The 55,937-nt window shown below is 61.8% G+C and carries 55 protein-coding genes and 1 pseudogene (2 of these 56 running past the window's edge); 28 read left to right on the top strand and 28 right to left on the bottom strand.

All coding sequences use genetic code 11. The annotated features are described in order from the left end of the window. A protein-coding gene (locus tag ACIQWP_RS09050) for a PLP-dependent aminotransferase family protein (protein ID WP_402785159.1) crosses the window boundary here: on the bottom strand, window positions 1–118 show its start. 1,376 nt of this gene lie to the left of the window's left edge; 118 of the gene's 1,494 nt are visible here — the first part of the coding sequence; the start codon lies at window positions 116–118; the stop codon falls past the left edge of the window. Between the two features lie 104 nt (window positions 119–222). On the opposite strand from ACIQWP_RS09050, the gene ACIQWP_RS09045 reads away from it, so the two are divergent. Both ACIQWP_RS09045 and ACIQWP_RS09040 read left to right on the top strand, forming a co-directional pair. Beyond that, window positions 223–1,440, top strand: coding sequence for an MFS transporter (locus ACIQWP_RS09045; RefSeq protein ID WP_402785155.1), 1,218 nt, complete (start codon window positions 223–225; stop codon window positions 1,438–1,440). Next, a complete protein-coding gene (locus tag ACIQWP_RS09040; protein WP_402785152.1) occupies window positions 1,437–1,595 on the top strand; it encodes a hypothetical protein in 159 nt (52 codons plus the stop codon). Before ACIQWP_RS09045 ends, ACIQWP_RS09040 begins: the two co-directional genes overlap by 4 nt. Window positions 1,596–1,736: 141 nt before the next feature. Here the strand turns inward: ACIQWP_RS09040 and ACIQWP_RS09035 are convergent, their stop codons facing one another. Continuing rightward, entirely contained in the window at window positions 1,737–2,177 is a 441-nt protein-coding gene (locus ACIQWP_RS09035; RefSeq protein WP_402785149.1) for a hypothetical protein, read from the bottom strand. A 322-nt stretch (window positions 2,178–2,499) separates the two neighbouring features. On the opposite strand from ACIQWP_RS09035, the gene ACIQWP_RS09030 reads away from it, so the two are divergent. After that, window positions 2,500–4,479, top strand: coding sequence for an oleate hydratase (locus ACIQWP_RS09030; RefSeq protein WP_402785146.1), 1,980 nt, complete (start codon window positions 2,500–2,502; stop codon window positions 4,477–4,479). A 6-nt stretch (window positions 4,480–4,485) separates the two neighbouring features. Next, window positions 4,486–5,064, top strand: coding sequence for a G/U mismatch-specific DNA glycosylase (gene mug / locus ACIQWP_RS09025; protein WP_402785143.1), 579 nt, complete (start codon window positions 4,486–4,488; stop codon window positions 5,062–5,064). 69 nt (window positions 5,065–5,133) lie between these two features. Here the strand turns inward: mug and ACIQWP_RS09020 are convergent, their stop codons facing one another. Next, window positions 5,134–6,114 (bottom strand): zinc-binding dehydrogenase, encoded by a 981-nt coding sequence (locus ACIQWP_RS09020; protein ID WP_402785140.1) that lies wholly within the window; start codon window positions 6,112–6,114, stop codon window positions 5,134–5,136. Window positions 6,115–6,207: 93 nt separating this feature from the next. Here ACIQWP_RS09020 and ACIQWP_RS09015 point away from each other — a divergent pair, with 93 nt between their 5' ends. Continuing rightward, entirely contained in the window at window positions 6,208–7,116 is a 909-nt protein-coding gene (locus ACIQWP_RS09015; protein ID WP_402785137.1) for a LysR family transcriptional regulator, read from the top strand. Between the two features lie 87 nt (window positions 7,117–7,203). Here ACIQWP_RS09015 and ACIQWP_RS09010 read toward each other — a convergent pair whose 3' ends face one another. Further along, complete coding sequence (locus ACIQWP_RS09010) at window positions 7,204–8,040, bottom strand: alpha/beta hydrolase (protein WP_402785134.1); 837 nt, start codon at window positions 8,038–8,040, stop codon at window positions 7,204–7,206. A gap of 272 nt (window positions 8,041–8,312) precedes the next feature. Then, entirely contained in the window at window positions 8,313–8,861 is a 549-nt protein-coding gene (locus ACIQWP_RS09005) for an NADPH-dependent FMN reductase (protein WP_402785131.1), read from the bottom strand. A gap of 41 nt (window positions 8,862–8,902) precedes the next feature. Here ACIQWP_RS09005 and ACIQWP_RS09000 point away from each other — a divergent pair. After that, a pseudogene (locus tag ACIQWP_RS09000) lies at window positions 8,903–9,143 on the top strand (MarR family transcriptional regulator); the annotation flags it as partial. A gap of 5 nt (window positions 9,144–9,148) precedes the next feature. On the opposite strand, the gene ACIQWP_RS08995 reads toward ACIQWP_RS09000, so the two are convergent. Further along, the gene (locus tag ACIQWP_RS08995; RefSeq protein WP_402786089.1) at window positions 9,149–9,712 is read right to left on the bottom strand and encodes a methylated-DNA--[protein]-cysteine S-methyltransferase; all 564 of its coding nucleotides are present in this window, start codon (window positions 9,710–9,712) and stop codon (window positions 9,149–9,151) included. A gap of 161 nt (window positions 9,713–9,873) precedes the next feature. Beyond that, a complete protein-coding gene (locus ACIQWP_RS08990) occupies window positions 9,874–10,011 on the bottom strand; it encodes a hypothetical protein (RefSeq protein ID WP_155292424.1) in 138 nt (45 codons plus the stop codon). A gap of 241 nt (window positions 10,012–10,252) precedes the next feature. Between ACIQWP_RS08990 and ACIQWP_RS08985 the strand changes: the two genes are divergently transcribed. Beyond that, on the top strand, window positions 10,253–10,870 hold the full coding sequence (locus ACIQWP_RS08985) for a 2'-5' RNA ligase family protein (RefSeq protein ID WP_402785126.1): 618 nt from the start codon (window positions 10,253–10,255) through the stop codon (window positions 10,868–10,870). Window positions 10,871–10,879: 9 nt separating this feature from the next. Here ACIQWP_RS08985 and ACIQWP_RS08980 read toward each other — a convergent pair whose 3' ends face one another. Further along, complete coding sequence (locus tag ACIQWP_RS08980) at window positions 10,880–12,520, bottom strand: SulP family inorganic anion transporter (protein WP_402785123.1); 1,641 nt, start codon at window positions 12,518–12,520, stop codon at window positions 10,880–10,882. Window positions 12,521–12,609: 89 nt separating this feature from the next. Next, window positions 12,610–13,524: a LysR family transcriptional regulator gene (locus tag ACIQWP_RS08975; protein ID WP_402785120.1), complete on the bottom strand. Its 915-nt coding sequence runs from the start codon at window positions 13,522–13,524 to the stop codon at window positions 12,610–12,612. Between the two features lie 58 nt (window positions 13,525–13,582). Here ACIQWP_RS08975 and ACIQWP_RS08970 point away from each other — a divergent pair, with 58 nt between their 5' ends. From ACIQWP_RS08970 to ACIQWP_RS08960, 3 genes are all read left to right on the top strand, one after another. Continuing rightward, on the top strand, window positions 13,583–14,557 hold the full coding sequence (locus tag ACIQWP_RS08970; protein WP_402785117.1) for a quinone oxidoreductase family protein: 975 nt from the start codon (window positions 13,583–13,585) through the stop codon (window positions 14,555–14,557). A 260-nt stretch (window positions 14,558–14,817) separates the two neighbouring features. Further along, window positions 14,818–15,999: an MFS transporter gene (locus tag ACIQWP_RS08965; RefSeq protein WP_402785114.1), complete on the top strand. Its 1,182-nt coding sequence runs from the start codon at window positions 14,818–14,820 to the stop codon at window positions 15,997–15,999. Between the two features lie 116 nt (window positions 16,000–16,115). Next, entirely contained in the window at window positions 16,116–17,177 is a 1,062-nt protein-coding gene (locus tag ACIQWP_RS08960) for a succinylglutamate desuccinylase/aspartoacylase family protein (RefSeq protein WP_402785111.1), read from the top strand. Between the two features lie 7 nt (window positions 17,178–17,184). Here ACIQWP_RS08960 and ACIQWP_RS08955 read toward each other — a convergent pair whose 3' ends face one another. Next, the gene (locus ACIQWP_RS08955; protein ID WP_402785108.1) at window positions 17,185–17,337 is read right to left on the bottom strand and encodes a hypothetical protein; all 153 of its coding nucleotides are present in this window, start codon (window positions 17,335–17,337) and stop codon (window positions 17,185–17,187) included. Between the two features lie 130 nt (window positions 17,338–17,467). Further along, entirely contained in the window at window positions 17,468–17,989 is a 522-nt protein-coding gene (locus ACIQWP_RS08950) for a MarR family winged helix-turn-helix transcriptional regulator (RefSeq protein ID WP_402785105.1), read from the bottom strand. Between the two features lie 152 nt (window positions 17,990–18,141). On the opposite strand from ACIQWP_RS08950, the gene ACIQWP_RS08945 reads away from it, so the two are divergent. The 3 genes from ACIQWP_RS08945 to ACIQWP_RS08935 all read left to right on the top strand — a co-directional run bounded on the left by ACIQWP_RS08945 (window position 18,142) and on the right by ACIQWP_RS08935 (window position 20,329). Continuing rightward, window positions 18,142–18,498 (top strand): ArsC family reductase, encoded by a 357-nt coding sequence (locus ACIQWP_RS08945; RefSeq protein ID WP_402785102.1) that lies wholly within the window; start codon window positions 18,142–18,144, stop codon window positions 18,496–18,498. A gap of 10 nt (window positions 18,499–18,508) precedes the next feature. Then, window positions 18,509–18,982: a Cys-tRNA(Pro) deacylase gene (gene ybaK, locus ACIQWP_RS08940; protein WP_402785099.1), complete on the top strand. Its 474-nt coding sequence runs from the start codon at window positions 18,509–18,511 to the stop codon at window positions 18,980–18,982. 93 nt (window positions 18,983–19,075) lie between these two features. After that, the gene (locus ACIQWP_RS08935; protein ID WP_402785096.1) at window positions 19,076–20,329 is read left to right on the top strand and encodes an aminopeptidase; all 1,254 of its coding nucleotides are present in this window, start codon (window positions 19,076–19,078) and stop codon (window positions 20,327–20,329) included. 76 nt (window positions 20,330–20,405) lie between these two features. Here the strand turns inward: ACIQWP_RS08935 and ACIQWP_RS08930 are convergent, their stop codons facing one another. Together ACIQWP_RS08930 and xseA are read right to left on the bottom strand one after the other, a co-directional pair. Next, window positions 20,406–20,996, bottom strand: coding sequence for an NAD(P)H-dependent oxidoreductase (locus ACIQWP_RS08930; RefSeq protein ID WP_402785092.1), 591 nt, complete (start codon window positions 20,994–20,996; stop codon window positions 20,406–20,408). Continuing rightward, window positions 20,996–22,600: an exodeoxyribonuclease VII large subunit gene (gene xseA / locus ACIQWP_RS08925; RefSeq protein ID WP_402785089.1), complete on the bottom strand. Its 1,605-nt coding sequence runs from the start codon at window positions 22,598–22,600 to the stop codon at window positions 20,996–20,998. The genes ACIQWP_RS08930 and xseA overlap by 1 nt, the downstream gene beginning before the upstream one ends. Window positions 22,601–22,838: 238 nt before the next feature. Here xseA and ACIQWP_RS08920 point away from each other — a divergent pair, with 238 nt between their 5' ends. Then, the gene (locus ACIQWP_RS08920; protein WP_402785086.1) at window positions 22,839–23,066 is read left to right on the top strand and encodes a homogentisate export protein; all 228 of its coding nucleotides are present in this window, start codon (window positions 22,839–22,841) and stop codon (window positions 23,064–23,066) included. 1 nt (window position 23,067) lies between these two features. On the opposite strand, the gene ACIQWP_RS08915 is transcribed toward ACIQWP_RS08920, so the two are convergent. Further along, a complete protein-coding gene (locus ACIQWP_RS08915) occupies window positions 23,068–24,906 on the bottom strand; it encodes a hypothetical protein (protein ID WP_402785083.1) in 1,839 nt (612 codons plus the stop codon). Window positions 24,907–25,145: 239 nt separating this feature from the next. Here ACIQWP_RS08915 and ACIQWP_RS08910 point away from each other — a divergent pair, with 239 nt between their 5' ends. Beyond that, window positions 25,146–26,159 (top strand): glycosyltransferase, encoded by a 1,014-nt coding sequence (locus tag ACIQWP_RS08910; protein ID WP_402785080.1) that lies wholly within the window; start codon window positions 25,146–25,148, stop codon window positions 26,157–26,159. After that, a complete protein-coding gene (locus ACIQWP_RS08905) occupies window positions 26,156–26,542 on the top strand; it encodes a GtrA family protein (protein WP_402785077.1) in 387 nt (128 codons plus the stop codon). The genes ACIQWP_RS08910 and ACIQWP_RS08905 overlap by 4 nt, the downstream gene beginning before the upstream one ends. Before the next feature lie 66 nt (window positions 26,543–26,608). Here the strand turns inward: ACIQWP_RS08905 and ACIQWP_RS08900 are convergent, their stop codons facing one another. After that, window positions 26,609–27,595 carry a Gfo/Idh/MocA family protein gene (locus ACIQWP_RS08900; protein WP_402785074.1) on the bottom strand — a complete coding sequence of 329 codons (987 nt, stop codon included), beginning with the start codon at window positions 27,593–27,595 and terminating at the stop codon, window positions 26,609–26,611. A gap of 273 nt (window positions 27,596–27,868) precedes the next feature. Between ACIQWP_RS08900 and ACIQWP_RS08895 the strand changes: the two genes are divergently transcribed. Then, window positions 27,869–28,819, top strand: a complete 951-nt coding sequence (locus tag ACIQWP_RS08895) for an aldo/keto reductase (protein WP_402785072.1) — start codon at window positions 27,869–27,871, stop codon at window positions 28,817–28,819. Window positions 28,820–28,848: 29 nt separating this feature from the next. Further along, complete coding sequence (locus ACIQWP_RS08890) at window positions 28,849–29,292, top strand: GNAT family N-acetyltransferase (RefSeq protein WP_402785069.1); 444 nt, start codon at window positions 28,849–28,851, stop codon at window positions 29,290–29,292. Here the strand turns inward: ACIQWP_RS08890 and ACIQWP_RS08885 are convergent. Both ACIQWP_RS08885 and ACIQWP_RS08880 read right to left on the bottom strand, forming a co-directional pair. After that, complete coding sequence (locus tag ACIQWP_RS08885; RefSeq protein WP_402785066.1) at window positions 29,282–29,899, bottom strand: hypothetical protein; 618 nt, start codon at window positions 29,897–29,899, stop codon at window positions 29,282–29,284. The two genes, ACIQWP_RS08890 and ACIQWP_RS08885, sit on opposite strands and share 11 nt — an antisense overlap. Window positions 29,900–30,012: 113 nt before the next feature. Next, window positions 30,013–30,906 (bottom strand): LysR family transcriptional regulator, encoded by an 894-nt coding sequence (locus ACIQWP_RS08880; RefSeq protein WP_402785063.1) that lies wholly within the window; start codon window positions 30,904–30,906, stop codon window positions 30,013–30,015. 130 nt (window positions 30,907–31,036) lie between these two features. Here ACIQWP_RS08880 and ACIQWP_RS08875 point away from each other — a divergent pair, with 130 nt between their 5' ends. The 4 genes from ACIQWP_RS08875 (at window position 31,037) to ACIQWP_RS08860 (ending at window position 40,350) form a co-directional block, all read left to right on the top strand. Then, window positions 31,037–32,032, top strand: coding sequence for an aldo/keto reductase (locus ACIQWP_RS08875; RefSeq protein WP_402785060.1), 996 nt, complete (start codon window positions 31,037–31,039; stop codon window positions 32,030–32,032). A 254-nt stretch (window positions 32,033–32,286) separates the two neighbouring features. Next, a complete protein-coding gene (locus ACIQWP_RS08870) occupies window positions 32,287–37,800 on the top strand; it encodes an MG2 domain-containing protein (RefSeq protein WP_402785057.1) in 5,514 nt (1,837 codons plus the stop codon). 9 nt (window positions 37,801–37,809) lie between these two features. Next, window positions 37,810–39,897, top strand: coding sequence for a penicillin-binding protein 1C (gene pbpC, locus ACIQWP_RS08865; RefSeq protein WP_402785054.1), 2,088 nt, complete (start codon window positions 37,810–37,812; stop codon window positions 39,895–39,897). A gap of 93 nt (window positions 39,898–39,990) precedes the next feature. Then, window positions 39,991–40,350 carry a nuclear transport factor 2 family protein gene (locus ACIQWP_RS08860; RefSeq protein ID WP_402785052.1) on the top strand — a complete coding sequence of 120 codons (360 nt, stop codon included), beginning with the start codon at window positions 39,991–39,993 and terminating at the stop codon, window positions 40,348–40,350. A 261-nt stretch (window positions 40,351–40,611) separates the two neighbouring features. Here ACIQWP_RS08860 and pheT read toward each other — a convergent pair whose 3' ends face one another. The 5 genes from pheT to infC all read right to left on the bottom strand — a co-directional run bounded on the left by pheT (window position 40,612) and on the right by infC (window position 45,972). After that, window positions 40,612–43,035, bottom strand: a complete 2,424-nt coding sequence (gene pheT / locus ACIQWP_RS08855) for a phenylalanine--tRNA ligase subunit beta (RefSeq protein ID WP_402785049.1) — start codon at window positions 43,033–43,035, stop codon at window positions 40,612–40,614. 15 nt (window positions 43,036–43,050) lie between these two features. Further along, window positions 43,051–44,133 (bottom strand): phenylalanine--tRNA ligase subunit alpha, encoded by a 1,083-nt coding sequence (gene pheS / locus ACIQWP_RS08850; RefSeq protein ID WP_402785046.1) that lies wholly within the window; start codon window positions 44,131–44,133, stop codon window positions 43,051–43,053. A gap of 327 nt (window positions 44,134–44,460) precedes the next feature. Then, window positions 44,461–44,865 (bottom strand): 50S ribosomal protein L20, encoded by a 405-nt coding sequence (gene rplT, locus ACIQWP_RS08845; protein ID WP_402785043.1) that lies wholly within the window; start codon window positions 44,863–44,865, stop codon window positions 44,461–44,463. Window positions 44,866–44,902: 37 nt separating this feature from the next. After that, window positions 44,903–45,106 (bottom strand): 50S ribosomal protein L35, encoded by a 204-nt coding sequence (gene rpmI / locus ACIQWP_RS08840; RefSeq protein ID WP_003544621.1) that lies wholly within the window; start codon window positions 45,104–45,106, stop codon window positions 44,903–44,905. Between the two features lie 329 nt (window positions 45,107–45,435). Continuing rightward, the gene (gene infC / locus ACIQWP_RS08835; protein WP_184461881.1) at window positions 45,436–45,972 is read right to left on the bottom strand and encodes a translation initiation factor IF-3; all 537 of its coding nucleotides are present in this window, start codon (window positions 45,970–45,972) and stop codon (window positions 45,436–45,438) included. A gap of 278 nt (window positions 45,973–46,250) precedes the next feature. On the opposite strand from infC, the gene ACIQWP_RS08830 reads away from it, so the two are divergent. Beyond that, window positions 46,251–47,063: an alpha/beta hydrolase gene (locus tag ACIQWP_RS08830; protein ID WP_402784916.1), complete on the top strand. Its 813-nt coding sequence runs from the start codon at window positions 46,251–46,253 to the stop codon at window positions 47,061–47,063. Between the two features lie 234 nt (window positions 47,064–47,297). Next, window positions 47,298–47,897 (top strand): transglutaminase-like cysteine peptidase, encoded by a 600-nt coding sequence (locus ACIQWP_RS08825; protein WP_402784913.1) that lies wholly within the window; start codon window positions 47,298–47,300, stop codon window positions 47,895–47,897. A gap of 77 nt (window positions 47,898–47,974) precedes the next feature. Here ACIQWP_RS08825 and mbfA read toward each other — a convergent pair whose 3' ends face one another. Next, window positions 47,975–48,958: an iron exporter MbfA gene (gene mbfA, locus ACIQWP_RS08820; RefSeq protein ID WP_402784910.1), complete on the bottom strand. Its 984-nt coding sequence runs from the start codon at window positions 48,956–48,958 to the stop codon at window positions 47,975–47,977. A 260-nt stretch (window positions 48,959–49,218) separates the two neighbouring features. Here mbfA and ACIQWP_RS08815 point away from each other — a divergent pair, with 260 nt between their 5' ends. Next, a complete protein-coding gene (locus ACIQWP_RS08815; RefSeq protein WP_402784907.1) occupies window positions 49,219–49,686 on the top strand; it encodes a group III truncated hemoglobin in 468 nt (155 codons plus the stop codon). Here ACIQWP_RS08815 and ACIQWP_RS08810 read toward each other — a convergent pair. Next, entirely contained in the window at window positions 49,683–49,865 is a 183-nt protein-coding gene (locus tag ACIQWP_RS08810; protein ID WP_402784904.1) for a hypothetical protein, read from the bottom strand. The genes ACIQWP_RS08815 and ACIQWP_RS08810 overlap by 4 nt on opposite strands. A gap of 116 nt (window positions 49,866–49,981) precedes the next feature. On the opposite strand from ACIQWP_RS08810, the gene ACIQWP_RS08805 reads away from it, so the two are divergent. Next, the gene (locus tag ACIQWP_RS08805; RefSeq protein ID WP_402784901.1) at window positions 49,982–50,725 is read left to right on the top strand and encodes a CDP-diacylglycerol diphosphatase; all 744 of its coding nucleotides are present in this window, start codon (window positions 49,982–49,984) and stop codon (window positions 50,723–50,725) included. 134 nt (window positions 50,726–50,859) lie between these two features. Here the strand turns inward: ACIQWP_RS08805 and ACIQWP_RS08800 are convergent, their stop codons facing one another. Continuing rightward, window positions 50,860–51,774, bottom strand: a complete 915-nt coding sequence (locus ACIQWP_RS08800) for an EamA family transporter (RefSeq protein ID WP_402784898.1) — start codon at window positions 51,772–51,774, stop codon at window positions 50,860–50,862. A gap of 97 nt (window positions 51,775–51,871) precedes the next feature. Beyond that, entirely contained in the window at window positions 51,872–52,897 is a 1,026-nt protein-coding gene (locus ACIQWP_RS08795) for a histone deacetylase family protein (protein WP_402784895.1), read from the bottom strand. Window positions 52,898–53,033: 136 nt separating this feature from the next. On the opposite strand from ACIQWP_RS08795, the gene ACIQWP_RS08790 reads away from it, so the two are divergent. Next, window positions 53,034–53,639 (top strand): HAD family hydrolase, encoded by a 606-nt coding sequence (locus ACIQWP_RS08790; protein ID WP_402784892.1) that lies wholly within the window; start codon window positions 53,034–53,036, stop codon window positions 53,637–53,639. 10 nt (window positions 53,640–53,649) lie between these two features. On the opposite strand, the gene ACIQWP_RS08785 is transcribed toward ACIQWP_RS08790, so the two are convergent. Both ACIQWP_RS08785 and ACIQWP_RS08780 read right to left on the bottom strand, forming a co-directional pair. Then, window positions 53,650–54,171, bottom strand: a complete 522-nt coding sequence (locus ACIQWP_RS08785) for a GNAT family N-acetyltransferase (RefSeq protein WP_402784889.1) — start codon at window positions 54,169–54,171, stop codon at window positions 53,650–53,652. 18 nt (window positions 54,172–54,189) lie between these two features. After that, window positions 54,190–54,762, bottom strand: a complete 573-nt coding sequence (locus tag ACIQWP_RS08780; RefSeq protein ID WP_402784886.1) for a helix-turn-helix domain-containing protein — start codon at window positions 54,760–54,762, stop codon at window positions 54,190–54,192. Between the two features lie 170 nt (window positions 54,763–54,932). On the opposite strand from ACIQWP_RS08780, the gene lepA reads away from it, so the two are divergent. Next, a protein-coding gene (lepA, locus tag ACIQWP_RS08775; protein WP_402784883.1) for a translation elongation factor 4 crosses the window boundary here: on the top strand, window positions 54,933–55,937 show its 5' portion. The gene runs 828 nt beyond the window's last position; the window shows 1,005 of its 1,833 coding nt (coding positions 1–1,005); it begins with the start codon at window positions 54,933–54,935; its stop codon lies beyond the right edge, outside the window.

Raw genomic sequence — 55,937 nt, 5'->3', positions numbered from 1 at the left:
TCTCCTGGCGCAAAGCAAGATAAAGCTGCCGGACAAGCGGCAGGCCCGATGCCCGATCAACCTCGATATCGACCAGATGCGCGGTGCCTTCGCGCCGGCGAGAATCTTCGGCTGTCACCTCCGCCTCCGCAAGAGTGGCCCCCGGAAGTCAATCCAAGTGGACCTGTCATTTTGACGATTCTGACAGAATACTTGGGCCAATTATAGCTGGAGTCAAACATCATGCGCGCATCACACGCCTATTGCCTGTTCGTCGCGAGCTTTCTGACGGCGGCCGGTTACGGCGCGACCTTCCTTCTGACCGAGCATTTCCGTACCCTCGGCGGCAGCGAGATCGAGACCGGCATCACGCTTGGCGGTGCCATGCTTGGCACGCTGATTGGCGTCCCGCTGGTCGGTTGGTTCGCCGGCCGCTTCGGCGCGGCCCGGATGGCTGCACTCGGGGCGCTATCGGTCTGCGCCGGCTATCTTGCTCTGGCCTCGCTGCACACCCTTTCTCCCATGATTGGCGGGGCCGGCTTCCTCATCGGCCTTGGCTGGGGGGTCTTCTATCTTGCCGCGCCGATGGCCCTGTCGGAGCGCGTCACCGATCGCGAGCGTGGCTTCTGGTTCACGCGCTTCGGCGCCTTCCTGATGGCTGGCATCGGTGCCAGCCCGATCGCGGCGGGGGCGCTCACGGGAAGCCTCGGCCTTTCCACGGCGACAGCCTTCTGCGTCGTCGCCGCGGCCTGCGTTCTCGCGGCACTGCTCTTATGGATGTTCGAAAATCTGGCGCCGAGACCCGCAGCCACGACGTCGCAACAGTCCAGCGACGGCTGGGTGCGTAAGCTGCCGAGCATCGCTCGGACAAAAGCCATTTATCCCATACTGATGGTGGGTCTAGGCGCCTGCGTGTTCAGCGGTCTCCTGACGTTCCAGACGTCGCTGGTGCGCGGTACGGGCCTGCAGGCGAGCACCTTCTTCGCCGCCTATGCCATTACCGTGGTGGCATCGCGTTTCGTACTTGCCCCGCTCGTCAGCCGGGCCAACGGTGACCGCGCCGCCATTGTGCTCCTGTCGGTGATGATTCTTGGCGTGGTGGTTGCCTTCGCTCTTCCCTACGGTGTGCTGATCCAGGTTGCGAGCGCTGTTCTACTCGGCCTCGGCTACGGCCTGGTCTACGCGGTCATCCAGACACAGGCCGTCAACGACGGCCCTCCGGAACAGCGCAACGCGGCACTGACCTGGTTCGCAATCGCCTATTTTCTTGGCGTCTTCGGGTTTCCGATGCTGGGCGGCTGGCTGATCGTCGCTGTCGGCACCGCCGGTTTTCTTGGCGCCGTGCTGGTGTTCGGGATCGCCGAGATGGGCCTGGCATTGCTGCGCCTGCGTGATGTGCCACGGCCGCAGCCGCTGGAAACGTCATTCAACGAACCGCGCCAAACAGGAGGATCACGGTGAGCCATTCGGAGGTGAGCAACCAAGCCGAAGGCCCGCTGGCGATCGATGGCGAAACCGCGCATTTCGCCTTTCAGCGAAAAAATCCAATGATGTCAGAAGGCGCGATTTTTGACGGCGCTTCCGGTGGCATGGAACGAACCGAAAAAATTAGTTAGGAAATTCAACGCGCATGGGAGTTGTAACAATCGGGTGGGAATAAGCAGCACCGGGCGCTCGCCGCGTAGTTTTTCTTGGGAGCCTGATCGCTCATTCAGCAAATCAGGCGCCCAGGGAATTATGAGGGTGGAATCTTACCCTTACTTCACGGTAATGCTCATGCCGCTGATATCGGCATTGACCTGAAGACCGACCTGCCGGCCTGTGAGTTCGAGCTGGGCGCCCTTGTCATTGGTCATGACGATCATCTGGGCGCCTTTGCCGATTGCGCCGCCGCCGCCCGCTGCACCGTAGACGCCGCTTACATCCCGGGCGCGGCGAATGTTGCGCACGCTACCCTGAAAATATGTCTTCGAGGCTCCAAAGGCGAGGCCGCCCGAGATGCCGCCGATCGAGATGGGATATTTGCGGCCATGGAAGGTCAGCGTGCCTTCGCCGCCGGAGCCGCCGACGAAGAAAGCCGCCTTGTAGACGGCAAAGCGGATCGTGCCGCTATCGGCATGCGCGACGCTGGCGAAGCTAACTCCCGCGGCAGCAATGGCCGCAACCGCGACTGAACGAAATCCAGATGAAATCTTCATAATAAGACACTCCTCAAAAGCGCCGCTTACCCAGCCGGCCGGTCGCGACATTAACGTCGCATCAAACTTATACAGGAACGGTTTCGCGCGTCATTGGTTCCAAAGCACGGTAATAACAAAGCGTTAGAGCGCATCGAATCAACTGCGCGGGAATGAGGGGCAACGGCGATAGCAACGTCGTTTCGGCGGGGAATCGCTATGTCCTTATTCCCACCATATGCTAATACTCCCTGCAATATATGGTTGAACGCGTTGCGCTTCCCGCCAAGGAAGCAATGGCGCCTTGATCTATAAAATATTGTCTACAGACGGGAGGTTTTCCATGACAGGCTCGCCAGACTCCAGTCCCGATTCCAGCAAGACATTCACGGTGGAGAACGATGCCACCGCTGGCTACTGGCACCACAGCCCGGAAAATACCCTGCCACCACCCGACATGATGGGCGCCTATATGCGCAACCGCCCCGTGCCGGGGAATGAGGTGAAGGACCGCAAGGCCTGGATCATCGGCAGCGGCATCGCCGGTCTGGCGGCCGCTTTCTACATGATCCGCGACGGCCGCATGGCGGGTGAAGACATCACCATCCTCGATGCGATCGATATCGAGGGCGGCTCACTTGATGGCGCCGGCAATCCCGATGAAGGCTATATCATCCGCGGCGGCCGCGAGATGAACTGGAACTACGACAACCTCTGGGACATGTTCCAGGACGTGCAGGCGCTCGAGCTGCCCGAAGGCCACAGCGTTCTCGACGAATACCGGCTGGTCAACGACAACGACCCCAACTTTTCAAAAGCCCGGCTGATGCACAAGCGCGGCGAGATCCGGGATTTCTCGACGCTCGGCCTCTCGCGCTCGCAGCAATGGGAGCTGATCCGGCTGCTGCTGAAGCGCAAGGAAGACCTGGACGATATCACTATCGAGCAATATTTCAGCGCCGGTTTCCTGGAAACGAACTTCTGGTATCTCTGGCGTTCGATGTTCGCATTCGAGAACTGGCAGAGCCTGCTCGAGATGAAGCTCTACATGCACCGCTTCCTCGATGCGCTCGACGGGCTCAAGGACATGTCGGCGCTGATCTTTCCGAAGTACAATCAGTATGACAGCTTCGTGCGGCCTCTCGTCCGCCATCTTCAGGAACGCGGGGTCAAGGTTCAGTTCGGCACGCGCGCCTATGACCTCGACATGACAGTCGATGGCGACGCACGCACCGTGACGTCGATCCGTGCTGATATCGACGGCAAGGATGATGTCATCGCCGTCGGCCCGAACGACGTGGTGTTCGCGCTGACCGGATCGATGACGGAGGGCACCGCCTATGGCGACATGGAGACGGCGCCCGCGCTCCAGCGCGGACGGCACGAACCCGGCGAGACCAGCGATTGGACACTGTGGAAGAACCTGGCGAAGAAATCGCCGATCTTCGGAAAGCCGGAGAAATTCTACGGCGATACCGAAAAGTCGATGTGGGAGTCGGTCACGCTCACCTGCAAGCCCTCGCCCTTCGTGGAAAAGCTGAAGGAACTCTCGGTCAACGATCCCTATTCGGGAAAATCGGTCACCGGCGGCATTATCACCTTCACCGATTCCAACTGGGTGCTCAGCTTCACCTGCAACCGCCAGCCGCATTTTCCCGACCAACCCGACGACGTGCTCGTCATCTGGGTCTATGCGCTGTTGATGGACAAGGAGGGCAACTACGTCAAGAAACCGATGCCGGCATGCACCGGTCGCGAGATCATCGCCGAACTCTGCTATCATCTGGGCATCGAGGATCAGCTTGATGCGGTCGTCGCCAATACCAAGGCACGCCTTGCGCTGATGCCCTACATCACCGCCATGTTCATGCCGCGCGCGGCAGGCGACAGGCCGCATGTCGTGCCGGCGGGATGCACCAACCTGGCATTGATGGGGCAGTTCGTGGAAACCTCGAACGACATCATCTTCACGATGGACAGCTCGATCCGCACGGCGCGCGTCGGCGTCTACACGCTTTTAGGCCTGCGCAAGCAGGTGCCTGACATCAGCCCCGTCCAGTATGATATCCGCACCCTCCTCAAGGCGGCGCGGGCACTTAATAATGACGAGCCCTTTCCGGGTGAACGGCTGCTTCACCGGCTGCTGGACAAGACCTATTTCGCCCACATTCTGCCGCCGTTGCCGGACCAGGAAACCACGCTGCGCGAAAAGGCCGAAGGCGAGCTTGCCGAACTCTTCGGAGTCGGCGGGCAAGCGGTTAGCCGGGTTATAAACTTGCTGGAGAAGGTCAGGGAAAATCTGATATCGCGCAGCAAGCGCTGATGCACGATGTCAGACAATCCGGTCGAAGAGATGAATGAGCCAATCGAAAGCGCAGCGCCAACGGGCGGGCTGGCGGAGATTCTCGCGCCCCGCCTTTCCGTCATCTTCTGCGGATTGAACCCGGCGCTAACGGCGCATCGGGACGGTCATAATTTCTCCAACCGCAGCAACCGCTTCTGGCGCGTGCTGCATCTTGCCGGCTTCACCCCTCGCCTGCTGCGGGCCGAGGAAGAGCGAGAAATGCTGCACTATGGTCTCGGCCTGACATCCGCAGTCTCCCGTCCGACGAAAAGCGCCAGCGAGTTGCGGAAGAGCGATTATGTCGCCGCCGCTCCCATACTCGAAGAGAAGATCAGAAGGCTTGCTCCCAGCAATCTGGCGTTTCTGGGCAAGGCGGCCTATGCGGCCATCAGCCTTCGTGCGCAGGTCGAATGGGGCAGGCAGCCGGACGAGTTTGCAGGCGCCTCGGTCTGGGTACTGCCCAATCCGAGTGGCCTCAATCGGGCCTTCGATCTCACAAAGCTGACAGAGCATTATCGTGAGGTGAAGTTGGCCATTGAACGCGATGGTAACGGCGTCAAATAGACGAGGATGACAACGTCGGACGCGTGCTGGAGGGCCGCGCAACATGATCGAGCGTTCCGCGGTCAATAACTACCGCAGCCTGACAACCACCTTGCCGGTCGCCTTGCCCGCCTCCATAAATTGGTGCGCCGCACGGATCTCCCCGAAGTCAAATAGATGAGCGGGTTTCGCCTGATACGAGCCTTCCGTGGCGCGATCGACGATGGCCTGGAACGGGATCTCCGATAGGGGAAAGGCCGGCGTACCGGTGACGAGAGCGCTGGCGAAAACGCTGAGGTGTACACCGCTTGGCATCTGAAACACCGGCTCCATTGTCAGCGGACCGCCTCCGCCGAGAAAACCCACTAAGCAGACACGTCCTCCGCGTCTAACCGAGGCCAGCGTATCCAGAACCGTGGTGTTGCCGACGATATCGATGGCGGCATCGATGCCTTGCGGATGCCGCTCCCTTATGACGGCCGAAAGCTGCGGCGACTCAAGCAAGACCTCTTCGGCACCCAGCGTCTTCAGACTGTCGAAGCGGGAGGCATGGCGCGATGTTGCCACCACGTGGGCGCCGGCTTGCCGGGCAATGTTCACGGCCGCCTGGCCGAGAGCCGACGTCGCACCGCGTATGAGAACAATCCGATCCTTGGCCACGTCGAGAATGCCGATGAGGCTCGTCCAAGCCGTGGCATAGGATTCCGGGATGGCGGCCAGTTCCTCCCACGGCAAGTCCGTATCGACTACCACGATATTGCTGGCGGGGGCGCAAACCATCTCGGCATAGCTGCCGTTGATGCCGCGCCCCATTCCGCCGACCAGGGCCATCACTTTCTGACCGGGAACGAACCGGTCATCCGGATCGAACCTGACAGTCCCCACGCATTCAATACCCGAAATCTCGGCAACGTCGCCCCAGGCCCCCTTGCGGAAATAGATCTCGGCATGATTGAGCCCGAACGCTTTTACATCGATCAGGACCTGACCTGGTTGCGGGATAGGGTCCGGACGCTCCTCTATCTGAAGAACCTCGGGACCGCCGTACTGCTTGATGACGATGGCGCGCATGTTTTTGGCTCCTGATGGCGTTGAGCCAGTAGATAAAATCAATCTGTATTGATAAAAAGATTGAAGTTTTGATGATCTCTATAGAGCCGAATTATGGACTTCACGATCCATCAGCTTGTCTGCTTCGATGCCGTCATTCGGGAAGGCAGCTTCCAGGCTGCCGCAGAGAAAATCGGACGGAGCCAGCCGTCCGTCTCCGCAGCCGTGAAAAACCTGGAGGGCCAACTTGGATTAAGCCTGCTTGATCGCAGCGGCTATCGGGTCCTGCTCACCGAGGCGGGCCGATCCTTTCATGATCGCATGCATGTCCTGCTGGGCGAACTTCACGAGCTGAAGACCTATGCGAGCCAACTCGCAATGGGTGATGAATCGGAACTCCAGGTCGTCATCGGCGATCTCTGCCCCCTCCCCGAAACCTTGGGCCTGCTGCGCCGCTTTTTCGACGGATGCCCGGGCACGCGGCTCAACCTGCATTTCGAGGCAATCTCCGGCCCCTGGGAGCGCCTATTCGACGGAGAGGCCGATCTCATTCTCCATCATATCGACAAGGCTGATCCGCGCTTCGAATTTCTCGATCTGTTCACCGTCGAACTCCTGCCTGTGGTGACGCCGGGCTTCCTCCATTTCCCGATCTCCTCATCGATCACGACAGAGCATATGCGGGACTACGTACAATGCGTCATCCGCGACAGCGCGCGGCATTCGCCATCGCGAAACTACTATCTTGTCGAGGGCGCACGCAGCTGGACCGTCAGCGACCAGACCATGAAGCGAGAACTCATCCTGCAGGGCATGGGTTGGGGACACATGCCGCGATACCTGATCGAGCAGGATCTGCGCGATGGGCGGCTGATCAACATCGCCGGCAAGCATCTGCGAGGCGGACAGGTGGAGATCGTCGCGGCCCGCCGTCGCGCCGAGGCGCATGGCCCGGTCGCCAGCCGCCTCTGGACCTATATTGCCGAGCAGGCCGCATCCTTCGCTTCAACCATTCTTTTGTGACCAGGCTTCGATGCAGGCCTTGCGAGCGGGCGACATGGATGGGAAATGACCAACGAATGCCGGCCGCATTTTCCAGGATGGTCCCGATCAATCATTCTTCTGCGGGTCGAGCACGCCGATCGTATGCAGCCACTGCTCCACGAGCGCCGGCCAGTGGCCAATGGGGAGCTTGGTCGAGCGAAGACCGAAGGCGTGGCCGCCCTGCGCATAAAGGTGCATTTCCGTGGGGACGCCGGCCTTCTGCAGCGCGATATAATAGGCGAGCGATTGTTCCACGCCGTCGACATCGTCATTCTCGGCTTGCAGCAGAAAGGTTGGCGGGGTGTCGGCGCTGACGGTGATGTCCGGGCGCAGGCTCATGTCCGCCTCGTCGCGGCTGGCGCGGTCGTCGTCCTCGTGCGCCCATAAATGGCCGGGATAGAGGGCGATCGCGAAATCTGGCCGGCTACTCAGCTTATCGGCGTCATCGACCGGTGCATATGTCCGCTGTGCGAAATGCGTGCTGACGGCGGCGACGAGATGTCCACCGGCGGAAAAGCCCATGACGCCGATCTTGTGGGGGTCGACCTGCCATTGCGCTGCATATTGGCGCACCAGCCCCAGCGTGCGCTCGGCGTCCTGCAGCGCGGTTTGCACCTTCGGATAGCGGCGATGTCCCTTCTCCCATGTCGGACCCGAATTCGGCACTCGATACTTCAGCAGCACGCAGGTGATGCCGCGCGAAGTCAGCCAGTCGCAGATCTCCGTGCCCTCCAAGCCCATGGCCAGGACCTTGTAACCCCCGCCCGGGAAGACGACCACGGCCGCGCCTGTGTTGTGGCCCTCGGGAGCATACATGGTCATCGTCGGTCGGCTGACATCCGCGACCGTCGCCCCGTCGACACCAACAGACTCGGGTTTCGCATCAGGGATGGCGTCCGGCACCGTCCCAGGCCAAATCGGCACCTCGATGTGGCCGGATGAAGGTTGCCAAACTGCGGAGTGTGCTTGCGAACATGCGCAAATGACCACAAGGAGAGACATTGCAAAGATCGATTTCTGCATGGCGCGATGGATGTCCCGCTGCGAGCGTCAATTTATATCGATGAACGAAATCAACCCACCTTCGATGATGATCGATTGCAGCTTTATCATGGCTCCGACCGGCCGGCTGCAACGATCAATTGGCGAAATTGATGCGGCAGAACCATGCGTGCTCAACTGCGACCCAACTCGCCAAAAGCCCGTTCGAGCGTCGATCGCCCTTCGGCGAATTCCGTCACCGGATCGACTTTGCCGGCATTCGCCTCGATACGGGCACGCGACAGGGTGAAGCCCGGCATGGTTTCGACCGGCTTCATCTTCAATCCGCTCAGCACCTGATGCAGCTGGGCGGCGCATTTGCCGCCGCCATGGCCGCCATAGGTGACGATCATAGCCGGCTTGCCTGCCCATTCGCGATAGAGATGATCGAGCGCATTCTTCAGCGCGGCCGGGTAGCCCCAATTATATTGCGGGCTGACGAAGACAACGGCATCGCCGCCGGCGATCTTCTCGCTCCAGGCCTTAGTGAGATCGGTGCGATAATCGCCCGTGGCCGGGATGCTCGGCTCGACATCCATCGGCAAGGGCCAGTCGCGCAGATCGACGATTTCAAATTCGGCCGGCAGGATTTCGCGCCCGACGGATGCTACCCATTCGGCAATGACAGGGCATATGCGGTTCGGCCTGACACTTCCGATAATGACGAGAATTCTGGATAGCATGGGCGTAATACTTTCTCAATTTATGTGCATAATACACTTATATGAAAAAGGTGAAATCTGTAAAGGTGCAAAATACACATATTGCCGATGAGCTGGCCGGCGGCCTGCCGGACATCGTCAATTTCCTGAATACGCCGCAGCGCGATGAGGCCCTGTTGCGCGCGGCAGGCGCGGCTCGGAATGCAAGGGCCGCTCGGCGTTGCCGAACTCGCCGAACAGGTGGGACGCGATTACACGAGGGTCAGTCGCCAGCTAGCGCGGCTAGAGAGCCTCGCCCTAGTCATTGCCTAGAGCGCCAGCGACTGCTGCACCGGCTTCGGCGGCGCGAGCTGGACGCCTTCCAGCTCCAGCATGCGGGCCTTGGAGTTGGAGCCGCCGGGTGCGGAAAAGCCGCCGATCTTGCCGCCTGCCGCCAGAACACGATGGCAGGGGATGATCAGCGCCACCGGGTTTTTCGCCATGGCCTGCCCGACATCGCGCGCCGCTTCCGGCCCCACACCAAGCTGCTTGGCCAAGGTGCCGTAGGTGGTGGTGTGACCCCACCCAACCTGCCGGGCGGCATCATAGATCTGTCTGAAGAAGGCATCCTGCTCGCCGAGGTCGAGCGTGACGCCGGAAAAGTCGATCTCCTCGCCTGCGAAATAGCGCTTCACCTTGGCGACGACCTCGGCAACCTCTGGCGTCGGCGTGCCGGGCTGCGCACCCGGCAAGCGGCGCAGAAGCAGGCGCTCCGTCGCGCTCGCATCCTTCGTCGGCAATTGAAAGCGCAGGACGCCGACGTCGCTCCAGGCGATGCCGCAAAAGCCGCCGGCGGTTTCGAAGATCAGGTAATCTTGCTTTGTCTCGTTCATGACGAAAGCTCCCGTGATTTCACTTGTCATGAAAATCGTCCTCGGGAGCCTCGAATTCAACCCGATTCTTGCGCAAGCCGATATTGTCTACATTTTACCCGCTGAGGAAAGGGGCGCCACGGTGATGACGACGCCCCAATCCGTTCTTGCATCTGAACGTATCAATATCCGCCGCCGGTCGGAGGAGGATTCATCGTCATGCCGCCACCGGAACCATGCTGATCCGAGGTGGAGCAAGCTGAAATGCCGAGGCCGATGAGAGCGAGCAAGGCGATCGAGAAGATGGCTTTCGTCAACATGTGAGATCATTCCTTTGAGAACGGCACAAATACCCCTGACTGATGGTGAACAGATCAAGCGGGCGTTTTATTCGACAGCTTTTCTGAAACTGGGGTTCGGTAGGCCGCCTTCGGCCAGCTTGTTCGCCCCGCCTCACCCAAATGTTCTCTATTTGTTCTTGATCTGGTGGTCGTGCGCGCCTATGATCTTCGGACGACCAAAACAGGAGGAGGCAAAGCCGTGCGGCTTTGACGCAATCCCATGAAGAACAAAGACCAGCTCTCGCTCTATCTCAGCGGCGGATCGTCCAGCCGAACGCCACCGCCAATCGATCAAAGGCCAATCAGCGAACTCTATTTTGCAATCCTTCCCGATCGAGACACCGCCGCAAAGAGTGAGAAGCTTGCAGGCAATTTCCATCGACGGTATCGGTTTTTTGCGAAGCCGCGAAAAGCCAATCTCCTCCATGTGACGCTCTATACTATCGGCTCGTTTCGCCATTTGCCCGAAGAGACGGTGTTTGCGGCGATGGAAGCTGCCTCTAGAGTTAGGAAGCGGTCCTGTACAGTAGTCTTCGACCGGGCTGTCAGTTTCGGCAATGGCGATAATCGCCCGCTTGTTCTCTGGAACGAGAATGGAAACACCGAACTCAAGGCGATCTATCAGGAATTGGTCGATGCCATGAGGCTCACCGGCATTGAGCCGATCAAGGAAAAGCCTGTCGAGCCGCATATGACGCTACTCTATCAGGGTCGTCTGGTTCCCGACATTGTGCTCGAAGAACCTGTGAGCTGGACAGCTAAAGACTTCGTCCTCATCAACAGCCTACAGGGCGAAGCAAAGCACGATCACCTTTGCTATTGGACCTTGCGCGACTGAACGGCACATTCAAGCCTTCGGCTGGTTGCCATCCGCCGTCACCGCCGCCACCGCATCATCGACGCTGAAGCTGCAGCGGCTGCCGACGTCTGCAACGCCGGCAACAGTCATGAGATCGCGAACGCGGTCATGCACGCGGGCAAACTGGACGCGCAGTCCGGCGCGCCTCATCGCGCTGTCGAACTCCATCAGGGCATCCATGGCCGTGCTGTCGATATCTGAACTCTCTTCCAGGCTGAGAACGATGGCCCGCAACCCGGTGTCGCCGCGGCTGCCCGAGAGGATCTCGCCGAAGATCGTATCGGCATTGCCGAAAAACAGGGTTTCGCCGGGGCGCCAGATGGCAATGCCCGGCATCTCGGACGCATCGCCATGGCGGCTGACATCAACGAAGTTGTGGCTGTCGCCAAGTCGCCCAAGGCGGGCGACATAGGGCGAGGCCAGGCGATGCATCATGGCGGCGAGCGAGAGCGCGATCGCCAGCAGCATGCCGTTGAGGACGCCGAAGGCCAGCACGCCGATTGCAGCGCCGACCGCCACGTAGAAATCGCGGTGCAGGCGGCGCAGACGCAGGATCGGGCTCGGATCGAGCGCGTGCGTCAGCGCTGCGATGACGACGGCGGCCAGCACCGGCTCCGGCAGCAGCGCCACGAGCGGTCCGGCGCAGGCAATGAGGATCGCAAGGCCGATGGCGGCGAAAACGGTAGTTGCCCGCGTCTTCGCGCCGGCCGCCTCGCTGGCGAAGCCGGCGGAAAAGCCGGCGCCGACCGGCATGCCCTGAACGACTGCGCTCGCGATATTGGCGGCGCCGAGCGCGCCGAGTTCGCGGTTGACCTCCAGCGTTTCGCCGTAACGCAGCGCCAAGGCCCGCATCGTGCCCCAGGATTCGGCAAAGAGGATCAGGACGAGCGGCACGGTGAACTGCACCAGCCGCGAATAGGCGGTCCAGCCCGCATCCGGCAACGACGGCCATTGCGGCAAGATCTCGATGGCGCCGACCAGCTTGACGCCATGCGCCTCCAGACCGAGGAGATAGGAGGCAAGAATGCCGGCGGCGAGCACGAGGAAGGCGCCGGGAACGCCGGGCAATCGCTTCAAGAGCAGCAGTGCCGCAAGCGCGATGACGCCGACGGCGACGCTGATCGGATTCCACTGCAATACGGCACCAAAGAGTGTGGCGGCATAGGTCACGATGTTCGAGCCCTGCACAGATACGCCGACGAGGATCGGCAGCTGATGCAGGATGATGGTGATCGCCAGCCCCAGCGCGAAGCCGCGCAGCACGGGCCGCGAGATGAACCCGGTGATGCCGCCAAGGCGCAATGCGCCGGCAACGACGAAGAGAATGCCTGCGAGCGCGACGGCGACCGTCGCAAGGCCCATCTTGACCGTGGCATCGCCCGGCACGACGGCCAATGTCGCCGCAAGAATGGCCGCGGACGAGGATGTAGGGGAGACGATGGCAAAGCGGCTGCGGCCGAATATGGCATAGACGAGACATCCGGCAATGCCGGCGAGGATCGCCCGATGCGGCGGCAGACCGGCAATACCTGCGTAGGCAACCGCTTCCGGCAGCATCAACCCGGCCACCGATATGCCCGCGACCAGATCCGCCCTGTCCACTCCGAACCAACTGCCCAGCTTCGTCATCGATCACCGACCATAGGGATGGCGCATCCTTTTATGGATAGAGATTCGCGGCCAAGCTGCAACAGGAAAATGCCGATCGGAAATGGGGCTTACGCCGCCGCATCCGCACCGTCCCGCAACGGACAGCTGCGACCGATGATCTCGGTGACGAAATCCATGACGGCGCGGATGGCCGGCGAGCGGCGGAGATCAGGATAAGTCACGAGCCAGAGATCGCGCGTCGGCGACGGGATTGCCACCGGCAGGCGCGTCAATCCCGCCTCGCGATCGCCCAGAAAGGCTGGGAGCGCCACGACGCCGAGACCGGCACGGGCAGCCTCGAGCTGACCGAAGACATCGGTGGCGCGAAACACGATCGGCCGGCCTTCCAGCAGGCTGCGCAGCCAGGTCTGCTGCGTCAGATGCTCCATTGCCGTATCATAGCCGATGAAGGCCCAGTCCTCCTCGGGCATTTGCGCCACCGCGGCAACGGCATAGAGGCCGAAGCGCATGACGCCGATACGCCGCACCAGGAGATCGCTCTCCTCCGGCCGCGTCATGCGCACGGCGATATCAGCTTCGCCGTAGTTGAGCGCAGCGCGGCGGGTGACGCCTGCTATCGTCAGGGTGATATCCGGGTGCTCGCTGCGGAACAACGCCGCTTTCGGCGCCAGAAGATGGGCGGCGATCGACGGCGGTGCACTGACCTTGACCGCCGCGGAAAGCCCGGCGACGGCGCTCTTCGAATAGCGCCTGATCGCTTCGACATTTTCCTCCATGCCGGTCACGAGCTCGGCAATGGCGCGGCCGTCCGCCGTCAAGGGCGAAGTGCGCGGGCGCCGGTCGATGAGGCGCAGATCGAGCGAACGCTCCAGCGCGGCAATGCGTCTGCCGACGGTTGCGTGATCGACGCCCAGCTCGCGCGCCGCAGCCGAGAGCGAACCGGTCCGTGCCAGCGCGGCGAAATGAAGAAGGTCCTGCCAATCGATCATCGGTGCATTATTGCACAGATGTGGTGAGCTCATACCGAATTTATTCAAACCGGCATTTATGGTCAAAGATCTCCTGAAAGGAGACTTCTACATGCCCCTAGCGATTGCCATTACCGGCCCCGGCGGACCCGAGGCCATGAAAGCCGTCGAGCTCCCCGCCACCGAGCCAGGCCCCGGCCAGGCGCGCATCCGCCAGAGCATTTCCGGCGTCAATTTCGTCGACATCTATGTCCGGTCCGGGCTTTATCCTCTGCCGCCAGGCCAGAGCGTGCTCGGCTTCGAGGGTGCCGGCGTCATCGAGGCGCTCGGCCCTGACGTCGAAGGGCTGAAGATCGGCGACCGCGTCGCCTATATCGGCCATCCGCTTGGCAGCTATGCCGAAGTTCGCACGCTATCGGCCGCCCGCCTGGTGAAATTGCCCGAAGGCGTCAGCGAGCGGGTCGCCGGCAGCACGATGCTGCGCGGGTTGACCGCGCAAATGGTGCTGCAGAAGGTCTATCCGGTGAAATCAGGCGAATGGGTGCTGGTGCATGCAGGCGCCGGCGGTCTCGGCCAGCTCGTCACGCGCCTTGCCAAGCGGATCGGCGCCAACGTCATCGCCACGGTCGGCTCCGAAGCCAAGGCCGGGTTTGCCTACGAGGCCGGCGCGGATGTCGTGCTGCTGCACACATCGGAGGATTGGGTGGAGGAAACGCGCCGCATTGCCGATCGCCGCGGCGTGCATCTCGCCGTCGATGGCATCGGCGGAACGATGCTGTCGCAGACGCTTGCCGCCGTGCGCCCTTTCGGCATGGTCGCAAGTCTCGGCCAGGCAGCCGGCCCGATTCCGCCGATCCAGATAGAGGAGCTGACCGCGCCGCGCGCGATCAGTCTGTCGCGCCCGAGCGTATTGACCTATGCCAACGATCCGGAACTCTACCGCCAGGGCACGACGGCGCTGATGGCGGCGCTGCAAGCCGGCCTGGTCAACCCGATCGGCGCGGAATACGAGCTGAAGGATGCGGCCCAGGCCCATGCCGATCTCGAGGCTGGACGAACGACAGCCAGCGTCGTCTTGACGATGTGAGACGCTTCGAGCGGGGCCGGCTCGTCGGTCCCGCTCCAAAGGCGCAACGCCTTCGGGCCGCACGCACAATCAATTCATCCCGTCAATGGCTTTTGCTGCAAGGCAGCAATTCGTTGACCTCGGGTGCTTTTGCCTGATACCGGTTATCCGTGGCGACGCACGGGCTTCAGGCCACCGCCGCCATCGCTATTCGATACGAACCCCGATCCTTCGTGGCAAACAGCATGGGCATCGCTACTGGTGCCCGCAGGCGATATCCCGTGAACACTGCCTCCCAGACCATTCGATCCACTTCGACCCTATCCCTCGTCTCGATCGTCGCACTGACCTTCTTCGGCTACCTCGCCATCGGGCTTCCGCTTGCGGTTCTGCCGACCTATGTCGACAGCGGCCTCGGCTTCGGCGTCGTCTGGGCCGGCATCGCCGTCAGCGTGCAATATGTCGCGACCATCGTCAGTAGGGCGCAGGTCGGGCGGCTCTGCGATCAATACGGGCCACGCCGCTCGGTCTTTCTCGGCTTCCTCGCCTATGGCCTGTCAGGCGCGCTGACGATCGCCTCCACATTTACGATCCACGTCCCGACGGCCAGCCTTGCGCTCCTGCTTGCGGGCCGGCTGGCGCTCGGCATCGGCGAAAGCTGGGTGAGCACGGCGGCGATCACCTGGGCGATCGGCCTGATGGGGTCGCGTGAAACCGTTCGCATCATCTCCTGGAACGGCATCGCCACCTATGGCGGCATCGCGCTTGCCGCCCCCGTGGGTGCCTGGTTGCAGGGACAGTACGGCTTCTTCGCCATCGGCGTCGTCACCATCGTCCTTGCCGTCGCCGGATTCATGCTGGCGCAAACGCGGCCACCTGTTCCGGGCGTGAAGGAAAAGGGCATCGGCACCGGCCAGGTGCTGAGCCGCGTCGCGCCATACGGTGTCGCGCTCGCGCTCGCCTCCAGCGGCTTCGGCGTCGTCATGGCCTTCGTCGCTCTCTTCTTTCATAGCCGTGGCTGGGATGGCGCATCCTTTGCGCTCAGCGCCTTCGGCGTTGCCTTCATGGGCGTGCGCCTGGGTCTTGCACAAGCGGTTGCCCGCTTCGGCGGTCTGCCGTTGGTGCGCATTTCCCTCGTCATCGAGATCATCGGCCTCGCGGCACTTGCCTTTGCGCCCTCTCCGACCGTCGCGATCATCGGCGCGGCGCTTGCCGGCGCCGGCTTCGCTCCGGTCTTCCCGGCACTCGGCAACGAGGCGATGGAGCGCATTCCGCCGCAAAACCGCGGCGTCGCGCTTGGGCTCTACTCGATCTTCCTCGACGTGTCGCTCGGCTCGACCGGACCGATCGCCGGCCTTTTTGCCGATCATCTCGGCTATGCAGCCCCCTTCTCCTTCGGGGTCGGCGCGGTGCTGCTCAGCCTGATCCTGAGCTTCTGCCTCCGCAGAAACAGTAGCCGCTGAGAACCATTTCAAGCCGCTCTCCCCGATCCCGATGTCATCGCCGGGCGACAAACAGTTGCGGCCAGCGGTCAAGGCTTGGTATGGGTCTCCGATTATCATCAGCAGGAGGCCCGCACATGAACGCCACGGAAATCGTCATCGAAGGCGACACCGCGGGGATCGCCTGGCGGCTGCCGGTTCTGCATTTTGCCGGCACCAAGGCCGATGCGCCGAAGATCTATATCCAGGCCGCATTGCATGCCGGGGAACTGCCGGGCACGGCACTCGTTCATTTTCTCTGCGAGCGGCTGCGGCAGGCGGAGGCGGCGGGCACGATCCTCAGCGATATCATCGTGGTGCCGCATGCCAATCCGATCGGCGCGGCGCAATCGCATTTCGGCGAGATGCAGGGCCGCTTCGATCTGGGATCGCGCACCAATTTCAACCGCGACTTCCCGCTGATCTCGTCACGTGACCGGGATCTGTTGATCGAGAACCTTGCACACTATCCCGCCGTCGACCGGCTGAAACGCCAGCTGATCCACATGGCGCTCGGTGCCGATCTGGTGATCGATCTCCATTGCGATGATGAATCCCTGCAATATGCCTATATCGATGAGGCCTTCTGGCCCGAGGCTTCCGATCTCGCCGCAGCGCTCAAGATGGATGCCGTCTTGCTGTCGGATGGCGAAAGCTCGGCCTTCGAAGAGGCCGTCAGCTTCGCCTGGAAATACGAGGTACCGGGCGAGAAGAAGGCAAGGTTGCCGGGCAAGCTTTCGGTGACGGTCGAGTTGCGGGGCACCCGCGATGTCTATCCCGAAATGGCAAGGGACGATGCAGCAGGGCTCTGGCGCTTCCTGGCTGCGCGCGGCGCAGTGCATGATGACAGCGTCGCGCTCGGCGCATTCGATGGACCGGCCGTGCCGCTCGACAATGTCGAGATGATCCGTGCGCCGCAGGCAGGCACCGTGCTTTTCCATCGCAATATCGGCGAGCGGGTCGAAGAAGGTGAGCTGCTGGCAACCATCATCACCGCAGCCGGCATGGCGGATGGAACTATTGACGTCCGCGCGCCGCAAGCCGGCCTCATCATCACCCGCGTCTCGGACCGGCTGGTGCGCCGGCGTGGCGATCTGATGAAGATCGGCTCGGACAAGCCGAGCTCCGTCGCCCGCAAGCCGGGAACGCTGGAAGACTGACCTGAGTCTAGCGGCGATCGATGACCTTGCAGCGCATGGCAAAGGCGATCGCCGCCGCCTCGCGAAGGAGCACACCGAAGCGACGAAGTTGATGCCGCGCTCCGACAAGCGCAACACGCTCCACGGCCGTTAGCCGGGCAAGAATTGAACGATATCCCATTGCAATCATGCCTCCTATCGAGCTGATACAGGCAATGTTCAATGCATCGAGGGTGCAGTATGCGCCTCTCTGAACTGTATGTATGCAGTGTGCATATATTTTATGAAAATGTCAAGGCCCTATCAAGGGGCTACGTCATGAAGGCGATCGGGCAGCGATCCTGATCGCAAACGCCCTGATCGCAAATGCGACAGACAACATTCTGATCGTCACCGAGGTCGACCAATGCCGGCAGCAGCTTCTCGACGAGATGGCCGAATTGCGCCGCCTCTTCCGGGCCGAGCACCGCAAAGGCCCGATGAATGACCGCGCGGCGAGCGGCCAGGCTACGCTCGAAAAGCGCGCGTCCGCTCTCGGTCAATTGCAGCGACCGGGCGCGCTTGTCACCCTCGACGCCGCCGGCACGCAGTACGAGATCGGACGCCACCAGCTGGTCGACAAGGCGTACGGTGGCGGAATGGGAAAGCGCGATCATCCTGCGCAAGGTCTCGATCGTCAGGCCGGGCTCGGTGCCGATCTGGACGATGGCGGCAATCGCGCTCGGGCCAAGCCCGGTTTCATCGGCAAAGGCCCTTTCCATCTTGTCCACCAGAGCCAGGCCCATGGCGCCAAAGAGATTTTCCAGCCGCAATGTTTCCTTGTCCGTCGCCATGCTTGCCCGCACCATAAATATGCACGCTGCATATTTACAGGATTATTGGTGGCAACCGCAATGGACGAGGGAACCGCTTTGCCCTCAGGCCGGCTTTCATCCGCCTTTATTCGCATGTTATGCCCTATCCGACAGCAAGAGACGGATTCGACATGACGATCACCATTTACGGCATCAAGAACTGCGACACGATGAAGAAGGCCCGGACCTGGCTCGAGGAGCATGGCATCGCCTATGATTTCCACGACTACAAGGCCGTCGGCATCGATCGGGATCATCTGGAGCGCTGGACGAAGGAGGCTGGCTGGGAAGTCGTGCTCAACCGCGCCGGCACGACCTTCAAGGCCCTCCCCGAGGCAGATCGCACCGATCTTTCGAAGGACAAGGCCATTACGCTGATGCTGGCGCAACCCTCGATGATCAAGCGCCCGGTGCTGGAGGCAGACGGCAAATTGCTCATCGGCTTCAAGCCCGATATTTATGCGGCTGCATTCGGCAAGGCCGCCTAGAGATAAGTCCATGTCAAAAACCACCCGTGCGACGCAAGTGCTGACCCAGGCGAAGGTCGCCTTCACCGTGCATGCCTATGACTACGATCCAAATGCGGAACGTGTCGGCCTGCAGGCGGCGGAAGCGCTCGGCGAGGAACCGCATCGGGTGCTGAAGACCTTGATGGCGGAGGTGGACGGCAAGCCGGTCTGCGTCGTCGTGCCCTCCGACCACGAAGTCAGCATGAAGAAGCTCGCCGCAGCCTTCGGCGGTAAGTCAGCTACCAAGATGAAGCCCGTCGATGCCGAGCGTCTGACGGGTTATCATGTCGGTGGCATCAGCCCCTTCGGCCAGAAGAAGCTGGTGCCGACCGCCATCGAGGCCCAGGCGATGACCGAGGCCTATGTCTACATCAATGGCGGCCAGCGCGGCCTGCAGGTGCGGCTCAGCCCACAGGATGCATTGACCGCCCTCAAGGCCAAGGCCGCACAGCTGATTGCCTGACGATCTTCAAGATCGGACAAATCGCCTTCAATTTCGCCGCAAACCGGTCTAAGTCTTCAGACCATCTTCGATATCAGCCAAGCAGGTTTTGCCATGACATCAGCCTCCCCCAACCATCATCCCGTCGATCACGCCAAGCTGCAGAAGCTTGCGGAAGTGGCCGTAAAGGTCGGGTTGCAGCTGCAGGCCGGCCAGGATCTGCTCATAACTGCGCCGGTCGCGGCGATGCCGCTGGTGCGGCTGATCACGCGCGAGGCCTACAAGGCCGGCGCCGGCCTCGTCTCCACCTTCTATTCGGACGAAGAGACGACGCTTGCCCGCTATGAATACGGCGAGGATGCGAGCTTCGACCGCGCCGCGACGTGGCTCTACGAGGGCATGGCCAAGGCCTTCTCCAACAATACGGCGCGTCTTGCCATTGCCGGCGACAATCCGATGCTGCTCTCCAATCAGGACCCGAACAAGGTGGCGCGCGCCAACCGCGCCAATTCGGCCGCCTACAAGCCGGCGCTCGAAAAGATCTCGAATTTCGACACCAACTGGAACATCGTCTCCTATCCGAACCCCTCCTGGGCGAAGCTGGTCTTCCCGAACGATCCGGAAGCGATCGCGGTTGCCAAGCTCGCCAAGGCGATCTTCTCGGCTTCGCGCGTCGATCTCGAAGATCCGATCGCGGCCTGGGCCGAACACAACGCCAATCTGCACAAGCGTTCGGCCTGGATGAACGGCAAGCGCTTCGCCGCCCTGCATTTCCAGGGACCGGGCACCGACCTGACGGTCGGCCTGGCCGATGGCCACGAATGGCATGGCGGCGCTTCCACCGCCAAGAACGGCATTACCTGCAACCCGAACATCCCGACGGAAGAGGTTTTCACCACGCCGCACGCGCTGCGCGTCGAAGGTCACGTCTCGTCGACGAAGCCGCTGTCGCATCAGGGCACGCTGATCGACAATATCCAGGTGCGCTTCGAAGGCGGCCGGATCATCGAGGCCAAGGCGACGCGCGGTGAGGAAGTGCTGAACAAGGTGCTCGACACCGATGAAGGAGCACGCCGGCTCGGCGAAGTGGCGCTGGTGCCGCATTCCTCGCCGATCTCGGCGAGCGGCATCCTGTTCTACAACACGCTCTTCGACGAAAACGCTTCGTGCCACATCGCGCTCGGCCAGTGCTATTCCAAGTGCTTCATCGACGGCGCCAACCTCAGTCAGGAGCAGATCAAGGCGCAGGGCGGCAATTCCAGCCTGATCCACATCGACTGGATGATCGGCTCCGACAAGGTCGATATTGACGGCATCAATGCCGATGGTTCGCGGGTTCCCGTCATGCGCAAGGGCGAGTGGGCCTAACGAGGTTCAGCCATTCGAATGCGATCGTGCCGCGGTATCCCCTGCCGCGGCATCTTTTTTGGCTGGAAGCGCAGGATCAGATCGTCGCCAGCGCTTTCCTGACGCGAGCAAGATGCGCCTTGCGTCCGGCATCGGTTACACGGTCCATATCGTGCAGCGCCAGCATGCGGAAATTCAGCCGCTTGGCGCAGAAGGCGGCAATGCCGCGCTTCAACAGGCGCCGCACCGGATTTCCCATGTAAAGATGCACGATCCACCAGGGCGAGCCGGTTGTCGTCAGTGCCCAGAACAGGCGGATATTGGTGAGCTTCGGTACGATGCGACCACCGGCGGCATCATGGGTGAAAGCGACGCCGGGCGCAAAGGCACGATCGAAGAAGCCCTTGAGGATGGCCGGGAAATTGAACCACCATTGCGGGAAGACCAGGATCAGCCCTTCGGCTGCCCGCAACCGCGTGACGATATCGTCGACACCCGAGGTATCATAGGGCTGGTCGAAATAGCCGCGCCGCTCGGATTCGTTCAGGCGCGGATCGAAGTCCTCGCGATAGAGGTCGAGGAGATCGACCTGATGCCCTCCGGCAACGAGCGTCTCTTCGGCGAGTTTTGCCACGGCCGCGGCAAAACTATCCTCCAACGGATGGGCCAAAACTAGCAGGATACGCATCAGAACAGGCTTCCCTGCTTCGGCGGAGCAGCTGCTTCAGCCGGCTTGGCACTGCGCTTCTTCGGCGACGGTGAACCGGCCGGCGACGGTGCCCCGGCATCATCACCGGTAACAGCGCCGATGCGGCCATCGGCGAACTCGATCGAGATGGCGGCGCCTGCCGTGAGCGCGGCAGCAAGCGAAACCGGCCGATCATCCTCGTCGCGAACCACGGCATAGCCGCGCTTCAGGACGTTCTTGTAGGAGAGCGACTGCAGGATGCGCTCTTGTGCGACGAGCTCGCTGCGAGCGCGGGCCAGCTGATGGCGGATGGCGGTGTCGGCTTGGCGGACGAGATTGCCGAGGCGGTCGCGCGCGCGGCCGGTCTGCGCTTCGAGGCGAGACGGCAGCGTGGCGAAGACGGCATCGGCCCGTTCGATGCGGGCGCGCGAGCGGTCGAGCATGCGCTCGATGGTCCGCTCCGCGCGCGTCATCCGCTCACCCAATTGCTGGCGGCGCTCGGCGATGCGGTTCGAGAGGATATCCGGCCGCAGCTGCGAGGCCATACGCTCGAAGGTACGGCGCTTGTTCAGCGTGTTCAGCTCCAGCCCGCGGCCGAGACCAGTGGCTGCCTCATCGAAGCGGCGGCGCGGCAAGGCGAGGATCTGGTCGAGCGAAGGCAGGGCACGCAGCAGCGCCCGCACCGATTGGCGCCGCTGATCCATCTGCCTGCCCACTCCGCCTTGCAGGCGGGCGGAAAGGTTTGCGAGCTGTGCCTCCAGCTCGGCCTTAACAGGCACGGCCATTTCGGCGGCTCCGGTTGGCGTCGGCGCCCGCACGTCGGCGGCATAATCGATCAGCGTCCAATCGGTCTCGTGACCGACGGCCGAAATCAGCGGGATGTCGCTGGCGGCAGCGGCGCGGACGACAGCCTCGTCGTTGAAACTCCAGAGATCCTCCAGGCTACCGCCGCCGCGCGCGACGATCAGCACATCGGGACGAGGGATCGGGCCATCGGGGGCGAATTCGTTGAAACCGCGAATGGCATTCGCCACCTCGTCACCGGAACCCTCCCCCTGCACCTTGACCGGCCAGACCAGCACATGCACGGGGAAGCGATCGGAAATGCGATGCAGAATATCGCGAATGACGGCGCCGGTCGGCGAGGTGACGACACCGATCACGGCAGGCATGAAGGGAAGCCTGCGCTTGCGCTCGGGATCGAAGAGGCCTTCGGCACCGAGCTTGCGCTTGCGCTCCTCCAACAGCGCCATCAAGGCGCCCGCGCCGGCCGGTTCCAGGCTCTCGATGACGATCTGATATTTCGACGAGCCCGGGAAGGTCGTCACCTTGCCGGTCGCGATAACCTCCATCCCCTCTTCGGGGCGGAATTTCAGCTTGGAGAAGGTGCCTTTCCAGATGACAGCATCGATACGGGAGCGGTCATCCTTCAGCGAGAAATAGGCGTGGCCCGAAGAATGCGGCCCGCGATAGCCTGAGATTTCGCCGCGCACGCGCACCTGGTCGAACGCATTCTCGACCGTGCGCTTGATCGATCCGGACAATTCCGAGACGGAGTATTCCGTCAGGTTCGAAGGCGAATCATTCTCAAAAAAGCTGCTCATATCCTCCTTCTACCCGATGTCGCGGTAAATGCGGAGCCTGGCGCATACCCCTTAAGTCTGAATCGATCGAAGGGCAGGATTGTGCGCATATTTAAGGTGCTGCCGCCTCCCTTGCATGTCCCATAAAAGGCGCGGAGCTTATTGGTTCATCAAGCGTTAACCCTGCTGACAAAGCCTTTCTTAGCCATCCATGCGTAAACCTGTGCAAACTGGTTCTTGGTAAAGAGGATATGGAGCGATGATATTCGCGACCGCCACGATCATCGGAATTGCCGCCGGCCTGCAGCGCACGACGATCGGCGCACTGCTCGGCGTGGCACTGGTGAGCATCGCCTTCATGGCGGCTGTCGCGATGTCTGTCACACCGCCGCCGCTGACGACACTGTTCATCACGCTCGGCGGTTACAATCTCGGCTTCATCGGCTATCTCGTCACCGCCGACATGATGGAGCAGCGTCGCGCCTAGCTCAATACTGCGGCTTGAAGCGGAAGAAGCGAACGGCGGCACCAGCCGGCGCCTGGATCGGCTCCAGATAGGACGGCACATGCCCCGCGCCGAGCTGGGCATAAAGCCCCTTCGGTTTCATCTTGGAGAGTGCTTCCACCTGCGGATCGCCCTTGCAGAAGGCAACCAGCGTGACCTTGGCGGCAAGCAGGAGCGCTTCGGCGTCCTGCAGCTCGGCAAGCGCTATATGCAATTCGGCAAGCATCCCGGCCTGATCGCGATGATAAGGTCCGGACAGAGCGCGATGCGGCGTGAAGCGCAGAAGCGGCGCTCCCATGTTGGACGTCGATACGACCACACCCGGCTCCAGGCCGGCAATGGGTGCCAGCGCCACCTTCGAGGCGCAATCGGCTGTCTCCTCCGCCTTGGCGGGCGTCGCGACATCGAGGCCGTTGCCGAAGCCCCTCGTGGCCAGCGCGCCGCCGACCGCCCATACGGCCGGAACCGAAACCAGCATCGTCACCGCATAGAGCAAGGCCGAGCGTAGGCTCCTCGTATCGGCCATGTAGCTGCGCCTGAGATCGGCAATCACCAGAGCCAAGGGCGGGATGGCCAGCAGGTTGGCGAACTCCGCGCCGCGCACCTGGACGAGCGTAATCACCCAATTGATCGCGACCATTGCCATAAGGGTGGCAAAGAGGCCGGCGCGATCGCCGCGCAGGATGCGAATTGCGCAAAAGACCATGGCCAGAAGACCGGTTGCATAGAAGGCGCCGAGCGTATCGGGCTGGTGACGGGCGATCGAAAGGATCGGCTGAGCCTCGGTCACCTTGCTCAGCCAGAGGTCCACCAGCATGGGGTCCAGATCGGCAAGCGGATTGCGCAGGCATTGCGGCGCGAGCGCGACGGTCGTTGCGAACACGAAAGCGCCATTGGCCGCGAGAACCGCAATACGCCACGGCCGAGCCAGGCGGCTGGCAAGGATGGAGGAGAAGAGAAGTCCGACACAGCCGGCGCTGGTGATGCCGTAAAAGCCGAGCGAGAGATTGTCGCAGGTGACCATGGAATAGAAACGCGGCGGCACCAGCGAAAAGAAGGCGGCGCTGACGGCGATCGTCAGCGTCAAGGCAAAGGCTCTTGCGGCAGGCGCGAAGGCTTCGCCTTTCCAGGCCCACAAACAGGCAACCGACATGCAGGCGACGGCAACGAAGGGCGTCGTCTCGGCCCCGATGCCAAGCTGGATGGCAAGGGCAATGGCGGCGATGGCGAAGTTGCGCGGCCGATAGCTTTCGTCGACCAGCATGGCGACGGTAAGGGCGACGAGACCAAGCTGGACATTGTCGTGATCGATAGATCCCGGCACGAAACGCGGCGAAATCAGCACGAAGAATGCCGTCAGGATCAACGAAAAGTGCATGCCTTCCACGCCTGCGATGCGCCGGCCGGCAAGACCCATGAAGAACATCAGCGGCAGGATGAGCATCAGCGGCCAGACTGTCAGTGCCGCTGCTTCGGCGCCTTCTGGCGAAAAGAACATCCGGAAGACGAGAATGAGGCTTGCGATCGGCAGATCGATGAAGCGCGACCAGTGCATCAATGTCCCGCCATCGAGGCCGAGGCGGTATTGCATCATGTCGAACCAGCCCTGGCCGGCGAGGAAATCACGCACCTCGACGAGGCGCATGGCGTCGTCATTATCCGGGCCGACATAGTCGGTGGGATTGCGATGAATGACGAGCTGCGCGACGATGATGACGAGGGCATAGATGAGCGCGACGACGGCCGGATGAGACCAGCGCAGAGGCGCCTTCTTCTCTGCCGTTCCGGCTGCCTCGGGCGGCAATGCCAGCGTCTGCGCCATCTCGATAAACCTCATGTTGGAAGGATAGTCGGGTTGATACGCTAGCGGCTGCCCATCAAAAAAAAGTAAAGCCCATGTCCGCTGCCGCTTTCATCACGATAATGTTTTTCGCAGCGCCGATATCCCGCCATTTTTATTTCGCAGCCATAGGGTCTTATTAACAGCCAACGGGATAAGCTCTCGTCCGGATCGTCAATCGGGCCTCAACTTGACCTCACACGTAGCAACCGGCCAAGACCATGTGGAATGAGAAGCTGAATATCGCTGTCCTCCTGCCCTGCTACAACGAAGCCGCGACGATCGGCGACGTCGTGCGCGGTTTCCGCAAGGCGCTGCCGCAGGCCGCGATCTATGTCTACGACAACAATTCCACCGACGGCACGGCGCTGCATGCGATGCTTTCGGGCGCGACCGTGGTGCGCGAACGCCGGCAGGGCAAGGGTCATGTGGTGCGCCGCATGTTCGCCGATATCGAGGCCGACATCTATCTGATGGCCGATGGCGACGGCACCTATGCGCCCGAAGATGCCGAAGAGCTGATCCGCACGCTGCTGACGGAAGGCTCCGACATGGTCGTCGGCACCCGCCGCAACGTGCATAACGATGCCGGCCGGCAGGGCCACGCCTTCGGCAACCGCATCTTCAACTGGCTCTATCGCACCATTTTCGGCGCCGATTTCACCGATATCTTTTCCGGGTACCGCGCCTTCTCGCGCCGCTTCGTCAAGAGTTTCCCCGCCGTATCGGGCGGTTTCGAGATCGAAACGGAGATGTCGGTTCATGCCTCGCGCCTGAAGCTGCCCGTCAGCGAACTCGAACTCGATTACGGTCGGCGGCCGGAAGGCTCGCATTCGAAGCTTTCCACCTTCCGCGACGGCGGCAAGATCCTCTGGATGTTCGCGATGCTGATGAAGGAAACGCGGCCCTTCGCCTTCTTCGGCATTCTGAGCGCCATTTCGATGGAAATCAGCATTGGCTTCTCTATTCCGGTCTTCATCGAGTATTTCGAAACCGGGCTGGTAACGCGCATGCCGACCTGGGTGCTCTCCCTGGCGCTGATGATGATTTCATTCATGCTGTTCACGGCCGGCCTGATCCTCGATTCCGTGGCGCGTGCCCGTGCGGAACAATTGCGCATCCACTATATGAGTCTCGCCAAGCCGTCCTCGCGCGAAAACGGCGATGACGGGGCGGTGTACATGGCTGAACTCGAGAAGCCCGCAAGCCGGAAGAAAAGGGCCAAGGCTGCATGAAGAAGCTGTTTCGCTTCCTGATCGCCGGTAGTATCGGCTTCGTCGTCGATGCCGGCGTATTGCATCTGCTACTGTGGTTCACCCCCCTCGGCCCCTTCATCGGCCGCGCCATCTCCATACCGAGCGCCCTGCTTGCGACCTGGGTTCTCAACCGCAATTTCACCTTCGGCCGGTCCGACCGGTCACTGGCGGCGGAAGGCTTCCGCTACGGTTCGGTCGGCCTGACTTCGGCGCTGCTGAACTATGCTCTCTTCAGCTCGTTGCTGATGACCGAGCCGGGGCTCAGGCCGATCATCGCCTTGACGCTGGCCTCAGGGGCGGCGACGGCGTTCAGCTTCTTCGGCTATTCACGCTTCGTCTTCCGCCACCGAGAGAACCCCTGAAGCAGTTCCAGGAAAGGTGCGCGGCGGTTTTTTGTTCCGAACTGCGTAGAGGAATGGAGAAGCCGATCAGACCGGTTCCCAGCCATCCTTTTCGCTGGCGCGGTAGATGGCGTCGATGACCTTCTGATTAAGCTTCGAGCTTTCCAACGACACGATTTCCGTGCCCTCTCCGAGAGCCGCCGACGCAAAGGCTTCCGCCTCGCGCTTGTACTGGCGGCTGTCGGGAAAGCGGAAGATCTGCGATTCCGAATGGCTGCGATTGGTCAGCTCCAGCTCTTCCGCCCCATAGCGATTGGCATTGAAGGGCGACTTCACCTCGATGAAGCCTTCCGTGCCGTGGAAGACCATGACCTGCCGGCCGGCCATCTGCGTCGAGACGTAGAAGGTGAGCTCGAAATCGCCGAAATCGGCCTTGACGCTTGAATAGATGTCGGTGCCGAATTCCGGATCGCGCTCCGTCACCGCCTGAATGCGTAGGGGTTCGCGGCCTGTAACGAAACGGGTGCTGATCGTCGGATAGACGCCGATATCGGGCAGACCGCCGCCGCCAAGCGCCGGGATATTGCGCATATTGCCGGCGTCGCGGTTGAAATAGGTAAAGGCACCCTGGATGTGGCGGAGGCGGCCGATGGCGCCATCGGCGAGCAGCGAGCGAACCTTCCGCCAGACCGGCGCATAGGCCACCATATAGGCCTCCATCACCAGTACCTTGTTGCGGTCGCGGGCAGCGATCACGCTGTCGATATCATCAGCCTTGAGCGCGATCGGCTTTTCGCACAGAACATGCTTGCCGGCATCGGCGGCCTTGATCGCCCATTCGACATGCTGGGCGGTCGGCAGCGGAATATAGACGGCATCAATGGTGTCGGAGGCGAGCATCTCCTCATAGGAGCCGAAGGCATGCGGCACGGAGAAACGATCGGCCATCTGCCGGGCGCGGTCGAGATCGCGGCTGGCGATGGCTGTCACAACGCAGTTTTCCGCATCCTGAATGGCGGGCACCACCACATCGCGGCCGATCTTCGCCGTCGACAGAATTCCGAAACGCAACATGATCTCTCTCCTGAAACGCCGCTTCCCAGGCACAGGCCGCACCATCGAAACCGGTAAAATTGAAAAGCAGAGCCGGCGACTCGACGCCGGCGCAACGGCGCCGACCTTAAGCGGCAGCCGCAGCAGGCGCAACGCCGTTCCACAAAGTGCCCTTCGCCCGTGAATAAAGAAATCGTTAGTGGAATTTCACCGCTTGCGGCGGTAGCCTGCTCTATCCCTCCCCGCCGGCGCCTCTGACGCCGGCTTCCTGCTCAAGTAATTTGGAGATGTGTCATGGACCTGCGCAAGCTTGGACGAACCGATCTTTTCGTCGCCCCCATCGTTTTCGGCGGCAACGTCTTCGGCTGGACGGCCGATGAGAAGACTTCCTACACACTGCTCGACGCCTTCTTCGATGCCGGCCTCAACACGATCGATACGGCCGACGTCTATTCCCGCTGGGTTCCCGGCAACAAGGGCGGCGATTCCGAGGAGATCATCGGCAAGTGGCTGAAGCAGAGCCGCGTTTCGCGCGACAAGGCCATTATCATCACCAAGGTCGGATCGGATATGGGTCCGGGCAAGAAGGGGCTCAAGGCCGACTATATCATCGAGGCCGCCGAGGCCTCGCTGAAGCGACTGCAGACCGATCATATCGACCTTTATCTGTCGCACTGGCCGGACCCGGAAACACCGCATGAAGAATCGCTCGCCGCCTATGCCAAGCTGAAAGAACAGGGCAAGATCCGTCATGTCGGCTGCTCGAACCTCGATGCGACGCAGCTTCAGGCCTCGCTCGATGCCGCCGCCAAGGCGGGCCTGCCGCGCTACGACGTACTGCAGCCCGAATATAACCTCTATGCCCGCGACGGTTTCGAGGGCCCGCTGGCGGATCTCTGTGTCAGGGAAGAGATCGGCGTCATCACCTATTTCAGCCTCGCAGCCGGCTTCCTGACCGGCAAATATCGCACCAAGGCGGATACCGAAGGACGCGCGCGCGAGAACCGGGTTGCCGCCTATCTCGACGATAAGGGCCTGCGCATCCTTTCAGCGCTCGACAAGGTTTCCGCCGATACCGGCGCAAAGCCCGCCGAGGTCGCGCTTGCCTGGTTGCTGCGCAAGCGCGGCGTCACCGCCCCGATCGCCAGCGCCACTAGCCTCGGCCAGCTCGACGCGCTAATCAATTCGACGAAGCTTTCGCTTTCCGATGACGCCATGCGCCTGCTCGATCAAGCCGGCGAATAAATAGAGGCCAAATAAACAGGGATAGGCAGATGACCGTGACGATCCGCGACGCCAGACCGGAAGACGAAGCACGCTGGCGTGCTTTGTGGGACGGCTATCTGGCCTTCTACCGCGTCACGATCACGCCCGACATCACCGATGCGACATGGCGCCGGGTCTTCGATCCGGCGTCGGCAATCTTCATGCGCGTGGCGGAGGTCGACGGCGAGGTGAAGGGCTTCACCCTCTGCATCACGCATGAGGGCACATGGACCCACGCTCCCGACTGCTATTTGGAAGACCTGTTCGTCGATGAAAACGCCAGGGGCCACGGCGTTGGGCGCGCGCTGCTCGACGATCTCGTCGCGCTCTGCAAGACGAACGGCTGGGCCCGGCTTTACTGGCACACCGAAGAGGGCAACGCGACGGCCCGCAAGCTCTACGACACCTACGTCAAGAGCGACGGGCACATTCGCTACCGCGTCAATATCTGAGCTTCGGAAAGCCCGCATAGTGGGTGGAATGGTCGCCGTCCCAATTGGCCATGCCAGGCTTGGTCAGCATGCCACGTGGGCTGACAAAGCTCTGGATGGTTCGTTTCGGCCGCTCGTGCCACTGGATATTGAAGGCCCACAGTTTCGGGAAGAAGCAGAGCGACGCATAGGGTAGGTGGTCGTGAATCCACCAGGCGAGCTTCTGCCAATCGCCCTCATGGCTCTGGTGATCGATCAGCCATGGCACGACGATGCAGACGGCGGCGCCCACGCAACCGTCGAGATCGCGCATGTCCCATATGTGATGCGCGGCGGTATGGGGATTGGTGGAGCAATTCAGTCCGTTCTTGTTGCCGAAAGCGTTGACCTCGGGGGAACGGTAGCCGGAGCGGATATGGAGCCGGCCAAAGGTCGCCTCCAGCGGCTCCAGCAATTCCTCGCAGAGCCTGCGGCCGGTCTCGATCGCCAGGTCCGGGTGCTCGGGTATATTGGGAATGCGGTAGAAATCTGATATTTCCGAATGCAGGAAATCGCGGAAGAAGAAGTTCTTCGACAGCCTGACGCGGCCGAGATCCTCAAGCCCCTTCATCGATCCCGGCTTTCTCATCGCTGCAATCCCTTTCTGAAACTATCGATCAGCCGAGACAAGTTATGGCATTGCCGCCGCCCGATTTCTGTCAGTAGTGGCTTATTGCTTGTTTCAGCGCCATTCCGAACGCTCTAGGGGCCGGTATATTTGAAGAAGTCGATGAAGGCTCTGAGCGCCGGGCGCATCTGCCGGCGGCTTGGATAATAGATGCAGAAGCCGGGATAGGGCGGGCACCAGTCCTCGAGCACGCGGATGAGCTTGCCTTCTGCCAGTTCCTGCTGAACGCGTATGTCGAACAGATAGGAAAGGCCGGCGCCATTGACGGCAGCCAGAACCGCAAGCCGGTCCTCGATCACGATCAAGGGGCCGTCGATCGCCACGATCAGCTCGCGGCCATCCTTCTCGAATTCCCAGCGATAGATCGAGCCGTCGGTGAAACGCCGTTTGATGCAGCGGTGATGGACGAGATCGCGCGGATGCAAAGGCTTCGGATTCCTCTCGAAATAGGCAGGGGAACCGGCAATGACGGTGCGTATGTCAGGCGAGACCTTCACTGCGATCATGTCGCCCTCGATGCTCTCAGCCAGCCGGATGCCGGCGTCGAAGCCCTCCTTGACGATATCGCTGAAGCCGTCCTCGTTGGCGATTTCAAGGGTGATATCGGGATAGGTATTGAGGAAATCGCCAAGCCGCGGCGCCATCAGCAGATCGGAGGCAAAGCGCGGGGCGGTGATGCGCAGCGTCCCCGCCGGGCGGCCACGGGTCGCAAGCGTATCCTCCAATGCGATATCGATCTCCTCCAGGGCCGGCGCGAGCCTTTGAAGCAATGCCTGCCCCTCCTCGGTCGGGAGCACGCTGCGCGTGGTGCGGGCGAGCAGCCGCACGCCGAGGCTTTCCTCGAGGCTGGAGACAGCATGGCTGACCGCCGACGGCGCGATCGACAATTCCTTGCCGGCAGCGCGGAAGCTGCGATGGGCGGCGACGGCGGCAAAAACCGCGAGTTGGGAGAGCTGGGTTCGGTTCATTGATCTCAATTATAGAACAGCCCATTGGGATTTGCATGGATTTTCATTCATTATCCGGAACCCTAACTTGAGTTCGTAGGCAGCGGACACAAGCCCCTGCCGCTCCCATAAAGCTCAAGAGGAAGACATCATGAAAACCCGCAGGCTTGGTCAGGATCTCACCGTTTCCGCCGTTGGACTCGGCTGCATGGGCATGAGCTTTGCCTATGGCGCGACCGACGACAACGAATCCATCAAGACGCTCCGTCACTCCGTCGATCTCGGCGTCACCTTTTTCGACACCGCCGAAACCTATGGTCCCTTCACCAACGAGGAGCTGCTCGGCCGCGCGCTGAAGCCGGTTCGCAACCGCGTGGTCATCGCCACCAAGTTCGGCTTCAAGCTCGATCTCACGAAATCAGGCCTCGCCGCCATGATCGGCGTCGACAGCCGGCCCGAACACGTCAGGCAAGTCGCCGAAGCCTCGCTGAAGCGGCTCGACACCGATGTCATCGACCTGTTCTACCAGCACCGCGTCGATCCGAACGTGCCGATCGAGGATACGGTCGGCGCCATGGCGGAACTGGTGAAAGAAGGCAAGGTGCGGGCGCTCGGCCTTTCCGAAGCCGGTTCCGCCACCATCCGCCGCGCTCATGCGGTGCATCCGATCGCCGCCCTTCAGAGCGAATATTCGCTCTGGAGCCGCGATCCGGAAGAGGATGTGCTTGCCACCTGCCGCGAACTCGGCATCGGCTTCGTGCCCTACAGCCCGCTCGGCCGCGGCTTCCTGACCGGCGCGATCCACAAGACGGACGATCTTGCCGCCGACGATTTCCGCCGCTCGCTGCCGCGCTTCCAGGGCGACAATTTCGATGCCAACGCGGCCCTGGTCGCAAGGCTCCAAGCGCTCGCTGAGGAAAAGGGCGTCACGGCGGCGCAACTGGCGCTCGCATGGGTGCTGCACCAGGGCGACGATATCGTGCCGATCCCCGGCGCCCGCAAGCTGCATCATCTCGAGCAGAATGCGGCGGCTGCCGACATCGCGCTTTCACTTAAGGAAGTGAAGGAACTCGGCGAGATCATCACGCCCGAAACGGTTGCCGGAAAGCGGTATACCGATGCCTCCCTGGCCATGACGAATATATGACAAACGGGCAGCCTTTCCTGCCCGGGCGAAGACATCGGCCGTTTAGGCCGGTGTCATTTTGGGACTGAAAAGAAAAGTGAAGCGCCACCAAGGAGCAACGGAACATGCGAATTGCCTGATTTGCCGCGCCTTTCAACCGTCTAGGCAGATCGTCATGGGCGCAAAGCGTACGCCGCAACTCGACGCTCGGTTGACAAATGGGTCCGAAATTTGAAGATTGCCGCCATCAAAAACGGGCAGCGTTGGGAGGACTTATGTCTAAGCGCGCGTTTATCGGCTTCTCCGCTTTTCTTCTCGCCACTTTCGCATCTCTGAGCCCTTCGGCCGCAGCCGACGTCAAGCGCCAGGTGGTCACCACCAAGGATGGCGATTACTTCGGCTTCGATCTGCGCACCGAGCAGAACGTGACGCTGGACCAGTGCTCCGCATCCTGCATCGGCGACAAGTCCTGCAAGGCCTTCACCTACAATCCCAAGGTGAAGTGGTGCTTCATGAAGTCGGACTTCAACCAGCTCAACAGCTTCCCCGGCGCGATCGCCGGCAAGATCGTCGAGACGGCCGCGACCAGCGAACCGGACATCGGTGCAGCACCTGCCCTTTCCTTCCTCTCCGACAACTTCGTCCAGAGCGCGCGCGATGCAAGGAACACGCTGACGCTTGGCAACGAACTAAAGGGCCAGGGCGTCGAAAGCCTGATCGCGCTCGGCCGCATCGAGCTGACCTCCGGCAATGTCAACAATGCCCTGAACGCCTTCCAGGGCGCGCTTTCGCTCAGCCCCGACAATGGCGACCTGTGGGTCGAGATGGCGCGCGCCGCCAACACGATCACGAACGACACGTCCGTCGCGACCAAGGCGGCCTATGCGGCGCTCAACGGCTATCAGCTGACCCGCACCACGAGCAGCCGCGCCGATGCGCTCGCTGTTTTGGCCGAAGCGCTGAAGAATGCGCAGAACTATCGTCCGGCGCTCAACGCCTACAAGGCGAGCCTTAATCTCGTCAGCTCCGCCGCGGTCCAGGCCGCCTATAACGATCTTCTCGCCCGCCAGGGCTTCCGTGTCACCGGCAACACGCTCGACAACGACAATGCCTCGCCGCGCGCCTGCGTGCAGTTCTCCGAAAAACTGGTGAAGAGCGGCGTCGACTACACGCCTTTCGTCACCCTCAATGGGGCCGCGCCGAAGGGTGTCGACGCGAAGGACAACCAGATCTGCGTCGAGGGCTTGGAATTCGGCCAGCATTACCGCATTTCGCTGCGCGCCGGCCTGCCCTCCTCGGTGGATGAAAACCTCGCCTCGCAGGTCAATGTCGATATCTACGTCAAGGATCGCGCCGCGTCGCTGCGCTTCACCGGCGACAATTTCGTCCTGCCCTCGACAGCTCGCCGCGGCATTCCGATCGTATCCGTTAACGCTAACACGGCCAATCTCAAGCTCTATCGCATCGGCGACCGCAATATCGCCCAGCTTCTGAACAACTCGCAGTTCCTGACGCAGGTGGACAGCTACAGCGCACAGACCATCCAGGATACCAACGGCGAACTGGTCTGGCAGGGTTCCATCGAGATCAAGCAGGAACTCAACAAGGAAGTCGCGACCAGCTTCCCGGTCGACGAGGCGCTGCCGCAGCGCAAGCCCGGCGTCTACGTGCTGACGGCGGTTGCGCCCGACAGCGGCCATGAGTGGGACCCGCAGGCGACGCAGTGGTTCGTCGTGTCCGATATCGGCGTCACCACCTATGCCGGCACCGACGGGCTGAATGTTTTCGCCCGCTCGCTCGGCAGCGCCAAGCCGCTCGCCGGCATCCAGCTGCAACTGCTGGCCAAAAACAACGAAATCCTCGGCACAGCGAAGACCGACGACAATGGCCGCGCCGTCTTCAGCGCCGGTCTGATGCGCGGCACGGCGGGCATGACGCCGGCCGTCATCACCGCCCAGAACGGCGATCAGGATTATGTCTTCCTCGACATGACGCGCGCCGGCTTCGATCTCTCCGACCGCGGCGTGGCCGGTAGAACCGCGCCCGGCGCGATCGACCTGCTGACATGGACCGAGCGCGGCATCTACCGCGCCGGCGAGACGGTGCATGCCTCCGCGCTTGCCCGTGACGTCAGCTCGACGGCGGTCGAAAACCTGCCGCTCACCTTCGTCTTCCTGCGCCCCGATGGCGTCGAGGACCGCCGCATCGTCACCGATGGCGGCAAGCTCGGCGGCTACAATGTCGACCTGCCGCTGCAGCAGACCTCGATGCGCGGCACCTGGACGATGAACATCTACACCGACCCGAAGGGTTCCTCCATCGGCTCGCAGACCTTCCTCGTCGACGACTTCGTGCCGGATCGCATCGAATTCGATATGAAGAGCGACGCCAAGGAGATCGAAGTCGGCCAGCCGACGCCTGTTAATGTCGACGGACGCTACCTCTATGGCGCGCCGGCCGCCGGCCTCAACCTCGAAGGCGAAGTGACGCTGAAGCCGACGCGCCAGAGCGACGCCTATAAGGGCTATCAGTTTGGTCTCGCCGATGAAGGCGCCGGCAAGGACAATAATGACGGCGACGACAGCAGCAGCGGTGACAGCAAGGCCGAGAGCACGCAGGTACCGCTCGAAGACCTGCAGGCGCTGGACGAAAACGGCAAGACCACCTTCGACGTCACGATCAACGACACGCCTTCGACCACGCAGCTGCTGAATGCCAATATCACCGTGCGCATGCAGGAGGCAGGCGGCCGCGCCGTCGAGCGCTCGCTGACCCTGCCCGTCAAGGCGGATGGCCCGCGCATCGGCATCAAGCCGGAATTCGACGGCGATCTCGGCGAAAACTCGGTCGGCAACTTCCACGTCATTGCCGTTGACGCCAACGGCCAGAAGCAGGCCATGCAGGGCCTGACCTGGAAGCTGCTCAGCGTCGAGCGCAATTATCAATGGTATCGCGACGGCAGCAGCTGGAAGTTCGAGCCGATCATGTCCACCAAGCAGGTGGCGGTCGGCACGATCAACGCCACGACGGATGGTGCTGCGATTTCCATGCCGGTCACCTGGGGCCGCTACCGGCTCGAAGTCTCCACCGCCGATACGAATGGCCCGCAATCCAGCGTCGAGTTCAATGCCGGCTGGTATGTCGCCTCCACCTCGACGGAGACGCCGGATGCGCTGGAAATCGCGCTCGACAAGGGAAGCTACCATGTCGGCGACACCGCCAAGCTGAAGGTGACCTCGCGCTATGCCGGCCAGCTGATGGTGACGGCCGGCTCGGAAACGCTGATCTCGGTCACCAATGCCGATATCGGTGCGACGGGCGGCGAAATCGACATCCCGGTCACGGCTGACTGGGGCGCCGGCACCTATCTGACCGCGACTCTCTTCCGCCCCGGCGACGCTCAGGAAAGCCGCATGCCGATGCGCGCCATCGGCATCAAATGGGCACCTGTCGACCCTGGCGAACGCAAGCTGCAGATCAAGATCGACGCGCCTGATAAGACGCTGCCGCGCCAGCCACTCAACATCGCGCTGCAGGTGGCCGGCGCAGGCGCCAATGAGGACGCCTATGTCACGATCGCCGCCGTCGATGTCGGCATCCTCAATCTCACGCGCTACCAGCCGCCGGCTCCCGACGACTGGTATTACGGCCAGCGCCAGCTCGGCCTCGAAATCCGCGACATCTACGGTCGCCTGATCGATGGCTCGCTCGGCGAAACCGGCAAGCTTCGCACCGGCGGCGACGGCGGACAGGCAGCCTTGCAGGCAAGCCCGCCAAAGGAAAAGCTGATCGCCTTCTTCTCCGGTCCGATCAAGCTCGATGCCAACGGCAAGGCCAATGTCAGCTTCGACATTCCGCAGTTCAACGGCACGGCGCGGTTGATGGCCGTTGCCTGGTCGAAGGCCGGCGTCGGCCACGCGACGCAGGACGTGATCATCCGCGATCCCGTCGTCGTCACCGCAAGCCTGCCGAAGTTCCTGGCGCCCGGAGACAAGGCAAACCTGCGGCTCGATGTCGCCAACACCGATGCGCCTGCCGGCGAATACACGCTTGCGGTCAACGGCAACAGCGCCGTGACCGTGGATGAAAATGCCACACAGCAGAAGATCAACCTGGAAACCGGCGGCAAATACGCCATCACGCTGCCGCTGACAGGCGGACAGCCTGGCGACGGCACTCTCTCGATCAAGCTGTCGAATGCGTCGGGCATGTCGCTCGATCAATCGGTCGATATTCCCGTTCGCCCGGCGCAGCTGCCGGTCACCGAACGGCGTGTCATCGCGCTTGCGCCCGGCAAGAGCCTGACCGTCAATGCCGACCTTCTCGCCGACAGCGTGCTGCCCGGCGCCGCCGTCAGCGTCAATGTCAGCCGCTCCGCCGCCTTCGACGTGCCGGCCCTCTTGATGAGCCTCAGCCACTATCCCTACGGCTGCGCGGAACAGACGGCGAGCAGCGCGATGCCGCTGCTCTACTTCAGCGACATGGCGGTCAAGAACGGTCTTGCGGACGATGCCGAAATCCAGAAGCGCGTGCAGGACGCCATCTATCGCGAGATGTCCTACCAGTCCTCGACCGGCAGCTTTGGCCTCTGGGGCCCAGGCTCGGGCGATCTCTGGCTCGACGCCTACGTGATGGACTTCCTGACCCGCGCCCGCGAGCAGAAGTACAACGTGCCGGATCAGGCCATGGTGCAGGGGCTGGAAAACCTCCAGAATGCGCTGAGCGCCAATACCAACGTCAAGGACAACGGCAACGAGATCGCCTACGCGCTCTACGTGCTGGCGCGTAACAAAAGGGCCTCGATCAGCGATCTGCGCTACTATGCGGATACGATGCTGAACGACTTCCCGACGCCGCTGTCCAAGGCACATCTGGCCGCATCATTGGCGCTCTACGGCGATGCACAGCGTTCGCGCAACATCTTCGTGGACTCGCTGCAGATGTCGCAGCAGGCGGCGATCACCAAGGTCAGCTTCATTCGCTCGGATTACGGTTCGTCGCTGCGCGACGGTGCCGCCGTGCTGGCGCTTGCCGCAGAAAGCCGCCCGGTGCCGCCGATCATTCCAGAACTTGCGAGCGTCGTCGCCAAGGATTGGCAAACCAAGAAATATACCAGCACCCAGGAACAGACCTGGATGCTGCTCGCCGCCCGCGCCCTGCAGAATGGTGACGACGGCCTGACGCTCGATGTCAACGGCGCCGCCCATAGCGGCACCTACATGGCGCAGATGAGCGGAGACGCGCTGATGGGCCATCCGCTGACCGTCACCAACACGACGCGCCAGCCGTTGTCGGCTGCCGTGACCACGGTCGCGGCTCCGGTTGCGCCGCTGCCCGCCAGTGGCAACGGCTTCAAGATCGAGCGCAAGTACTACACGCTCGACGGCGAAGAGGCGAATGTCAGCCAGGCACAGCAGAATGAACGTTATGTCGTTGTGCTGCATGTGACCGAGGACAATGACTGGCCGCAGCGCCTGCTCGTGACCGATCTCCTGCCCGCCGGCTTTGAGATCGACAATCCGAGCATCGTCAACAGCGCCCAGCTTTCGAATTTCGACTGGCTCAGCGACGTGCAGCCCGCCCATGTCGAATTCCGCAACGACCGCTTTGTTGCCGCCTTCGACCAGAGTTCCGGCGCCGATCGTGACCTGACCTTCGCCTATGTTGTGCGCGCCGTGACCCCCGGCGTCTACGACCACCCGGCCGCGAGCGTCGAGGACATGTATCGTCCGCAGTTCTCGGCCCGCACGGCGATGGGCCGCATGGAGGTGCTGGGCGCCCAGCAGTAAGAAGCAGAAATGAAGGCGCGGTGGAAAATTGCGATCGGCCTTGGAGCCACTGCCGCAACAGTGGTGGCGCTGGTCTTTGGCCTGGAAGCCGCGGACCGCGCCTATCCGCCGCCGCTGGACAATGCCCGCGTGGTCTCGGCCGAGGTGCTCGACGCCAATGGCGATCTGCTGCGCGCCTTCGCCACGCCCGAGGGCCGTTGGCGGCTGAAGACCGGCGTTGCCGACGTCGATCCGCAATATCTGCGCATGCTGGTCGCCTACGAAGACAGACGCTTCTACGATCATCACGGCGTCGACCCCATGGCGATCGGACGCGCCTTCCTGCAGCTCGTCACCCACGGCCGCATCGTGTCAGGCGGCTCGACGCTGTCGATGCAGGTGGCGCGGCTGATCGAGCCGCGCAGCGAACGGTCCCTGACGGCGAAGCTCCTGCAGGTCGTTCGCGCCATCCAGATCGAGCGGCGGCTGACCAAGGAACAGATCCTCGATCTCTATCTGACCCATGCGCCCTATGGCGGCAATCTGGAAGGCGTGCGCGCCGCGAGCCTCGCCTATTTCGGCAAGGAGCCGCGGCACCTGACAGTCGCGCAGGCAGGCCTGCTCGTGGCACTGCCGCAGTTGCCGGAAAAGCGCCGGCCGGACCGCAATCTCGCCGCCGCCCAGGCCGCCCGGCATCGTGTGCTTGAGCGCGCGGCGGTGGCTACGGTGATCGGCGAAGGCGAAGCGGAACGGGCGTCACTCTCGCCCATTCCAGCGGACCGGCGGCAGCTGCCAGCCTATGCCGCGCATCTGGCCGAACTGGCGCTCCGAAAGCAGCCCGGCGTCGTCAAGCACAAGACGACGCTGCGGCGCGACGTGCAGCAAGGGCTCGAAGCCGTTGCGGATGCAGCGGCGAAGCGGCTGGGGCCGAAGGTGTCTGTCGCCATGATCATGGCCGACGCCAAGACCGGCGAGATCATCGGCGAAGTCGGTTCGGCCAATTATTTCGATTCCTCGCGCGCCGGCTGGGTCGACATGACCCGCGTGCTGCGCTCGCCCGGCTCGACGCTGAAGCCGTTCATCTACGGCCTTGCCTTCGAGCAGGGCTATGTGGCGCAGGAGACGATCGTCGAGGATCGGCCCGCCGATTTCTACGGCTACCGCCCGCGCAATTTCGACATGAGCTACCAGGGCGATGTCAGCGTGCGCCAGGCATTGCAATTATCTCTCAATGTGCCGGCCGTGCGCCTGCTCGACGCCGTCGGGCCGACGCGGCTGCTGGTGCGCTTCCGCCGCGCCGAGGTGAAGCCGAAGCTGCCACCGAACGAGGCGCCGGGCCTCGCCATCGGCCTTGGCGGCGTTGGCGTGACGCTCAAGGACCTCGTGCAGCTCTATGCCGGGCTTGCCAATCGTGGCAAGGCGATGCGGATCGGCGATGGCGTTCAGGACGAGCCGGGAGCGATCGACGACGAGCCGCTGATGGAGCCAATCGCGGTGTGGAACATCACCGACATTCTCTCCGACATCATCGCGCCGCGCGGCAGCAAGCAGCTCGGCATCGCCTACAAGACCGGCACCAGCTACGGCAACCGTGACGCATGGTCGATCGGCTATGACGGCGCGCATGTGCTCGGCGTCTGGGTCGGCCGTCCGGACAATGGCGCCGTGCCGGGGCTGGCGGGCTATGTTTCGGCCGCGCCGATCCTGTTCGAAGCCTTTGCCAAATCAGGCGTTGCCATAACCCCCTTCCCGCCGGCTCCGATGGGCGCGGTGCGCATCGCGCCGACCGAGCTGCCGATCAGCCAAAGGCGCTTTTCCGTCACCGCCGCCGGGCTGCTGGCCGCTTCGAGCCGCGAACCGGCGCCGCAGATCGTCTATCCGCCGGAAGGCGCGCGCGTCGATCTCGGCGCCAGCAGCGGCAACGAGCAGATCATGCCGCTGGCGCTGAAGCTGCAGGGTGGACGGGCGCCGTTCCGCTGGCTCGCCAACGGCAAGCCGCTGCCCGACATGTCGCGCCGTCGCACCAACCAGTGGACGCCGGATGGCGCGGGATATTCGACATTGACCGTGATCGATGCGGCCGGGCGGGCGGCGAGCGTGCGGGTTTTCGTCGAATAGTATCCGTCACATCCTCGCGATCACGCCGTCACGTTTTTGTCAGCCGACGGCGTCTATGATATCTTACGCATAACTCAAACGAGGAATGGCGAGATGTCGGAAGAGCAGGCAATCCGTGCGGTTGTTCATCTCTATGTGGATGGCATGGCATTCGCGAACGAGCCGGCGCTACGCAAGGCGTTCCATCCGCGAGCCGATATCATCGGCAATTACCAGGGCGCGGTGGAATGGATGACCCGGGATGAATTCATCGCCGCCATCGTCGAGGAAGGCAGCGCCCCGCCCGGCACCATACCGCTGATGGACATCGAGCTGATCGACATCGAGGGCGATGCGGCCAGCGTCAAGGTCGTCGACGAATTCGCCGGCATGCGGTTTTCCGACTATCTGTCACTGGTGAAGATCGATGGGCGCTGGAGCGTGGTGAACAAGGTTTACCATCTGCATCGGTAGAACCGGTTGCTTTTGATATGGCGCACCTCTGATACCCCCCTCTGTCCCTTTCGGGACATCTCCCCCACATGGGGGGAGATCGTTGGGAGCCTGCAGCTCTTTATCCGCAAGACAGTAATTTGTGGTTTCTGCGGACTCGATGTTTGCTTGAGGCAGGCGAGCGCCGCAAGTTACCAATCTCCCCCCATGTGGGGGAGATGTCACGAAAGTGACAGAGGGGGGTGACGCACCCTCCGCAAACTCAGCGGCAGATAAGACGCCTCACCCCCTCAACACCCCGCCCGTCGTCTTCGCCACATTCGCCACGATCTTCTGCGTCAGCGCCTCGAAGTCCTCGTCGGTCAGCGTGCGCTCGGCCGGCTGGATCTGCACTTCGATGGCGATCGACTTCTTGCCTTCACCGAGCGATGCGCCCTCGAAGATGTCGAAGACGTTGACGCCGGTCACCAGCTTGCGGTCGGCGCCGACGGCGGCGCGGATGATGGCGCCGGCTTCTACCGACTTGTCGACCACGAAGGCGAAGTCGCGCTTGACGGCCTGGAACGGCGAAAGCTCCAGCGCCGGCTTGGTGCGGGTCGCCTTCTTCTTCGGCTCGGGCATGGCATCGACATAAACCTCGAAGCCGGCGAGAGCGCCTGACACGTCGAGCGCTTCCAGCGTCTTCGGGTGGAATTCGCCGAAATAGCCGAGCACGACCTTCGGACCCATCTTGATGGTGCCGGAGCGGCCGGGGTGATACCAGGCGGGGCCGCCCTGCTCGATCTGGATGTTGGTCATCGGCAGGCCGCAGGCCTCGATCACGGCAAGCGCGTCGGCCTTGGCATCGAAGACGTCGACCGGCTTACCGCCGCCCTTGGCAGCGTTCGACCACATGCGGCCGGCGCCTGACAGCGTTGCCGTGCCGCGGCGGATACCGCCGGCGACGCGACGCTGGCCTTCGGGCGTATCGTTTTCATAGGTGCCGGAGACTTCGAAGATCGCGACGTCGCCATAGCCCTTGTCGGCATTGCGCTGCACAGCCGAGAGCAGGCCCGGCAGCAGCGACGGACGCATGTCGGACATGTCTGATGCGATCGGGTTCGCAAGCTTCAGCGCGTTGGAACCGCCGCCGAAGAGTTTGGCCTGATCTTCGGAAATGAAGGACCAGGTGACGGCTTCCAACATGCCGCGCGATGCCAGCGCGCGCTTCGCCGTGCGCGTGCGGATCTGCAGCACCGTCAGGATCTTACCGTTGACGGCGGCATGGCTGCTAAGCGGCTGCGGCTTGATGTTGTCGACGCCGTGGATGCGCATGATCTCTTCGACGAGGTCGGCCTTGCCGTCGACATCCGGGCGCCAGGAGGGAACGGCGACCGAGATGCGCTCGCCCGAACCGGAGACCGAGAAACCGAGCTTGGTCAGGATCGACTTGCTTTCATCAGCCGAGACCTCGAGGCCGGTCAGGCGCTTGACTTCCGATAGCGGGAAATCGACCACCTTGGCCTCATAGCCCTTATAACCTTCGACCCGTGCCTTGGCAGCCGTGCCGCCGCAGCAGGCAAGCACCAGCTCGGTCGTGCGCTCAAGCCCCGGAACCATGTATTCCGGATCGACGCCACGCTCGAAGCGGTAGCGCGCATCGGTGATGATGCCGAGGCCACGGCCGCTCTTGGCGATGTTCATCGGGTCCCAGAGTGCCGATTCGATCAGCACGTCCGTGGTATTCTCGTCGCAGCCGGAATGTTCGCCGCCCATGATGCCGCCGATCGACTCGACGCCATTGTCGTCCGATATGACGACGTTGCTCGGGTTGAGCTTGTATTCGCGCTCGTCCAGCGCCAGCACGGTCTCACCGTCCTTAGCGCGACGCACGACCAGATTGCCCTTGACCTTGGCGGCGTCGAAGACGTGCATCGGCCGGCCCTGATCGAAGGTCATGTAGTTGGTGATGTCGACCAGCGCGCTGATCGGGCGAAGACCGATCGCGAGCAGCCGCTGCTGCATCCACTTCGGGCTCGGGCCGTTCTTGACGCCGCGCACGAGGCGAAGCGCGAAGCCGGGGCAAAGACGCGAATCGTCCAGATCGATCTTGAGCTCGGTCGTCGTTTCGCCTTCGACGGCGAAGGACGGCGCCTTGTGCGGCTTCAGCGTCCCGAGGCCGGAGGCGGCGAGATCGCGGGCGATGCCGTAGACGCTGGTGCAATCCGGACGGTTCGGCGTCAGGTTGATCTCGATAACCGCATCGTCGAGGCCGGCATAGGCGGCAAAGCTGGTGCCGACGGGCGCATCTTCGGGCAGATCGATAATGCCGTCATGGCTGTCGGAGATTTCCAGCTCCTTTTCCGAGCACATCATGCCGCGGCTTTCGACGCCGCGAATGTTGCCGATGGCGAGCGTCACGTCGATGCCGGGAACATAGGTGCCGGGAGCCGCAAAGGCGCCAACGAGGCCTGCGCGCGCATTCGGCGCACCGCAGACGACCTGAACAGGAGCGCCGCTGCCGATATCGACCATCAGCACCTTCAGGCGATCGGCCTGCGGATGCTTTTCGGCCGAGAGAACCTTGGCGATGACGAAGGGCTTGAACGCGGCCTTGTCATCGACATCCTCTACTTCCAGCCCGATCTGTGTCAGGCGTGTGCAGATCTCGTCGAGCGTGGCATCGGTGTCCAGGTGCTCTTTCAGCCAGGAGAGTGTGAATTTCATCTGATCAATCCTTGCTTACGCGCTCAGACCGCCGAACAAAGTCGGCATGTCGAGCGGGCGGAAGCCATAGTGGTTCATCCAGCGGACATCGGCGTTGAAGAAGTCGCGCAGGTCGGGCATGCCGTATTTCAGCATGGCGATACGGTCGAGGCCCATGCCCCAGGCAAAGCCTTGATATTCATCCGGATCGAGCCCACCGTGACGCAGCACGTTCGGATGCACCATGCCGCAGCCAAGGATTTCCATCCAGTCGGTGCCTTCGCCGAACTTGACGATCGGGCCGGAACGGTCGCACTGGATATCGACCTCGAAAGAGGGCTCCGTGAACGGGAAGAACGACGGGCGGAAGCGCATCGTCACATTGTCGACCTCGAAAAAGGTCTTGCAAAACTCTTCCAGCACCCAGCGGATATTGGCGACGTTGGCCGTCTTGTCGATGACGAGGCCTTCGACCTGATGGAACATCGGCGAATGCGTGGCGTCCGAATCCTGGCGATAGGTCTTGCCGGGGATGATGATGCGGATCGGCGGGCTCGAGGCTTCCATCGTGCGGATCTGCACCGGCGAGGTGTGCGTGCGCAGCACCTTGCGCTCACCCTTCTCGTCCGGCTGGAAGAAGAAGGTGTCGTGCATTTCGCGGGCCGGATGCCCTTCCGGGAAGTTCAGCGCCGTGAAGTTATAGTAATCTGTCTCGACGTCGGGACCTTCGGCGATCGAGAAGCCCATGTCGCCGAAGATGGCAGTAATCTCGTCGACGATCTGGCTGATCGGGTGAATGCGGCCGCGTTCGGCCGGCGACGAGCGCACCGGCAGGCTGACATCGACGGTCTCGGCCTTCAGCTTCGCCTCGATCGCGGCATCGCGCAGCGCACCCTTGCGGTCATTGATCGCATCGGTCACGGAATTCTTCAGCGCGTTGATCGCAGCACCCCGCGTCTGCCGTTCTTCCGGCGACATCGAGCCCAGCGTCTTCAGCAGTTCCGAAACCGAGCCCTTCTTGCCGAGTGCTGCGACCCTGACTGCCTCGATCGACTGCTCGTCGGTCGCCGCGGCCACTTCGGCCATGAGTTGGGTTTCAAGTGATACGAGTTCCGTCATCTGGTCCTGCCTTGCGGGCGGCGGGCTTGGAACGCCGCTCAGTCCGCGGAATAATGGATGAACGCCCGCATCAGACAGCTTGTGGCAACGATGAGGCGCTGCAGATCACTATCCATGTGCAAGCGGCCAATCAACCGGGCAAATGACAAAAACACGCCAAGAATGCGGTCCTTGGCACTTGTCGCCCGATGCGCGGCCCGTTTTTCGGGCCTTACCCGACAAGACAGCCTGACACGATGGAAAAGCGTATGCTGCAAACACAAAACCCGCGCCGGTTTCGCCAGCGCGGGTTTCATAATGAATTTACGAAAGACGTGCGAGGCAGCGTTAGTTAACGGCTGCTTCGAACTCGTTCTTCGTGCCAGCGTCCTTGAGGTACTCAAGTGCCTTCTTGGATGCTGCAACGAGGGCGCCGAATGCTTCCGACTCATGGATTGCCATGTCGGAAAGAACCTTGCGGTCGACTTCGATGCCAGCCTTGGTCAGGCCGTCAATGAAGCGGCCATAGGTCAGGCCGTGTTCGCGGACGGCAGCGTTGATGCGCTGAATCCAGAGGGCGCGGAAGTTGCGCTTGTTGACCTTGCGGTCGCGGTAAGCGTACTGCTTGGAACGGTCGACGGCGGCCTTGGCGGTACGGATGGTGTTCTTGCGACGGCCGTAGAAGCCACGGGCCTGCTTCAGAACCTTCTTGTGCTTGGCGTGGGCGGTAACGCCTCTTTTTACACGTGCCATTTCATGATCTCCTTAGTCTATAGCGTTACGAATAGTCTTAGAGACCGTTCGGCAAGTAGTTCTTGATTACCTTACGGCCATCCGGTTCTGCGAGAACCATGGTGCCGCGGGCGTCGCGAATGAACTTGTTGCTACGCTTGATCATGCCGTGGCGCTTGCCAGCAGCGGCTGCCTTGACCTTGCCGGTTGCGGTGATCTTGAACCGCTTCTTGGCAGAGGACTTCGTCTTCATCTTGGGCATTTTGCTACTCCTTCGATGCTTCCTGGCGCGCTTTGCTAAAAAGCCCTTCCCACAGATCCGGACTGGCCGGGCTGCAACAAGGTGCCGGAGCGTTTGTTGTTGAACGGCGGATACGGTGACGAACCGCTCCACCAGCATTCTGAACTGCCACGGCATGCCCTGCCGGTCAGTTCGGACGCGCGCTTATAACCGCACTTGCCTTGAAGTGCAACGGTGCGGATGCGGGAATCTTTGCAGATCGATGACAGACATCGACCTCCACCGCAGACGCAGAAAAGGAAAAAGCCGCCCAAGGGACGGCTCCGGCCTCTCTTGCGTCTACCTGCGCCTCACTTCGGCGCAAGCACCATCATCATCTGGCGGCCTTCGAGCTTGGGCTCGGCTTCCACCTTGGCGATCTCAAGCGTATCTTCCTTGACCTGCTGAAGAAGCTTCATGCCGAGTTCCTGGTGGGCCATTTCGCGGCCACGGAACTTCAAGGTCACCTTCACCTTGTCGCCTTCCTCGAAGAAACGGCCGATCGCCTTCATCTTCACCTCATAGTCATGGGTGTCGATGTTCGGACGCATCTTGATTTCTTTGACTTCGACGATCTTCTGCTTCTTGCGCGCTTCGGCTGCCTTCTTCTGGTTGGCGTATTTCAGCTTGCCCAGGTCGAGGATCTTGCACACAGGCGCTTCAGCATTGGGGGAAATCTCCACCAGATCGAGACCGGCCTCCTCTGCCATTCTCAATGCCTGGTCGATCGGTACAACGCCCAAATTCTGGCCGTCAGCTGTAATGAGCTGAACTTTGGGAACGCGAATTTCCCTGTTGGAACGTGGCCCGTCCTTTACGGGCGCATCGGTTTTAAAGGGTCTGCGAATGGTCGTATTCTCCACGAATTGTTTCGGATAGCTGCAGCCTCTCGCTCCCCGTCGGCGCAACTGACGGAAATGTCGTAAAAGCTGTGTTGAAGTCAATAGCATGACACCAGGAAAAAAGCACCTCCCGCGTGTCAATAGAGTGTCATAGAAGCGCGAGATGCGCGAAGGACACAGTATCCTTCCCTAATTATATAGAGAGTCTAGCGAAGAGATCGAGGATTTTTCGGGTCACGCGAGAGCGAATCTGTTCTATAGGGCAGAAAATCCGGGAGTTTTTCATGTCCGAGACCGCCGCCGCCATCCAACCGACCTTCCTTCCCGTTGGCACGGGCGAGAGCGAGCGCCAGATCGCCATCGTCCAGCGCCCCGCCGGCAAGGGCGCCAGGAATGTCAGCTTCGTCTGGTTATCCGGCTATCGATCCGACATGAGCGGCAGCAAGGCGGTGGAACTGGATGCGCTGGCGGCGCGACTGGGTATCGGCTGCATCCGCTTCGACTATTCCGGCCACGGGCAATCCGGCGGCAAGTTCACCAACGGCACGATCTCGCGCTGGCTGGAAGAAGCGCTCGCCGTCATCGACCACACCAAGCCGAAGAAGATCGTCCTCGTCGGCTCATCGATGGGCGGCTGGATCGCGCTTCGGGTCATCCAGGAGCTGCGGAAGCGCAAGAAGGCGCCCATTATTGCCGGTCTCGTGCTGATCGCGCCCGCAGCCGATTTCACCGTCGATCTCATCGAACCGAACCTTTCGGACGTCGAGCGGCGCTCGCTGGCGGAGCGCGGCTATTTCGAAGAGCCCTCGGACTACAGCCCCGAACCTAACATCTTCACCCGCGCCCTCATCGAGGATGGCCGCGCCAATCGCGTGCTGACTGGCATCATCGAAACCGGCTGCCCGGTGCATATCTTGCAGGGCATGCAGGATGCCGACGTGCCGTTTGCGCATTCGTTAAAGCTGGTCGAGCACCTGCCGGCCGACGACGTGGTGTTAACACTTGTGCGCGATGGCGATCATCGCCTGTCGCGACCGCAGGATCTGGAGCGCATGCTCGCCGCGGCCGAGACATTGGCGCTACACGATACGCTATAAAAACAAATAGATATCTGCGAGATACCGTCTGCGTGGCCTCCTTGCCGGATGCCGTTTGCGCGCGCCTGCGTAATCACAGGCAGCAGAAAATTATGGCAGCTACCTCCTTGATTGTGCCGAAATTAACCATATGAGCCGGTTCCGGCGTTAACACTTAAGTAACGATTGACTTCGCGCACCCCCCTACATTAACAATTTGTTAACAAATGCAGGGACGATACAAGGATAGTGGGCGTGCGTATTAAGGGCTTGTTGATTGCCTTCGCTGCTATAGTTGCGATGTCGTCGGCGGCGGTGCCGGCGCCCCAGCAGGGCGTTTCGATGACCGTCGGCAACGTGACCTCCCAGCCGATCGGGCACTACGACTTTTGTCAGAGACATACCGACGAATGCGGCCCGACCCGCAATATCGGTCCCGTCGACATGAATGCGGCCTCCTGGGCGCTGGTCAACCAGGTCAACCTGCGCGTCAACAAGACCATCCGCCCGGCGACCGATATGGAAGTCTACGGTCAGGAAGAATATTGGGAATATCCGAAGACGGCCGGCGACTGCGAGGATTTTGCCCTGCTGAAGCGCAGGATGCTGATGCAGAGCGGCATTTCCGCTTCCAACCTCTTGATGACGGTCGTGCGCAAGCCCGATGGTGAGGGACATGCGGTGCTGACGCTGCGCACCAAGCAGGGCGACTATATCCTCGACAACCTCGAAGACGAGATCAAGGTGTGGTCCAAGACCCCCTATTCCTACCTGAAGCGCCAGGCGAGCTTCAATGCCGGCCGCTGGGTCACCATCGAGAACGGCAACGACGTTCTGGTCGGCGCCGTCAAGTAAGCACCGCAATCACCGGCATGGGAAGAAGGCCGGCAAATTTGCCGGCCTTTCCCTATTCAGCGGTTCGGGACAGCAGCCTAGGCGTTCCCGATCAATATGCCCGCCGCGAGCACGAGAGAGCCGCCGACCACCACCTGGAAGGCCGCGCGCAGAAACGGCGTCTCCATATATTTGTTCTGGATGAAGGCGATGGCCCAGAGCTCGAAGAAGACGACGATGGCGGCGATGATCGTCGCGGTCCAGAAGTAAGGAATGAGATAGGGCAGCGCGTGGCCGAGACCGCCAACCGCTGTCATGATACCGCAGGCAAGGCCGCGCTTGATCGGCGAGCCGCGACCGGAGATCTTGCCATCGTCATGCGCCGCCTCGGTGAAACCCATGGAGATGCCCGCGCCGACGGAAGCCGAAAGACCGACGAGAAAAGTCTGCCAAGTATTTTGCGTGGCGAAGGCGGCGGCAAAGATCGGCGCCAGGGTGGAGACGGAGCCATCCATGAGACCGGCGAGCCCCGGCTGCACATAGGTCAGCACGAACTGGCGCCGCGCCTGCGCATCCTCCTCGTGCTTGACCGTATCAGGCGTGTGCTTGTCGCCCAGCATGCGCGCGACGTCCTCATGCCCCTGCTCGGCCAGCGCGAGATCGCCGAGAAGCTGGCGCGTCGAGGCATCGGACACCTGCTTGGCCGCTTCGACATAGAAATTATAGGCCTGCTGTTCCATTGCCTCGGCTTCGTCGCGCATGGCGTCGAGCGAGAGGTTCTTGCGCAGCCAATCCGGCTTGCGCTCGTAGAACCCTCGCACATGCTCGCGCCTGATCAGGGGGATACGCTCGCCGAAGCGGCGGCGATGCATGTCGATCAGCGTCTTGCGATGAGTATCCTCGACTTCGGCCATATCTTCAAAAACCTTGGCGGACTCGGGATAATGCGGGCGCAAAGTATCGGCATAGGCGAGATAGATGCGCGAATCATCCTCTTCGGCCGCGATGGCGATCGCGAGGATCTCCTGCTCTGAAAGGGAGGTGAAGGGGCGTTTCGATTGACGGAACAAGCCTAGCAGCATCGGGGGCAACCTCATAACTTTAGAATTATTCTAATTCTAAAGTGGCAGCTTGTACGGGTCAAGCGTCGAGGTGTTGTTAGGGAGGAAAATCGAGCCGGAAAATTTGCAACCCGCCGAACGAGGCAGCGACAAATAGCAAGCCGACTTTGACAGATTGCCGCAACATCGCCATGACGTCTTGGTCGCGCCGGGAAATCGCATACATAGACGCAGACAGACGTCGGTGCCGCGAGGTGCCGCGTCCCCGCTCGGAGAACATGATGGAACATGACCTACAGGCCCGCGCCGCTCATCTGGCCGGCATTCGCGAAAGGGCCGAGGCGGAGATGGCGAGCATCGGCATCGATGCTGCCTTCATCGACAGGCTGGTCGACACATTCTATGGCCGCGTTCAAGCGCATCCCCGGCTTGGCCCTGTGTTCGACGGACGCCTTGCCGGGCGCTGGCCCGACCATATGGAAAAGATGAAGCGCTTCTGGTCATCGGTTGCCTTCAAGAACGGCGCCTATGGCGGCAAGCCGGTGCAGGCGCATCTTGGCGTCGAGGGCATGGCAGCCGATCTCTTTCCTGAATGGCTGGCGCTTTTCTCGCAAACGCTTGCCGATATCGCACCCTCCGAGCAGGCGAAGGGCTGGTTCATGGCAACGGCCGAGCGTATCGCCAAGAGCCTGACGCTCTCGCTCTTCTATAATCCGGCGCTGGACGATCCCGCGAGGAAGACTGTTTAGGCGAGCCGCGCGCAAATGCGCGGCGCAATGGCTGCTGCCGCCAACCACGGTGACATCCTTATGGCAACTTTGAGCCTTATACGGTTCATCACCGGTTTTGCAAGTTCAACATTTTCTGTTTTGCCAGACACGGCATCTGGAAATATCAATGTGCCGACGGTCACAACGGAAATCTCCATCGAATTATCCAGGTCGATGGCTCTTCCGCGTCTGTCGCAAGGGATTTAGGATAGGGTATCGTGAAAGGCAGGTCTTCGGGAATGAGTGGCTCTTCAGCAGGAACTAGAAATCACGCATGAAGCATCGGCTTGTCGTTCTCTCTATTTCTCTCGCGATTGCTGTCGTCATCATGAGCTCATTTGCCAGCCGCTCCGCCTTGGGGCTGGTCGTTAGAGCCTGCGAGGTCAACTCGACCCTGACGGGATCGCCGTATCCGTGCCTCAAGATCGTTCGGGCTGAGGCCCCGTTGTCCTCCTATGTCGTTCTTCGCGAGCCGGCGGACAAGGAGCGCACCATTCTTGCACCGCTGGCCGATGTGCCCGGCATCGAAGACCCGCGCCTTCTGGCGGCGGACGCACCGAACTATTTCGATGACGCCTGGCGAGAGAGGGCCGACGGACTGGGTCTGCGCGCCTGGAAGGATTCGCCGCAGAATTTTGCACTGGCGATAAACGCCGCCAACTGGCGCACCCAGGATCGGCTTCATATCCATATGGGGTGCCAGACGCCCCGCTTTCACGCTTTGCTGAAGACCCATGCGACAGCGATCGAAAGCGGCCGGTTTACAAACTTGAAGACAAGGGCCGGTTGGTGGGCGACCTTCTACAAGGCCGAAGACCTCTCCAACATGAACCCGTTGAAGCTTGTCGCGGATGGCGTTGCCGGAGCCCGCTCGAACATGGAAAACGTGGTCGTTGGCGTTTTCAGCTCCACATCGGCGGACGGGCAGCATGGCTTCTATATTCTGGCGAGAATCATGGGAGAAAACAAATCCCGTGGGTCGGCGGAGGATATGATTGATCCCAAGTGTACACTGTAAGATGCGGCACGATAGGGATGAGTGGCCAGTCGGGTTTGAGTGCGCGGAGAGCGGTTACCCCCCTTTGTCACGAAGTGACTGAGGGGGGTCCCAGAGGCTCGGCACGCTCGAACCCCAGCGATCCGACCGACAAATCAGCCTTTTGCCGCAAAAATCGTAGCCCCGATGCTGGCGGAAACGACGAGCGCCGTGCCGAACATCTGCGAGGGCGTCATCGGCTGCGACAGGATGATGAAGCCGGCAAAGGCGCCGATGGCGGGCTCGAGGCTCATGAGGATGCCGAAGGACGACGTCGGCATCCGCCTGAGCGCCACCATTTCCAGAACATAGGGAAGCAGCGGCACAAGCAGCGCCAGGCCGGCAATTTCGAGGAGGCCGTAACCCGTCAGATGCGGAGCGGCGGAGACAAAGCCGAAGGGCGTCGAAACGACCGCCGCGACCAGCAGCGACATGGAAAGGCCTTCGAGCCCCTGAAAGGCATTGCCGACCTTCTTCGTCAGCAGAATGTAGCAGGCCCACCCTGCCCCGGCGCCGATGGCAAAGAGGATGCCCGGCATATTGCCGACCCATTCCTCGCCATCATAAGCCAAGAGCAGGACGCCGATCGCGGCAAAGATCGGCCATAGAAGCTGGCGGCTCAGGCCGAAGCCGAGGGTCGCGACCAGCAAAGGTCCGAGAAATTCGATAGCGACGGCAAGGCCCAGGGGAATGCGCGCGATCGCCGAAAAGAAGGAGGTCGTCATCAACGCAGAGACGGTGCCGAGCGCCAGCACGCCGAGCCATTGCGAGCGGTTGTAGCTGAAGATCTTCGGACGGACGACTAGCGCCAAGGCGATGGAGGCGAAGACGAGGCGCAGCCATGTGGCGCCCGCAGGCCCATAGGCATTGATGATCGGAGCCGACAGGGCCGAGCCGAACTGGATTGACGACATCGACATGACGCACATGAGCACGCCGGCGGCAATGCCGCCCGAAGACGGCGCGACATCCGGATGCGGCATCAGCGCCGCGCCGCCATCCGTGCCACTCTCGATCAGTTTCTGGTCCATGACCTCCCCCGTTTCGCGGGTTTTTTAGAGCTCTGGCCAGATGCTGGCAAATTCAAACTTTTCATCCTGCGATCAGGGGCCTTGATACAAGCGCTTCTCAGGCTTCAAGGCCCTTCAGCACATTGGCGACGTTGAGGCCGATCTCGGGAACGCCGTAACCGCCCTCCATACAGACGAGGACGGGCAGACCGGCAGCCGCAACACGCTCGCCCATGCGGATGAAATCTTGTGACGCCAGTTTGAAGAAGGAAATGGGATCGCGCTCGAACGTATCGACGCCGAGCGAGAGGACGATCGCCTCCGCACCGAACGCCTTGATGCGGGCAAGCGCGTCGTCGAGTGCCGCCGACCAGACCTCCCAGGGCGTGCCGCGCTGCATGGGGTAGTTGCGGTTTGTGCCGATGCCATCACCCTCACCTTCCTCATCGGCATGGCCGAGGAAATAAGGAAAGGCATGGATCGGATCGCCATGCAGCGAAGCGGTGAAGACATCGCCGCGCCGGTAGAATATGTCCTGCGTGCCGTTGCCGTGATGGAAATCGACATCGAGCACGGCAACCCTGGCCGCGCCGTGATCGCGCAGGCGCTGCGCGGCAACGCCGGCATTGTTGATGAAGCAATAGCCGCCGAAGAGATCGTAGCCGGCATGATGACCGGGCGGGCGGCAGAGCGCGAAGGCGAAACGATGGCCGGCGTTCAGCCAATCGGCACCGGTCATGGCGCAGCGCATCGAGGCGAGTGCTGCCTCGTAGGTGCCTTTGGTGATTGAGGTGTCGGCGGCATTGGCATAGTGGCCGATCAAACCGACGATGTTTTCCGGTATGCGCTGGCTGGTGCGCCTGACAGGAAAGGAATTCGAGATCGCCTCGCCCGTGTAGCCGGCGGCGACCCAGCGCTCCCAGACCACACCCAGAAAATCGAGATAGGCCGGATCATGCACCTTGCGCGCCGTCTCCAACCCATGGGCATCAGGCGCAACGACATCGGTAAGACCAGCCTCCTTGACGGCAGCCAGAATCCATTCGGCGCGGAAGGGCGCTTCAAAGGGCGTGACGAGCTGGCCATCATGCAGCTCGGTCTTCGCATCCCTGAGCTTGTGATCTTCCGAATAGATGACGCGCATGTCTGCCTCCTCCGTTATCCCGTCGACGCAAGGCTTACATGGATCGCGCCTGAGAAAAAAGAGCACGGGGCGGTCTTGAAGGTCATCGCAAACGACTGCACCTTCCGCCTGCATTGGATGAAGCGAGGGCAGCAGCATGAAAATCCTGATGGTCGATGTCGACGGCGTTCTGGTGCATGGCCGCCCGAGCGACGGGCTGCCGCTTTTCACCTATCTGGAGCGCGATCTCGGGCTAAAGCTGGAAGTGCTTCAACAAGCGTTCTTCAAAACCTGTTGGGTCGATATCGTCACCGGCCGTGATGCGCTGGAGCCGAGGCTAGCGGAGGTTCTCGGCAGGGTCGCTCCCCATCTCAGTGCCCGAACGCTGATCGACTACTGGTTCGAAAACGACTCCCGCCTCGAACACGGCCTGCTCGAAGAGCTCGCCGCATTGCGTGCCGGGGGAACGAGAATGTTCCTCGCGACCAACCAGGAGCGCATGCGCGCCGCCTATCTGATGGACCAACTCGGGCTCTCCTCACGTTTCGACGGCATTTTCTATTCCGCCGCGCTCGGCCATCAGAAGCCATCAGCCGAATTCTTCCGGCTGGCGACCGAACGGGTCGAGCTTCCCGCCGGCCAGATCGGCTTCATCGATGACGTCGAGGCCAATATCGAGGCCGCGCGGCAATTCGGCTGGAAGGCGATGCAATGGACATCGGGCTCCAAGTTGCAGGATGCCATTGCCGCCTTCTCTGCCTAAGCGGTCATTTTCAGATTGCGATGCGCTTGTAGAAAATGGTCGTGTCGCAAAGTCCGCCTTCCGGCCACAGGGCATAATCCGGGATGACGCCGACGCGTTGCCAGCCGAGACGTGGATAGATCGCCTCGGCTTCACTGCCGGTTGCCGTATCGAGCACCAGCAAGCTCTTGCCGAGGCGGGCCGCCTCGCGCTCCGCAGCTTCCATCAACAGACGGGCAAGACCCTTGCCGCGGGCGGAACGATGCACCAGCAATTTCTTCAGATCGCCGCGATGCGGCTGGTTCGGCATCTGTGCGGCGCCGACCTGCACCGTTCCGACGACCCTGCCCTCGATCTCAGCGACGAGAAGCAATGTCCCGCCGCTCTCGACGCCATCTGCGACACCTTGCCAGTAGGGCAAGGCATCAGCCGTTCCGTAAGGCTGCATGAAGCCGACGGAGGCGCCGCCATTGACGCAATCGGCAAGTACGTCGCAGAGATCCGTGAGCCTATCACGAGCCTCGGCGGCGGAGAGAAGACGAATATCGGTCATGAAGAGGTCCTTGGGTAGCTACGAACGGCCGCGATCGAGGATGACGCTGTAGCGCGCCGGACCCTCGCTGGGATTATGGAAGGCGTGGCCGTCGCCGACGCCCATGAACAGGCAATCGCCCGGCATCAGGCAATGGACGACGTCGCGATGCGTCACTTCCATCTCGCCCTCGAACAGCCAGACATGCTGGGTCATATCGGCGCTGGCCGTATTCGGCGGGAAGATGACGCGTGCACCGGGAGGGAAGATAACTTCGACGACATCGACCTTCGAACCCGTGCCCGGCGGTGAGACGGCACGCCTGACATAGCCGGTTCCCGGATCGCGCCAGATCGCCTGCTGCTCGCGGCGGGCAAGCGGCGACACCTCCTCCTCCTCCTCGGCAAAGAAGGCCGAAAGCGAAAGGCCGAGCGCCGCGCAGAGCCGCGACAGCAGCGAGGCCGTCGGGCTCGCCTCCGCCCGCTCGATGCGCGAGATCATGGCGCGGCTGACCGCCGAGGCATTGGCGAGCTCATCCAGCGTCAGGCCGCGGGCGATACGCAGCTCCTTGATGCGGACGCCGATCGCCAGTTCCAGATCATCATCCGCCATCGTCCATGTCTCGCGCTTTGTAATTCCACTATATGAGAAATACACGATCTCATGATGGAATCAAGTGCGCTTCGATGCTGAGCGACAGCGGCCGGAAAAGGCTAACATAACGTGAAGATAGCCGCCAAACCCCTGCTTTTCCGCTTTGCGGCGCGGGGCGGCGCTGCTATATGGCGCGCATGAGCACCAATTCCACCACTCCGCTTTCGCACATCCGCAACTTCTCGATCGTGGCCCATATCGACCACGGCAAATCGACGCTGGCCGACCGCCTGATCCAGACGACGGGCGGCCTTGCCGAACGCGAGATGTCGGAGCAGGTGCTCGACAATATGGAGATCGAGCGCGAGCGCGGCATCACCATCAAGGCCCAGACGGTGCGCCTGCACTACAAGGCCAATAATGGCGAGACCTATATCCTCAACCTGATCGACACGCCCGGCCACGTCGACTTCGCCTACGAAGTCTCGCGCTCGCTGTCGGCCTGCGAGGGTTCGCTGCTGGTTGTCGACGCGTCGCAGGGCGTGGAAGCGCAGACTCTCGCCAATGTCTATCAGGCGATCGACAACAATCACGAGCTCGTCACCGTGCTTAACAAGATCGACCTGCCGGCGGCCGAGCCCGACCGCATCAAGGACCAGATCGAGGAAGTGATCGGCATCGATGCGTCGGACGCCGTACTGATTTCGGCGAAGACCGGCCTCGGCATTCCCGACGTTCTGGAAGCCATCGTTCACAAGCTGCCGGCGCCGAAGAGCGCAGGCGGCGAAAAGGCGCCCTTGAAGGCGCTGCTGGTCGACAGCTGGTACGACACCTATCTCGGCGTCATGGTCCTCGTGCGCATCATCGACGGCACGCTGACCAAGGGCCAGACCATCCGCATGATGGGCACCGACGCGAAATACCAGATCGAGCGCGTCGGCGTTCTCACGCCGAAGATGGTCGCCGTCGACAGTCTCGGTCCCGGCGAGATCGGCTTCATTACCGCCTCGATCAAGGAAGTGGCCGATACCCGCGTCGGCGATACCATCACCGAGGACAAGCGTCCGACCGCCCAGGCCCTGCCTGGCTTCAAGCCGGCGCAGCCCGTGGTGTTCTGCGGCCTCTTCCCGGTCGATGCCGCCGATTTCGAGGACCTTCGCTCGGCCATGGGCAAGCTGCGCCTCAACGACGCC

Source organism: Rhizobium sp. NPDC090279 (assembly GCF_044769665.1).
Classification (GTDB): domain Bacteria; phylum Pseudomonadota; class Alphaproteobacteria; order Rhizobiales; family Rhizobiaceae; genus Rhizobium.
This window is presented reverse-complemented; position numbering and strand designations above follow the sequence as displayed.

Bases quoted from the DNA above. Each gene is read 5' to 3' on its own strand.
- ACIQWP_RS09045 (WP_402785155.1), top strand. From the start codon at position 223: ATGCGCGCATCACACGCCTATTGCCTGTTCGTCGCGAGCTTTCTGACG.
- ACIQWP_RS09035 (WP_402785149.1), bottom strand. From the start codon at position 2,177: ATGAAGATTTCATCTGGATTTCGTTCAGTCGCGGTTGCGGCCATTGCT.
- ACIQWP_RS09030 (WP_402785146.1), top strand. From the start codon at position 2,500: ATGACAGGCTCGCCAGACTCCAGTCCCGATTCCAGCAAGACATTCACG.
- mug (WP_402785143.1), top strand. From the start codon at position 4,486: ATGTCAGACAATCCGGTCGAAGAGATGAATGAGCCAATCGAAAGCGCA.
- ACIQWP_RS09020 (WP_402785140.1), bottom strand. From the start codon at position 6,114: ATGCGCGCCATCGTCATCAAGCAGTACGGCGGTCCCGAGGTTCTTCAG.
- ACIQWP_RS09015 (WP_402785137.1), top strand. From the start codon at position 6,208: ATGGACTTCACGATCCATCAGCTTGTCTGCTTCGATGCCGTCATTCGG.
- ACIQWP_RS09005 (WP_402785131.1), bottom strand. From the start codon at position 8,861: ATGCTATCCAGAATTCTCGTCATTATCGGAAGTGTCAGGCCGAACCGC.
- ACIQWP_RS08995 (WP_402786089.1), bottom strand. From the start codon at position 9,712: ATGAACGAGACAAAGCAAGATTACCTGATCTTCGAAACCGCCGGCGGC.
- ACIQWP_RS08990 (WP_155292424.1), bottom strand. From the start codon at position 10,011: ATGTTGACGAAAGCCATCTTCTCGATCGCCTTGCTCGCTCTCATCGGC.
- ACIQWP_RS08985 (WP_402785126.1), top strand. From the start codon at position 10,253: ATGAAGAACAAAGACCAGCTCTCGCTCTATCTCAGCGGCGGATCGTCC.
- ACIQWP_RS08980 (WP_402785123.1), bottom strand. From the start codon at position 12,520: ATGACGAAGCTGGGCAGTTGGTTCGGAGTGGACAGGGCGGATCTGGTC.
- ACIQWP_RS08975 (WP_402785120.1), bottom strand. From the start codon at position 13,524: ATGAGCTCACCACATCTGTGCAATAATGCACCGATGATCGATTGGCAG.
- ACIQWP_RS08970 (WP_402785117.1), top strand. From the start codon at position 13,583: ATGCCCCTAGCGATTGCCATTACCGGCCCCGGCGGACCCGAGGCCATG.
- ACIQWP_RS08960 (WP_402785111.1), top strand. From the start codon at position 16,116: ATGAACGCCACGGAAATCGTCATCGAAGGCGACACCGCGGGGATCGCC.
- ACIQWP_RS08955 (WP_402785108.1), bottom strand. From the start codon at position 17,337: ATGGGATATCGTTCAATTCTTGCCCGGCTAACGGCCGTGGAGCGTGTT.
- ACIQWP_RS08950 (WP_402785105.1), bottom strand. From the start codon at position 17,989: ATGGCGACGGACAAGGAAACATTGCGGCTGGAAAATCTCTTTGGCGCC.
- ACIQWP_RS08945 (WP_402785102.1), top strand. From the start codon at position 18,142: ATGACGATCACCATTTACGGCATCAAGAACTGCGACACGATGAAGAAG.
- ybaK (WP_402785099.1), top strand. From the start codon at position 18,509: ATGTCAAAAACCACCCGTGCGACGCAAGTGCTGACCCAGGCGAAGGTC.
- ACIQWP_RS08935 (WP_402785096.1), top strand. From the start codon at position 19,076: ATGACATCAGCCTCCCCCAACCATCATCCCGTCGATCACGCCAAGCTG.
- ACIQWP_RS08930 (WP_402785092.1), bottom strand. From the start codon at position 20,996: ATGCGTATCCTGCTAGTTTTGGCCCATCCGTTGGAGGATAGTTTTGCC.
- xseA (WP_402785089.1), bottom strand. From the start codon at position 22,600: ATGAGCAGCTTTTTTGAGAATGATTCGCCTTCGAACCTGACGGAATAC.
- ACIQWP_RS08920 (WP_402785086.1), top strand. From the start codon at position 22,839: ATGATATTCGCGACCGCCACGATCATCGGAATTGCCGCCGGCCTGCAG.
- ACIQWP_RS08915 (WP_402785083.1), bottom strand. From the start codon at position 24,906: ATGGCGCAGACGCTGGCATTGCCGCCCGAGGCAGCCGGAACGGCAGAG.
- ACIQWP_RS08910 (WP_402785080.1), top strand. From the start codon at position 25,146: ATGTGGAATGAGAAGCTGAATATCGCTGTCCTCCTGCCCTGCTACAAC.
- ACIQWP_RS08905 (WP_402785077.1), top strand. From the start codon at position 26,156: ATGAAGAAGCTGTTTCGCTTCCTGATCGCCGGTAGTATCGGCTTCGTC.
- ACIQWP_RS08900 (WP_402785074.1), bottom strand. From the start codon at position 27,595: ATGTTGCGTTTCGGAATTCTGTCGACGGCGAAGATCGGCCGCGATGTG.
- ACIQWP_RS08895 (WP_402785072.1), top strand. From the start codon at position 27,869: ATGGACCTGCGCAAGCTTGGACGAACCGATCTTTTCGTCGCCCCCATC.
- ACIQWP_RS08890 (WP_402785069.1), top strand. From the start codon at position 28,849: ATGACCGTGACGATCCGCGACGCCAGACCGGAAGACGAAGCACGCTGG.
- ACIQWP_RS08885 (WP_402785066.1), bottom strand. From the start codon at position 29,899: ATGAGAAAGCCGGGATCGATGAAGGGGCTTGAGGATCTCGGCCGCGTC.
- ACIQWP_RS08880 (WP_402785063.1), bottom strand. From the start codon at position 30,906: ATGAACCGAACCCAGCTCTCCCAACTCGCGGTTTTTGCCGCCGTCGCC.
- ACIQWP_RS08875 (WP_402785060.1), top strand. From the start codon at position 31,037: ATGAAAACCCGCAGGCTTGGTCAGGATCTCACCGTTTCCGCCGTTGGA.
- ACIQWP_RS08870 (WP_402785057.1), top strand. From the start codon at position 32,287: ATGTCTAAGCGCGCGTTTATCGGCTTCTCCGCTTTTCTTCTCGCCACT.
- pbpC (WP_402785054.1), top strand. From the start codon at position 37,810: ATGAAGGCGCGGTGGAAAATTGCGATCGGCCTTGGAGCCACTGCCGCA.
- ACIQWP_RS08860 (WP_402785052.1), top strand. From the start codon at position 39,991: ATGTCGGAAGAGCAGGCAATCCGTGCGGTTGTTCATCTCTATGTGGAT.
- pheT (WP_402785049.1), bottom strand. From the start codon at position 43,035: ATGAAATTCACACTCTCCTGGCTGAAAGAGCACCTGGACACCGATGCC.
- pheS (WP_402785046.1), bottom strand. From the start codon at position 44,133: ATGACGGAACTCGTATCACTTGAAACCCAACTCATGGCCGAAGTGGCC.
- rplT (WP_402785043.1), bottom strand. From the start codon at position 44,865: ATGGCACGTGTAAAAAGAGGCGTTACCGCCCACGCCAAGCACAAGAAG.
- rpmI (WP_003544621.1), bottom strand. From the start codon at position 45,106: ATGCCCAAGATGAAGACGAAGTCCTCTGCCAAGAAGCGGTTCAAGATC.
- ACIQWP_RS08830 (WP_402784916.1), top strand. From the start codon at position 46,251: ATGTCCGAGACCGCCGCCGCCATCCAACCGACCTTCCTTCCCGTTGGC.
- mbfA (WP_402784910.1), bottom strand. From the start codon at position 48,958: ATGCTGCTAGGCTTGTTCCGTCAATCGAAACGCCCCTTCACCTCCCTT.
- ACIQWP_RS08815 (WP_402784907.1), top strand. From the start codon at position 49,219: ATGGAACATGACCTACAGGCCCGCGCCGCTCATCTGGCCGGCATTCGC.
- ACIQWP_RS08810 (WP_402784904.1), bottom strand. From the start codon at position 49,865: ATGGAGATTTCCGTTGTGACCGTCGGCACATTGATATTTCCAGATGCC.
- ACIQWP_RS08805 (WP_402784901.1), top strand. From the start codon at position 49,982: ATGAAGCATCGGCTTGTCGTTCTCTCTATTTCTCTCGCGATTGCTGTC.
- ACIQWP_RS08800 (WP_402784898.1), bottom strand. From the start codon at position 51,774: ATGGACCAGAAACTGATCGAGAGTGGCACGGATGGCGGCGCGGCGCTG.
- ACIQWP_RS08795 (WP_402784895.1), bottom strand. From the start codon at position 52,897: ATGCGCGTCATCTATTCGGAAGATCACAAGCTCAGGGATGCGAAGACC.
- ACIQWP_RS08790 (WP_402784892.1), top strand. From the start codon at position 53,034: ATGAAAATCCTGATGGTCGATGTCGACGGCGTTCTGGTGCATGGCCGC.
- ACIQWP_RS08785 (WP_402784889.1), bottom strand. From the start codon at position 54,171: ATGACCGATATTCGTCTTCTCTCCGCCGCCGAGGCTCGTGATAGGCTC.
- ACIQWP_RS08780 (WP_402784886.1), bottom strand. From the start codon at position 54,762: ATGGCGGATGATGATCTGGAACTGGCGATCGGCGTCCGCATCAAGGAG.